Origin of the sequence: Variovorax multivorans (assembly GCF_051216835.1) — a bacterium.
Lineage (GTDB): Bacteria > Pseudomonadota > Gammaproteobacteria > Burkholderiales > Burkholderiaceae_C > Variovorax.
In genome coordinates this window covers 1-46,300 of the sequence record NZ_JBPJZL010000025.1, presented here as the reverse complement: position 1 = coordinate 46,300, position 46,300 = coordinate 1, and the positions used below count along the sequence as shown (strand labels likewise).

Here is a 46,300-nt window from a genome sequence, read left to right as displayed (position 1 = left end):
GGCCGCAAGGGCCTCTCAAACGCATGGGGATGCTCGGTGAGACGAGCTTGCGAGCGCAACGACAAGCACACGCGCTCGCCATCAAGCCAATTTACGACTTGATCAGACCTTCCCTAGGCGTCGATCTGCAACTCCTGACCAACTGGGAGAAGACATTGCTGGTTGACGCCCTCAAAGAGTTCTATGGTCTGCCAGAGCTCCTTGCCCAGTTGGAACTGGCGCGAAGCTCGTACTTCTACCATCGAGCCCGTGTGAAGGTGGTGGGCAAGTACCTCGCTGTGCGTCGCAACATCACCGACATCTTCGAGATGAACCACCGCTGTTACGGCTACTGCAGGCTTCGCTGACAAGGCAGTGCGTCACCGAAGGTTGTGCAGCGGTTGATGAAACAGGAGAGTCTGGTCGTCTCCCAGCCAAAGCGGCGTCGGTACGGCTCATATCTGGGGGAGATCAGTCCAGCGCCCGAGAACCTCATCAATCGCGACTTCCACGCCGCAGCGCCGAACGAGAAGTGGCTCACCGACATCACCGAGTTCCAGATCCCGGCCGGCAAGGTATACCTATCGTCCATCATCGACTGCTTCGATGGCTTGGTCATCAACTGGTCAGTCGGGACGCATCCAGATGCTGAGCTCGTCAACAGGATGCTGGATGCGGCCATCGAGACGGTGGTCGATACCAACGACAGGCCTGTCGTCCACTCCGATGATGGTGCCCACTATCGCTGGCTAAGCTGGCTCTCGCGGATCGCAGATGCGAAGCTCATTCGCTCAATGTCTCGGGAGGGTTGCTCGCCTGACAACGCGGCGTGTGAAGGCTTCTTCGGACGGCTGAAGACGGAGTTGTTCTACCCTCGCGACTGGAAGACCACAACCATTGAGCAGTTCATTCAGGTAGTTGATTCCTACATCCGCTGGTACAACGAGAAGCGGATCAAGATCTCTCTCGGCTCTCTGAGCCCTATCGAGTACCGAGAGCGGCTCGGACTTACGGCATAAAACCAGTCCAAGTTTTTATCCGCACCCCCCGTAGGATACCTGCCCCGCGTGATCTTCGATTACCTGGAAGGCGGTGCGGACGACGAGGAATGCCTGCTGGAAAACGCGGCGCGCATTCGTCGGCACAAGCTGCGTCCGAGATACCTGGTCGACATATCGTGCGCGCTCGTAGCAGGTGACGGTCTTCGGCCGCCCCTACGCCGCGCCCTTCGGCATCGGCCCGATGGGCATGCTCAGCATGCTGCGGCACGACGCCGATCTGTTGCTCGCGGAGGTGGCCGGCGATGCCGGTGTTTCCTTCGTGCTCTCGGGCGCGAGCAATGCTCCCATCGAAGACGTCGCCATTCGTGCGCCTGGCAGCTGGCTGCAGTTCTATCCGTGCAGGGATTCGGAGATCGAGCGCGACCTGCTCAAGCGCGCGGTCTGCGCGGGCATCGAGACGCTCGTCGTCACGGTGGATGCCCGTCACGTACCAGTGGTCGCTGATCGAACGGCTGCGCGCAGTGGAAGGGCAACCTGGTGATCAAGGGCGTGCTGACGGCAGAGGACGCGCAGAGCCTCGCTGCCCTCGGCGCGGACGGCTTGATCGTGTCGAACCACGGCGGGCGCCAGCTCGATCGCAGCGTGGCCGCGATCGATGCGTTGCCCGAAGTCGTGGCCGCGGTCGGTGAAGAGCTGGTCGTCATGTTCGACAGCGGGATCCGGCGTGGCTGCGACATTGCCGTGGCGCTCAGCCTGGGCGCGCGGATGTGCTTCGTCGGCCGGGCTGCGGGCTGCGGGCTGCGGGCTACGGACTCGCGGCCTTCGGTGCGCCGGGCGCGCAGCGTGCGCTCGGCATCCTACGCGGGGAGCTGGACCTCACCCTGGGGCAGATCGGATGCCCGGTCGCCGCCGAACTTGGTCCCCGGTTCCTCTGGCATCCGGCAGGGCAGCTTGCCGCCGGTGTGCCTGGGCGACAGGCGAGACTGAGGTCACTGCTTCGAGAGTTGCCGGCCGATCGCTGTCTGGACGATGTTCACGAACTCGGGGATCCGATGTTCGATCCTGATCATCGGCCCGGCCACCAGCACCGCGAACTGCCGGTTGGGCAGGCTCAAAGGCAGCGCGACGCCGCCGAGGTCGAGCGTGTATTCCCCGCGGCCTTCGAACCATCCGAGCTCGCGCGAGGCCTCTACCGCCTGCTCGACCGCCGCTGGCGTCATCAGCGTGGTGGGCGTGTAGCGCTTGAACGCCGCCTTGCGCAGGATGGCGGCACGGTCTTCGGCCGTCATCTGCGAGAGCAATGCGCGGCCGGTGGCCGTGACATGAAGCGGCACCAGCTTGCCCGGTTGCGCGGTGTAGCGGATGGCGTGGGGCGACTCCACCGCATCCAGGAACAGCGCGTGCAAGCCGCTCGCGGCGGCCAGCACTGCGGTTTCTCCCGTCTCGCCCACTAGCGTTTCCAGCAGGCCGTGGAGTTCGGACGGGATGGGTTGCGCGGATTCGATCTCGCGCACGAGCGCCGCCCACATCGGTGCCGGGTAGTAGCCGCCGCGTGCGCGGGGCTCATAGAGAAAGCCGCGCGCGGCCAGCGTGCCCAGCAGGTTGAAGGTGCTGGAGCGGGGCCAGTCGAAATGCTTTGCGATGTCGGCCAGGGTGGCCGGGCGACGGTGGGTCGCAAAGAACTCGATCAGGTCCAGGACGTTGGCGGCTTGCTTGACGATCACTTCGGGAGGGTGCTTTCGAGGCGGGAACGAACGGGGTGGAGACCGGGAACGCGCCACTTTACCCGAGGGCCGCAGCGCATCTGACTTGTGCATTCATTCATGAATGCGTATGATTTGTTCGCAAGCATGAATGATAGCGATGGCCGTCACGACAGTGGCGGCCACGCCAGGAGACCATGGGACCACTTGCCGGAATCAAGGTGTTGGACATGACGTCCGTGCTGATGGGGCCCTTCGCCTCGCAGGCGCTGGGCGACATGGGGGCCGACGTCATCAAGGTCGAAGCACCCGCGGGCGACCTAGTGCGCCAGATCGGTCCGCTGCGCCACGAGGGCATGGGGCCGGTCTTTCTCAACGCCAACAGGAACAAGCGCAGCATCGTGCTGGACCTCAAGCAGGCCGGCGGCCTGGCCGCACTGCAGCGCCTGATCGCCGAGGCCGACGTGCTCATGTACAACGTCCGGCCCCAGGCCATGGCCCGACTGGGGCTGAGCTACGAAGAGGTTGCATCGATCAATCCGCGGATCGTCTATGCGGGGCTCTTCGGCTTCGGCCAGGACGGCCCCTACGCGGCCCGGCCGGCCTACGACGACCTGATCCAGGGCGGCGCGACACTGCCCTCCCTGATCGCCCGCGCCTCCGGCGGAATTCCGCGCTACGTGCCGACGGCGCTGGCGGACCGCATCGTTGGCCAGACCGCGGTGGGCGGCATCCTCGCGAGCCTGCTGGCGCGCGGGCGCACCGGCAAGGGCGACCGCGTCGATGTGCCGATGTTCGAGACCATGGTCGCCTTCGTGCTGGGGGACCACCTGGGCGGACTCACCTACGCCCCCCCGCTCGATGCCGGTGGCTACGCACGCCAGCTCTCGCCCGAGCGTCGCCCGTACCGCACGAGCGACGGCTACATCTGCGCGCTGGTCTACAACGACAAGCAGTGGGGCAGCTTCCTGCGCGCGGTCGGGCGCGATGTGCTGCTGGAGGACGAGCGCTTCGCCTCCTATGCCGGCCGCTCCCGCCACATCGACTTCGTGTACGGCGTGCTCGGCACCATCTTCGAGGAGAAGTCGACCGCGGAGTGGGGGGGAATTCTCGATCGCGCCGACGTCCCGTTCATGCCGATGCACGACCTGGAGAGCATCCTGCAAGACCCCCACCTGAAGGCGACCGGTTTCTTCTCGATGGTCGAGCACCCGAGCGAGGGGCCGATCCGCACGATGCGCATGCCGATGACCTGGCAGTACAGTACGCCCGATACGGCAAGGACTGCGCCGCGCCAGGGCGAACACACCCGCGAGATCCTGCAGCAGGCCGGCTACGACAGCCACGAGATCGACGCGATGCTGGCCGAGGGCACTGCGGCCGAGGCGCTGCCGCTCCCGGGCATCTCCCCGGGAGGCGAACGATGAATGACGAAGTTACCTACGAAGTCGTCGAAGGCTGCATCGCCGTCGTCACCCTCAACCGGCCTGCGCAGCGCAACGCCATCAATCGCGGCGTCATCGACGGATTGCGAAAGGCATGGCACACGCTGGAGCAGGATGACGCGGTGCGCGTCGGCATCCTCACCGGCAGCGGCGACCAGGCCTTCTGCGCGGGCATGGACCTGAAGGAGGCGACCGCGACGGGGCTGCGCGTGCCGCCGCGCGACATGCTGCCGGTGCTCGGCGATGTTGAGCACGTGAGCAAGCCGATGATCGCTGCAGTCAACGGCGTGGCCTATGCGGGTGGTTGGCTGTTCGCGCAGATGTGCGACCTGTGCATTGCCGCGGACCACGCGAAGTTCGGTATCACCGAGGCCAAGGTGGGCCGGGGCATGCCCTGGGCGGCGCCGCTCGCGCACATGCTGCCGCAGCGCGTGATGATGGAACTGCTGCTCACCGGGCAACCGATGCCGGCGCAGCGCGCTTTGGCCCTGGGCTTCGTCAACGACGTCGTTCCGCTGGCGCAGCTGCGCGAGCGCGCGCTCGAGATGGCGCGCACCATCGCAGCCAACGCGCCGCTGACCGTCAAGGCCGCGCGCGAGCTGGTCTACCTGTCGTCGGAGATGGGCCGATCGGCGGCGCTGCGTGCGGCGCAGCACCTTTTCGAGAGTGTTTACCTGAGCGACGACGCGCAGGAAGGTCCGAGGGCGTTCGCAGAGAAGCGCGCACCTCGCTGGACCGGCAAATGAATCACGCGAACCACGCTTGAAGCGACCCGACCCGACCCGACCCGACCCGACCATGAACTTCGAACAGACCCCCGAACAGCAATCGATCCGCGAAGCCGTGAAGGACCTCTGCACGCGCTTTCCCGAAAGCTACTGGCGCGAGCGCGACACCGACGGCGTGTTTCCGCATGCGTTCTACGACGCCATGGCCCAGGCGGGCTGGCTGGGCCTGGCCATCCCGGAGAAATACGGCGGCGCCGGGCTGGGCGTGCAGGAGGCCTGCGCCATGATGCAGACCGTGGCCGAATCCGGTGCCTGCCTGAGCGGCTGTTCCAGCATTCACATCAACATCTTCGGACTCATGCCCATCGCCGTGTTCGGCACGCCCGAACAGAAGCGCCGGATGCTGCCGCCGATCGCGAAAGGCCAGGTGAAAGCCTGCTTCGGCGTGACCGAACCCAACGCAGGGTTGAACACGACACGGCTGAAGACCCGTGCCGTGCGCCAGGGCGACAAGTACATCGTCGACGGGCAGAAGGTGTGGATCTCCACCGCGCAGGTTGCCGACAAGATCCTGCTGCTGGCGCGCACCACGCCCATCGAAGACCTGCCGCCCGGCAAGCACGCGTCGGGCCTGTCCCTGTTCTACACCGACCTAGACCGCAGCAGGATCGATGTGCGCCTGATCGAGAAGATGGGTCGCAAGTGTGTGGACTCCAACGAGCTCTTCATCGACGGCCTGGAGATCCCGATGGAAGACCGCATCGGCGAGGAAGGGCAGGGCTTCAAGTACATCCTGCATGGCATGAATCCCGAGCGCGTGTTGCTGGCGGCCGAAGCGGTCGGTGTCGGCCGCATCGCGCTCAGGAAAGCCGCCGACTATGCGCGCGAGCGCGTCGTCTTCGACCGGCCCATCGGACGGAACCAGTCCATCCAGCATCCGCTGGCGGAGAACTGGGTGGAGCTGGAAGCGGCGCAGTTGCTCACGATGAAGGCGGCATGGCTGTACGACAACGGCAAGGAGTGCGGTGCCGAGGCGAATGCCGCCAAGTACTTTGCCGCCGAGGCGGGCTTTCGCGCCTGTGAACGTGCTGTGCTCACGCACGGCGGCATGGGGTACTCCAAGGAGTTCCATGTAGAGCGGTACATGCGCGAAATCATGATCCCGCGCATCGCGCCGGTGAGCCGCGAAATGATCCTGAGCTACATCGCCGAGCGCGTGCTGGGCCTGCCCAAGTCGTATTGACGGTCCGGAAGAATTACCACAAGGAGACAACGATGCTGACATCGCCCGGAAAATTTCTCGATCGCCGCGTTTCGCGGTTCATGCTGGCCGCCGGAACGATGGCCTTGCTCGCCGGCCTGGCGACGCCCACGCTCGCGCAGCAGTGGCCCACGAAGCCGGTGCGCATCGTCGTTCCGGCCGCACCGGGCGGCAGCGCCGACCCGCTCGCCCGGCTCGTCGCGGACGAACTCGGCAAGGCGGTCAACCAGTCGGTCGTCGTCGAAAACCGGCCCGGCGCCAACGGCAACCTCGGTGGGTCGCTCGTCGCCAAGGCGCACCCCGATGGCTACACGCTGTTGATGGGTTGGACCGGCACCGTGGTCTCGGCCGTGACGCTCTACGACGCCAAGCCTTTCCATCCTCTGAAGGACTTCGATCCGGTCGTGATGGTGGGATCGATTCCGAACGTCATCGTCATCAACCCCTCCATTCCGGCCACGAGCCTGAAAGAGCTGACGCAGTACGCGCAGAAAAACCCGGCCAAGCTGAATTTCGGCTCGACCGGGAGCGGCAGTTCCTACCACCTGTCCGGCGAGCTGTACAAGAAGACCTTCAGCGTCTTCATGGTGCATGTTCCCTATACCTCTCCCGGCGCGGTCTTCACCGACCTGCTGGGGGACCGATTGCAGCTCGCGTTCCCGGGTGTCGCGGCTGCGGCGCCCTTCGTGAAGGACAACCGCCTGCGTGCCCTGGCCGTGATGTCGGACAAGCGCTCGGTGGCCATGCCCGACGTGCCCACGACGAAGGAACTCGGCTATCCCGGTCTGGTGTCGGAGACCTGGTTCGGGCTCCTGACGCCCAAGGGCACGCCGCCCGAAGTCACGCAACGCATCAACAGCACGCTCAACGCCGCGCTGAATTCGCCGGCCTTCAGGGAGAAGATCGAACAGATGGGCTACACCCCCCTGGGCGGAACGCCGGAGCGCTTCACGACGGCCATCAAGGACGACATCCTGAAGTGGGGTGAGGTCGTGAAATTTTCCGGAGCGAAGGTCGATTGAGCGCCGCTCCCTCTGTTCGGCATCTTCGGGTTCGCATGCGATGAATCTCTTCACCTTGCTGGCGCATGCCGCGCGCCGCTTCCCGGCGCATGGCGCGGTGTTTCACGGCGAGCGTCTCGTGCAGCGCTATGGCGATCTGCATCGGCGGGCGCTCGAACTGGCCGCGGGGCTGCGAGGCCTTGGCCTGTCCGGAGAGCGGGTGGCCATCGTCACGGAGAACTGTCCGCAGTATGTCGAGCTCCTGTTCGGCATCTGGGCGGCCGAAGCGGTCGCCGTGCCCGTCAACGCCAAGCTGCACCCACGGGAAATGGTGCAGATCGTCGAGGATGCCGGAGCCCGGTTGGTGATAGCTTCCGCGAAGCTGGCCACGTCCGCTGGCGTCGATGCGTCGGCGGCTTGCAAGGTGATCACGATCGGCACCGATGCGTACGAAGCCTTGTTCTGCGAGCCCGCACCGGCTCCCGTGAACACCGCGGCCGATGCGCTGGCCTGGCTCTTCTACACCAGCGGTACGACCGGTCGCTCCAAGGGGGCGATGCTTTCGCACCGGAACCTGATGGCGATGACCGTCGCGCACCTGGCCGACATCGACGGCATCGAAGACGGCGACTCTCAAGTCCACGCGGCTCCGATGTCCCACGGCTCGGGGCTGTACATCCCCGCATACATCGCACGCGGTGCCAAGCAGGTGATTCCGCCGTCGGGAGGTTTCGATCCCGGGGAGTTCATCGGGCTTTGCAATGCGCACACGCGCTGCGGTGCGTTCCTCGCGCCGACCATGGTGCAGCGCCTGAGGCTCGAGGCCGAGCGGAGCGGCGCTAGGCCGGCCCACCTTCGCACCATCGTGTATGGCGGCGGCCCGATGTACGGCGAGGAACTGCGCAAGTCGATCGCCGTGTTCGGCCAAGTGTTCGTGCAGATCTACGGCCAGGGCGAATCGCCGATGACGATCGCCTGGCTGTCTCGCCGCGATCACGAGGTCGATGATCCGGCCATCCTGGGCTCCGTAGGCCAGGCGCGTACCGGCCTGGGGGTGCGGGTCGTCGACGCGCAGGGACGGGACCTGCCTTGCGGCGACATCGGAGAAATCGTCTGCCGTGGCGACACCGTCATGCGCGGGTACTGGAACAACCCTGCCGCCACGGCCGAGGCACTCGAGCGGGGCTGGCTGCGCACCGGCGATATGGGATCGCTCGACGCGCACGGCTACCTGACGCTGCGCGACCGCTCGAAGGACGTGATCATCAGCGGCGGCTCCAACATCTACCCGCGCGAGGTGGAAGAGGTACTGCTCTTGCTGCCGGGCGTCGTCGAGGCGTGCGTGGTCGGGCAGCGCGACGAGGAATGGGGCGAAATCGTGGTCGCCTATATCGTGGCGAAGCCCGATGTGACGCCGCAGGTGCTGGATGCGCATTGCGTCGCGCACATCGCGAGGTTCAAGCGGCCCAAGCACTACGTCTTCGTGCCGGAGCTTCCGAAAAACAGCTACGGAAAAGTCTTGAAGCGCGAGCTGCGCCAGCCCTAGCGGTCATTGCGGACCTCCAGAATGCCCCTGGCGGTGCACCTTGGCCAGGTGCGTGTCCGCAGGCATCGGAACAACCCGCAAGACGAGTTCGGGAAGTGCTCAGTCAGATCATCCTTGGCTCGCTCGGACCGAGAAGGAAAGCCTGCTCACCTGCGGGATGGAAGCAGCGCCGACAGCGCATCGGCTTCCTTCTTCATGGCCAAGGCGAGGTCGGTACCCGCCGTGCCAGCTAGTTTGTCGGAAAGACCAGTGGCGACAAGTGTGTGCGCAACCCGTCCGGAGGCATCGAGCAACGGGACCGCAATCACCGTCACGCCGCTCATGTAATGGCCGCGATCGATGCTGAAGCCGCGCTTGCGGACCTGCTCGACCTCGCGTTTCCACATGGCAAGATCGATCGGCTTGTCCCAGCGAAGGGTCTTGAAACGCTTTTCGATCTGCGGCCACGTCTCGCTGCTGAAGGCCGCCACCAGGCGCCCCGTGGCGCTGACCAGCGCAGGGAAACGGCTGCCGACATCCACGTGCAGACGGAACGGAGCGTTGGAGCGCGACAAGGCCAGCACGACCATCGGCTCCATGTCATGGGTCTCGACGCCGATCATCGTCACGTTCCAGTCTTTGGCCAGGGCGTCCAGTACCGGCTGTGCGAGGCTGGCGAAGCTGCTGCTCTCGATCGCACTGCGCGCCAGGCTCAGCATGCCGGTGCCCAGCGAATATCGCTTGGTGCCGCTGTCAATCTTGACCAGGTCTTCGACGATCAGCGCGCGCAGGATGTGCAAGCAGGTGCTGGGAACGAGCTGGAGCTCGTCGGCAATGGCCTTGACGCCCATCGCCTGCTCGGAGCGCCCGAGAAGCCGTAGGATTGCGATCGCGCGGGTGACGCCGGGCACGGGCCTCACCCGCACGGGCTTGGTGGGCTTGACACCCTTTTGCGCGGGCTTCTGAGCGGGCTTGGAGGCTGGAGGGGGGCTGGACTTCATGGGGCTTGCAATGGGCGGGCGCAAGCTTATCCCAGAAGATGCGCGGTGCCCGAGGCCGGCCCAGGTGTTGCCGACCGCGGCGACGGTGCCTGTGTGCGCCACCATGGCTAGTCCGCCTTGAGCCCCGATGTCTTGATGATCGGCTCCCACTTTCGGCGCTCGCCCTGCGCGAACTCGGCGAGCTGCTGGCGCGTGCCACCGCCCGGATCGAACCCGTATTCGAGCAGTTGCTGCCGGGTCTCGGGCTTCTTGAGGATGCGGTTCATCGTATCGTTCAACACGTCGAGCACCGCAGGCGGCGTGCCGCGTGGCGCGAACAGCGCATTCCATGCAATGACCTCGAAGCCTGCGTAGCCCTGCTCGGCCACCGGCTTGACGCCCGGCACCAGCGCACTCGGCACGGCCGAGGTGACCGCGATGGCGCGCACATGGCCTGCCTGCAGCTGCGAGCGCAATGCCGTAGGTGTATCGACCAGCAGCGGCAACTGCCCGCCGAGCACGTCGGTCATCGCAATGCCGGAGCCCTTGTAGGGCACATGAAAGATCTGCAGCCTGGAGCGCTCCTTGAGCAGCTCGATGACCAGGCGGGCGCTGGTGCTGGGTGTTGCGATGTCGGCAGAGCGCGGGTCGTTCTTGAGCGAGTTCACCAGATCGCCGATGGAGTGCATCGGCGACTTGGCGTTCACGGCCAGCACCATGGGAAAGCTGCCCGTGAGCACGATGGGCTCGAAGTCCCTTTCCGCCTTGATGCGCAGGCCCGCATAGAGGTATTGGTTGACCGCATGCGTGGCGTTGGTGCCCATCGTGAGCGTGTAGCCGTCGGGCGCTGCGTCGGCGGCGAGCTCGGTGCCCAGGTTGCCGCCGGCGCCCGGCCGGTTGTCGACGATGACCGGTTGCCCGAGTTCCCTGGCTAGCTGGTTGCCCAGGTAGCGCGTGGCGATGTCGGTGCCTTGCCCGGCCTGGTAGGCCACGATGATCCGTATGGGCTTGGTGGGGTAGGCCTGCGCCAGCGCGCCTTGCGAACAAAGAGCGATTGCGCAGCCCGCGGCGAGCAGCTTCCAAAGTCTCATTTTTGTCTCCTGTGAAGGCATTGCCGGTCCATGCCTCGCGCCCTTTTGCAGGGTCTGCGTCACAGGCCTGGCCTTCGTTCGGCCGTGAGTTGCTTCGATGGCACTTGGCGGCCGGAACGGCTTGGATCGAGTATCGAAGTCACGCATATGGTTGTCAAATGCGCTTTTATTTTGTACTGAGACAAATCAAATATGCTGCGACGCAAAAACCTCCAGAGTGCTCGGCAAAGGCGCTTGTACCTTCATGAGCGCCTGCGCGATCAGCACCTCCAGTCCCGCCACCTGAAGCAGGCCGCGCATGAACAGCAGGCTCGCGGTGCGGCGCACCACTTGCGCCCGCGCCTCGATGAGCACACCCGGGGCCACCGGAGCCAGGAACTGCGTGTCCAGTTGCACCGTCACGCAGGGCGTGCGGCCGGCGGCCTCCCAGGCCACGGTGCTGATCGCGTGATCGGCCAGAGTCGCCAGCAGGCCGCCGTGCACGACACCGGCCGGGTTCAGATGGGCGTCGCCAGCCCACACGCCGTAGACCCAGCTTTCGTTTTCGCGCAAGGCCCACAGCGGCCCCACGCCCGACATGAAGGCACCGGCGGTGCGGACACGGCGCCAGCCTGTGGCGGCAAGTTTCTCGAAGGGATCGACGGGTATTTCCATGGCGGCAGATGGTGTGTGAAGGGTGTGTGCGGATAAACGAAGCAGCTGCCATTTCTAACGCAGCAGCATTTTTGTTTTTGTCTATGTACAAAATGTAGTTGCATTTGACAAAATATAGTCACAAGTCGCATAGTTTGGGCATTCCGCAGAACCTGAACCCCATGACCCAACTGACCGACTACACCTCCTTCGCCGACGCACAGGCGCATTGCTCCACCGACAAGCTCTGGGCGCTGTTCGACGGCGACCGGCAGTCGTTCAACATCGCCAGCGAATGCGTCGATCGCCATGCGAGCGGCGACAAGGTGGCTGTGGTGGTGGCGCATGCGGGCGGCGGCGAAGAGGTCATCACCTTCAAGACGCTGTCGCGCCTGTCGAGCCGCTTCGCGCACTTGCTGGTGGCACGCGGTAGCCGGCCCGGCGACCGCATTGCGGTCATGCTCGAACCGTCGCTGGCCTTCTACGTGGCGATCTTCGGCGCGATCAAGACCGGGGCCATTGCCGTGCCGCTGTTCACGCTTTTCGGCCCCGACGGCATCCGGCTGCGCGTGGAAGACTGCAAGCCGAAGATCATCGTGACCAACGCCGAGAAGGCACCGGTGTCCCAAGGCATCGACGGTGTCGAGGTGCTTGTGGCCGATGGCGGCTTCATGCAGAGCCTGAGTGCGTTCCCCGACACCTTCGAGGTTCGGACAACCGCCGAGGACTACGCGATATTCCAGTACACGTCCGGCACCACCCGCGAATTGCCGGCGGCCGTCAAGCACAAGCAGCGCGCACTCGTCACGTTGATGCTGGCCGCGCTGTACGGCACGGGCATCCGACCCGGCGACCGCTTCTTCTGCCCCTCATCGCCCGCATGGGGGCATGGCCTGTGGCACGGCACGCTGGCGCCGCTAGCGCTGGGCGTGACCATCGGCGCTTACTCCGGCAAGTTCGATGCGGCGCGCCTGCTCAAGGCCCTGCAGCACGGCCGCTTCAACAACATCTCGGCCGCGGCAACGCACTTTCGGATGATGCGCAACTGCGGTGCGGCGCAAAAGTACAAGTACTACCTTGAGAAGGTCTCGTTCACCGGCGAGCCGATGGACAGCGAAACCGAAGACTTCGTGCGGACCACGTTCGGCCAGCCGGTGTGCAGCATGTACGGCACCACCGAGATCGGCGTGATCCTGGTCAACTATCCCGGCGCCGCGGACTTCCAGGTCAAGCGCGGATCGCTCGGCAAGCCCATCCCGGGTGGGCGCGTCGATGTGCAGAACCCTGAAGGCAAGACCTGCCCGACGGGCGTTGTCGGCGAGCTCAAGATCTGGCGCAACAACACCTGGGTGGCCACCAAGGACCTGGGCAAGGTCGACGCCGACGGCTACTTCTTTCACGCCGGCCGGGCCGACGACGTGATCATTTCCGCGGGCTGGACCATGAGCGCCGTCGAAATCGAAGACGCGGTGCTCAAGCACCCCGACGTGCGCGAGGCCGCTGCAATCGGTGTGGCCGACGCGCTTCGCGGCCAGGTGGTCAAGGCTTTCGTGGTCACCGAGCGTGAAGGCAGCGACGCCTTCACCAAGGAAATCCAGGACCTAGTGCGCAGTCGGCTGAGCCAGCACGAGTACCCGCGCCAGGTGGTGTTTGTCTCGGACCTTCCCAAGACACCCGCCGGCAAGGTCCATCGCAAGGTACTGCGGGACCGCGAACCCCAGCCTGCCAGCGTCTGACGCTTCACCGCCCTAGCCCTGTCTTTATTCCTATCCCTCTCACCACCACCAACAGGAGACAAACGATGTCTGTGCAAAACGAAAGAACCTTTCCCAAGATCACCGAGCGCGGCCTGGACGAATTGCGCGAGCGCATCGGCCAGAAGATCGAGAACACGCTGGAGCCATGGTGCTACGAAGCCACGCGCGACAACATCCGCCACTACGCCCACGGCATCGGCGACGACAACCCGCTGTGGTGCGATCCGGCGTACGCCGCCAAGACGCGATACGGCAGCGTCGTAGCCCTGCCCAGCTTCCTGTTCTCGACCAGCCGGATCGTGTCGGGCTACGTGGGTGGCCTGCCCGGCGTGCACGCGATGTGGTCGGGTGCCGACTGGACCTGGCACAAGCCGGTGCTGCGCAACGACGAGATCCGCACCGAGGCCTACCTGAAGGACCTGGTCGAGCACCAGACGCGTTTTGCCGGCCGTGCGGTGCAGCAGATTTACCACGTCGACTTCTTCAACCAGAAGGGCGACAAGGTGTCCGAGGCCGACAGCTGGTGCTTTCGCACCGAGCGCGACCACGCCCGCGAACAGGGCACCAAGTACAAGGAAGTGCGCGCGCGCACGCCGCGTCAGTACTCGCCCGAAGAAATCCAGGAGGCCTTCAAGCTCTACCGCGACGAGGAAGTGCGCGGCGCCACCCCGCGCTACTGGGAGGACGTGGTCGAGGGCGAGGCGTTGCCCGTGATGTTCAAGGGCCCGATGACCGTGACAGGCTTCATCGCCTATGCACAGGGCTGGGGCGGCCTGTACATCCGTGCCAACAAGATGGCCTGGAAGCTCATCGACGCGCATCCCGGCGTGGGCATCACCAACCGCTTCGGCATTCCCGACGTGCCCGAGCGTGTGCATTGGGAAGAAGACTTTGCGCTCGAAGTGGGCGCACCGGGTGCCTACGACTACGGTCCGGAACGGACCTCGTGGCTCACGCACCACCTGACGAACTGGATGGGCGATGATGGTTTCCTGCGCAAGGCCAGCTGCAAGATCCGCCGCCACAACCCCGAGGGCGACATGCTGTTCATCAAGGGTCATGTGAAGCGCAAGTACGTCGAGGACGGCAAGCACCTAGTCGAGATCGAACAGGAAGCGCGCAACCAGGACGACGAGCTCTCCGTGCTCGGCTCCGGCGTGGTTGAATTGCCCAGCCGCGGCTAGCATCGCCGGTCCAGACGCCAGGTCACACAACCCCAAGGAAGACAAGCAATGCGTGGTGCGCTCAGTGGCATTCGGGTGGTGGACCTATCTCGCGTGTTGGCGGGGCCCTTGTGCGCGCAAATGCTTGCGGACCATGGCGCGCAGGTGATCAAGGTGGAGCCGCCCGGCGGCGACGACACCCGCACGCTAGGTCCGCCTTTCGACAGCCACGGCGATGCGTCGTACTTCGGCGCCGTCAACCGCGGCAAGGAGTGCATCAGCATCGACCTGTCCAGGCCCGAGGGGCGGCGCGTGCTGGAGCGGCTGCTGGCGGACGCCGACGTGCTGATCGAAAACTTCCTGCCCGGCACGCTGGAGAAATGGGGCATCCCCTACGACGGCTGGATCAAGGAGCGCTTTCCGCGGCTCATTCACTGCAGCATCAGCGGCTTCGGCGCCGACGGTCCCTTGGGCGGTCTGCCGGGCTACGACGCAGTGCTGCAGGCGATTTGCGGGCTCATGAGCATCAACGGCGATGCGGCCAGCGGCCCGACGCGGATCGGCGTGCCGATCGTCGACCACCTCACGGCCTACACCGCGCTGTCGGGCATCCTGCTCGCGCTGCAGAGCCGCCACGCCTCGGGCCGGGGACAGCAGGTCGAGGCGACGTTGTTCGATGCTGCGCTGAGTCTGTTGGTCCCGCATGCGGCCAACTACTTTCAATCGCAGAAGCAGCCGGGGTTGCTTGGCAGCGCGCATCCCAACATCGCGCCCTACGACCGCTTCGCCTGCGAGGACGGCGAGATCTTTCTGGGCATCATGAACCGTGGCCAGTTCAAGAAATTCTGCTTCGTGGTGGAGCGGCCTGACCTGGCGCTGGACAAGCGCTTCGCCGATAACGCCCGGCGCCTCCAGCATCGGGATGCGCTACGAGCAGAGATCGAACGCGCCATCGGCCACCGCGCGCGAAAGTGGCTCTGCGATGCGTTGATGGCGGCGGGGGTGCCGGCAGCGCCGGTGCATTCGGTGTCGGAAGCCCTTGCCCAGCCTCATGCAGCGCATCGCGGGATGCTCGTCGCGCGCGAGGGTTACACTGGAATCGGTCTTCCTGTCCGGTTGCACGGCACGCCGGGTTCATCGGGCGCCAATCCGCGACCTTTCAATTCAGACGCCGTCTTCGTCTTGCAGTCGCTCGGATTCAACGCATTCGAGATCGATCAGCTCTTTGCCGATGGTGTCTTGCCTGCGCCGAAGCTGGGTGCTAAACATGCGACGCAGGCGTGAGCCATCTGACGGCTTGTGTGTTGGCGGCTCTCGCAGTGCGCCCGCGATGCCGAACCTGGAGTCGGTGAAGACCTTTTGGATAGATGTCGACTGACCCACGCGGCACGCCAGCATCTTCGAACTCTTTCGGAAGTTTTCCAGCTACCACTGCGTCCCCAACTTGCCGAAGGCTTTTTAGCTTCCGCAACCCCAGACGCTCAAGAAGCATGCCCAAAGGCTTCGAGAGCAGGGCACCTTCGCAGCTTCCGGCTGCCAGAAGCACATCGGACGGAGAGCGTGCGCGTCGCAGCCTGGAGGCCAGACCGCGCAACCGATGCAGGCCATGTCCAACACGGGCGGAACGCTGGCCTTGACAGTTCGCAGGGACTCGCTGCTGCGGTGGCGACGATGCATCTGGCCAATGACTGCGTCACGCTGTCGCACTTGACGCGCCTAACCCAGTCCCGAATCCGATCTCACATGCGCTTGATCTTCGCGCGGAGGCGTGTCAAGGCACTTTCGAGTCAGCAGGCGACATCACGGGCTGGTCGCAGCAAGCGTCGTTGCAACTTTCGATGTGAAACACGCCTTGAAAGCGCTTTGCCGGTTTCGGGGTGTTCGCACGACAAGCGCCCTATGCTTCAAGCGCCTTGATCATTCTGGTCGGAGTCTATGTCAGCTATCACGGGCTGCAGTCTTTGTATGCTGCAGGCGCTTTCTAGAAAACACGCGACGGGATTTCTCCCTTTATTTCGTCGCAGATGCCACCTTCAACGCGCAAGGCCGCCAATGCGCTGCGTTGAACGGAGCCTAACATTTAAGCATTTGAGCCGACGCTCTGAGCTGTCGGTGTCGATGCGGATTGACCAGACCGTCGAGCCGGCCCTATTCGCCCGCGCGCAGAAATCAGTGCGGGTGTAATACTTGCGAACAGGGCCGGAGCCATGCCGGGGCATGGTACCTCGTACATATCGGCACCAATTCAAACCCGTCGCATTGAAATCATCATGCCCTTCGACTTACCCGCTCTCGCACCCAAGGACTTTTCGCGTCTTTCCGCGGACGCCCGAACGCTGACTTCGCCAGCGTTCCGCGAGCGCCTGCTCGACGAGTTGCAGAACCGCTTTGGCTGTACCCATGTCGCGATCAACACGGTGCACCTGAGTGGTCACGTCAGTTCTTTCAGTCGCGGTTTCGTCGAAGAAAAGATGGGCGATGCCTGGGTGGAGACAGCAGGCCCCGAGCAGGACCTGCTCAGCCGCCGCATGTTGGCGCAGCCGGGCCGCAGCGTCATCGTTGACTGGTCGGACGCCGAGCTTCAATCGCCTGCGGCCACGCCGGCGCGCGCGTTCATGCAGCGCTTCGGCATTCACCATGCATTGGGCATTGCGCTGCAGATCCAGGGCGCGCAGGGGCTGACGCTGATCTCGATGTGTCGGCGCGCGCTGGCGCAACCCTTCGGTGACGCCGATGCCGCACTGCTGGACGGCGCCGCCGGCTACTGGATGGAAGCCTTGATGGTCAACCGCCTGCGCGTCAATCTGGCGCAGAGCACGCGCGACAGTACCGAGACACCGATGGCGCTGGCCACGCCCGATGGCTGGCTCATCTACCCGAACGCCGCATTCATGACCGCGTGGGCCGCCATGGCCGCCATCGATGGCGGCCCGCAAATGCCGCGTGTGCCCGAAGCCTGGCTGGCTGGCAAGGCCGAGCCGGACTCCATCCTCTCTGCCCAGGGCTGGACGCTGCGCAGCACCAGCGTCGAGGACGGATTGCGCATCGAGCTGCGCCGCCCCGAAGTGCCGAGCGCCCTGGCAACGCTCACCGAGCGCGAACACCAGGTGGCGAAGCTCTATGGCCACGGCCACAGCCACAAGGAGGTCGGGCGCACCTTGTCGCTCGCGCCCAACACGGTGCGCGCCCATCTCGGCCGGATCTTCGACAAGCTGGCCATCCGCTCGCGCGCGCAACTGCGGCAGATGCTGCCGTTCTCCGACTCGAGTTTTCTCTGAAGCACAGCCGCCGTCCCGGCGGCAATAGCGCAAAGTGCGCTAGCGACTGAATCCCTTCCCGAGACTACGGTACCGACTGCCCGGACAGCCAATGCCGGATGCGCACTTGCGCCAACAGCCGATGCCTCCGCGTCCAGGAGGCGCACAAGAGGGATCGTCGTGAAAATCAGAATTCGGCGGGGCGCCGTGTGCGCACTGGGCCTCGCGTTGTCCGCTGCGGGCGTCTGCGTGCGCGCGGCGCCCACCGGTGGCGCGGTAGCGGTCGGCTCCGGCAGCATCAGCCAGAACGGCGGCGGCACGACGATCACGCAGACCAGCCAGAACCTTGCGATCAACTGGGCCAGCTTCGGCATCGCCGCAGGTGAGCGCGTGGCCTTCGTGCAGGCGGGTGCCGGTGCCATTGCGCTGAACCGCGTGCTCGGCAGCGAGGTCTCCCGCATCGACGGCAGCCTCACGGCCAACGGCCAGGTGTGGATCCTGAACCCGAACGGCGTGCTGTTCGGCGCCGGCGCGCAGGTCAGCGTCGGTGGCCTCGTGGCCTCCACGCTCGGCCTGAGCGACGCCGACTTCATGGCCGGCTCGCGCAGCTTCAGCGCCGGCGGCAATCAGGGCAGCGTGATCAACCAGGGCAGCCTGACCGGCGGCTATGTGGCGCTGCTGGGCAAGCAGGTGAGCAACGAAGGCACGGTCATCACCGCCAACGGCACCACCGCGCTGGCCGCGGGCGACAAGGTGACGCTGAGCTTCAGCGGCAACCAGTTGCTGTCAGTGCTGGTGGACGGCGGCACGCTGAACGCACTCGCGCAGAACAAGGGCTTGATCCGCGCCGACAACGGCAGCGTGATCCTCACCGCCACCGCCAAGGACGCACTGCTGGGCACCGTGGTCAACAACGAAGGCGTGATCGAGGCGAAGGGCATCGATGCCAGCAGCGGCACCATCAAGCTGCTGGGCGGCATGAACGGTGGCACGGTCCGCGTCGGCGGCACGCTGGATGCCTCGGCCTCGGGCAGCCGCAAGGGCGGCTTCGTCGAGACGAGCGGGGCGCACGTCAAGGTGGCCGACAGCGCCCGCATCGACACGCGGTCGCAAGGCGGCCAGACGGGCACCTGGCTGATCGACCCCAGCGACTTCACCATTGCCGCGAGCGGCGGCGACATCACCGGCCAGACGCTGGGCAACCAGTTGGCCAGCACCGACGTGAGCATCGCGTCCAGCGCTGGCGGCACGGCGGGCGCGGGCGACATCCACGTCAACGATGCGGTGAGTTGGAGCAGCGACAGCAGGCTGACGCTCAACGCCGTCAACAACATCAACATCAACGCCGCCATCACGGCTACGGGCAACAGCGCCGGACTGGTACTGAACCATGGCGACTATGCGAACACGGGCAGCGTCGCCGCTGGCACCGACTACAACGTCAAGGCGCCCATCACACTGAGCGGTGCCCATGCCAGCCTGGCCATCAACGGCACGGACTACACGCTGATCCGCGACGTTGCGGGCCTGCAGGCGATGAGCGGCGATCTCAACGGTCATTACGCGCTGGCCGGGAACATCGACGCCAGCGCCACCGCCGGATGGAATTCGGGGGAGGGTTTCATTCCCGTGGGTGACTACAGCATTCCGTTCAGGGGATCGCTCCACGGCCTGGGCCACACTGTCGCCGGGCTCACCCTCGACAGCTCGCTCACCTACGTCGCGCTGTTCGGCTCCACGAGTGGCAGCACCTTGCGCGACTTCGGGCTGATCGACGGCAGTGTCCGGGCGACTAAGGACGATCTCGCCTATGTCGCCAACCTGGTCGGCGCGGCGATCAATACCACGATCGACAACGTCTTCGCCACGTCCGACGTGGCGACCAACACCAGGAACGCCTACGTTGGAGGCCTGGTCGCAGAACTCGATGGAGGTAGCCTTCGAAACAGCTACGCCACCGGCAATGTCTCCGGGACGGGCACCAATTCCTACGTCGGCGGCCTGGCGGGCGTGGTCTACCTGAATTCCACGGTCAGCAGCGCTTACGCCACCGGCGACGTGAACGGTACCGGCTACGGCACCCAGGCAGGCGGCTTGATCGGCTATGCCTACGCTTCGACCGTCGGCGACGTTCATGCCACAGGGCGTGTCACAGGCAATAGCATCAGCGGCGGCCTGGTCGGGTCTTCCGACGGGACCACGATCAGCAACGCCTATGCCACCGGCGATGTGGCCGGTGGAGAAGGCGTCCGCAATGGCGGCCTGATCGGCGTGTCCCTGGGCACCACGATCAATAACGCCTACGCGACCGGCGCAGTGGTTGGCTCGCAAAGGTCGGCCAATGGCGGACTGATCGGTTATGCCGACGAAGGTACCGTCATCAGCAACGCCTATGCCACCGGGAAGGTCACTGCATACGGGGACGAAACCACGAACGGTGGACTGATCGGCTATGCCTACGAAGCCCGCGTCGACAACGTCTACGCGACCGGTGCGGTCGAGGGCAATGGAAGCGAGGGCACCAGCGGCGGGCTGATCGGCACGAGCTACGGGGGCAGGATCGGCAGTGCCTATGCAGTTGGCAACGTTTCCGGCGGGGCCTATGCGGGTGGCCTGGTCGGCCATAGCGACCAGACCGTGCTCAGCAATGTCTATGCCTCTGGCGACGTCAGTGGCGGGGATTTCGGCGGAGGGCTGGTCGGGAACGCATCAAGGAGCACCGTCAACGATGCGTATGCCTCCGGCAGTGTCTTCGCAGGGAACTATGCGGGCGGTCTGATTGGCGTCAACGCTCTCGGCACGATCAACCGCAGCTATGCGAGCGGGACGGTCAGCGGCGACCTCACGGTCGGTGGACTGGTGGGATACAACGTCGCCGCGGGCGCGGGCACCGGGGTCATCACGGCCTCCTTCTGGCTGGCGAGCAATACCAACAGTGGCCTGGGCATCGGCATGGACAGGGGCACGGTCGACACCCTGACCCGAGGCCTGAGCGGCTCCGAGGCCAAGAGCCTCGACACCTACACTGCCGCCGGCTGGGACATGGGTTCCAGCGGCGGCACGAGCACCGCCTGGCGCATTTACGAGGGAAGCACGGGGCCGCTGCTGCGCAGCTTCCTCAAGCCGCTCACAGTGACCGCCGCCGATCTCACCGGCAAGGCCTACGATGGCACGGTGGCCAGCGGCAGCACCGGGTACAGCCTGTCGGACCCATCGGCCGTCCTGCTCGGCAGCGGCCTGAGTTACAGCACGAGTTCGGCCGACATCGGAAGCTACCGCAGCGCCGACGGCACGCTGCGGCTCTCCTCCGGCCTCTACTCGACCCAGCAGGGCTACGACATCAGCTATGTGGCGGGCCCGTTGACCATCCGCGAGGCCGCCGGCACCGACGTCCCGACGATGCCATCCGAGCCCTCGCCGCAGGCAAGCCCGCCGGAGGCCAGCCAGCCCAGTACCAGCCCCGGCGTTCCGGTCATTGCCGCCCCCAACACCCGCCTGGCCGAAGCGCAGCAGATCGCGCAGAGCGACCGGCCGGCGCAGGAGCCCTCGCGACACGCCGCCAACGGCACGCTCCAATTCAGTGTCCAGGACTGCGGCCTGCGCGTGGCCCCCGGCCAAGCCTGCAACGCCAGCGAGTGAGACGCCAGACCCCATGCACCAGCCTTTGCTGCGCTTCTTCGCGCGTCTTTCCTTCATTCGCCTTTCTTCCCTTACCTGCGCCATCCCTTCGTGCGCAGCCGCACGACCAACTGGTACGGCCAACTGCAATACGACGACAAGTCGCTGAAGGATGCCATCGGCAGCACCGCCACGCTCGCCCGGAACGACCTGCACAACGTGGTGCTCGGGCTCAACGGCGAGTGGCAGGACGGCTGGTTCGGTGGCGGTGGCAATGCGCTGGCGCTCAACCTCGTGCGAGGCCGCGCGCAGCTCGATGCCAGCAGCTTTCTGCAGGACGCGGCCAGCGCACGCAGCGCTGGCTCGTTCACCAAGCTCGGCTATCAATTGCAGCGGCTGCAGGTGCTGGCGCCGGGCCTGGGGCTCGCCCTGAGCGCGACGGGCCAGTTCGCGAACCGCAACCTGGTGTCGGCCGAGAAGTTCAGCCTCGGCGGCAGCCAGGGCGTGCGCGCCTTTGCCCAGGGCGAGGCCAACGGCGACGAAGGCTGGCTGGCCAGCGCGGAGCTGCGCTGGCAGCCGATGCCCGGCTGGCAGTTCAAGGCCTTCTACGATGCGGGCGGCGTCAAGATCAATCGCCGACCGTGGACCGATGCAGACAACCAGCGTCGCCTGGCCGGTGCGGGTCTGGGGATGGGCTGGGCCTCGGGCAAGACGGCCTTCACACTCACGGCGGCGTGGCCGACCCGGCGCGACGCGGCTGTGCTCAGCGCCCGCTCCCAGCACGGGGGGCGCTTCTGGGGGCAGATGACAGTTGCGTTCTAGAAATTTCGGTGTACACCCGTACGGGTGGCCTCACGTCGGCCTGGCTGAGCTGTAATCCATGTTTCAAGTGATGGGGGCGTGAACTTGCAGCTGATGAAGAGTCCCTCCGTAGTTCTGCAGAGTCGTCAGACGGCGCCATGGAGAAAGATTGCGGCGCAAGATTAATTCCAAATTCTTAAATCTATTCGGATGAGAACCGAATTCCAGCCTCTCATTTTTGGAGGCAATCCCGAGTGGAGCCCTTTCCCGAGGCCTTGGCGCTCGTCAAACTCAACCGAGTCATCCAAGCTGCCATGGGCTGGAACAACCCGCACCTTCACGACTTCACGATTGAAAACGCTACGGCAGGAGGGGACCATCGAAGTCCTGATGAGGGTGACCTGCTGAACCACGCCCACGTCCAGTGGCTTGCCCTCTCTGTCCAGAATGCATGCAGGGACCTGCGATGCCCATGTGAGATAGTCGTACTGCTGCCTGATGTTCGTGATGGCATTGAGCAGGCTGACGCTGACGATTTGCGCCTGGGTCTGCCGCCACTGAAGCCGATCGTGAAGCCTGGCTCAAGGTGAGCCGCGCGTACATCAACACGATCGCGGAATTCAAGACCGAGTTCGCGCATGCCGGCCGCGAGGCCAAGGCCGAGTTCATCGAGATCCTCGTCGGCCAGGTCCGGGCCAGGCTGTTCGAAGGCGGTGCAGCATGAGCAACGATCACTAAGTCACTGACGAACGTGTGCTCACGGCGGTTGCGGAGCTTGTTGGAGCGGGGAAGATGATCACGGACTTGACCGTTTGCAATGCCCTCGCTGACAGTCCAATGCGGTTCAAGGACTTGGCGCAAAAGTTCCTGCCGAACCCGAGCAACCTAGCCTACGGACTGCGAACCGCCTACGTGCACATCCGAACGGCAGAGATCAACGGACTTGTCTGCGAGTCCGACCATGCCTCCAGCGACAACGCGTACCAGCTCACCAACGCCGGCCGCCACATCGTTGATGACCAGCGTCACCGGCCCACGCGCCCACACGGTCTTGGCTGAGATCGAGGCAGATGCGAAGAAGGGCGGTGCAGCGTGAGCGCTCATCTCACCCGAGCCGAGCGCCGGGCGGCAAGTCACGAGGCGAGGTTTTACGCGGATGCGGCGGTTGCCGCTCGATTCCCAGACTTCAGGGTGATGCAGGCTTTCATTGATGCGCCAGCTGGATGCCTCAACGAGCTCGAACTTGAGGAGCGCGTGGGCGTTACTCGGAGGGCGCGCGACGATGAAGCAGAGATGAGTTCATGGTGCTTGGCCCCGGTCACCGGCACGATCTCGACCTTGACCCCGAGGTATTTGCCCATCAGCCGCGCGAAGTCGGCGTCCAGCCCTTCGGCCTCGCCGTTCGTCTTCATGACGCCAAAGGGCGGCAGGTCCACGAGCATGCCGACCTTGAGCGTGCCGGCCTTGACGATGTCGTCCACGCTCTGCGCGTAAACGGCCCCGGTACCGATGGCCATGGCGCCGATGAGCGCGAGTTTCCGAATCCAGTGGGCTGGCATGTCATGTCTCCTGTTGTAGATGTGAAGCGAAGCGGGCGCCGGTCTGGAGGCGGCGCTCCAGCCTTTGGCTGTACCAGGACAGTGGCCAGCAAATGCAGAAGTAGATGGCGGCCACGACCAGGAACACGGTGAGCGGACGGAAGGTCGCGTTGTTCACGATCTGGCCGCTGCGCGTGAGTTCGACGAAAGCGATGCTCGCGGCGAGCGAGGTGTTCTTGATCAGTTGTACCAGGAAGCCCATCGTCGGTGCGATCGCGATGCGCGCGGCCTGCGGCAGGGGCACGAGCGCCATGCGCAGCCAGTTCGGCGGGCCCAGCGCCTTGCTTGCCTCGTCCTGTCCGTGCGGCACTGACTCGATGCAGCCGCGCCATATCTCGCCCAGGAAAGCCACCGCATTCAACGTGAGCCCGAGCGCGGCCGAAGCGCACCCTCCGTAGCCTGACTGCGTGATGCGTGATGCGTGATGCGTGATGCGTGATGCGTGATGCGTGACCTTGCCGATCAATCGGCCCGGCGCCCGGCCAGGCTCTGCTACCGCGACGCTGATGCCGTCTTTATGGACATCCAGGTCCACGTGAAGCTTGATACGCTCTTCCATGGTTGGTCTCCTTGTTGCCGACGACGCAAGTCACAGCATGTAGCTCTACACGCCTCGGCGTGCAACCTACGATGTTGGAGACCGGCCGCCTGTCCGGGCAGGCGACCATCATGTCTAGGGCCTGTTAACACAACCGAAGTCCGTTGGCGGTCAACGCGAAAGCTGATGAAGCCGAGGAACATCACGTCGAACTTCTCGAAGCGAGAGAAGATTCTGCGGAAGCCCTTCAGGCGCCGGAACAGTCGCTCGACTTCATTGCGGCGCTTGTACGCTTGTACATCTCTCGGTCGTACTCCCATGGCTCGACCCGGGTCTTCAGCGGCGGCACTATGGGGATGAATCCAAGGTCGAGCGCCAACTGCCGCGTCTCGTTGCCTTCGTTGGCCCACCCAATCGGCGCAGCAAGGCTCGCCCTTCTGGTCCGCCGTGTGCCTGTCCGGGCGACAGCGAGAACGTTATGGCCGTTCGCGTATCTGCGGCAGCCATATGAATCTTGGTGTTCCATCCACCTCAGATTTGCCGATGGCCTGTGGCCCGTTTTTTTAACGCGCCAGTTTCATCCGGGTGCCCTTGATTCTGTCCAAACTGCGAGCACAGCAAGACTTGCCCAGCGTCCTCACTTTTCGGGGCGCGCAGTTTGGCGGGGCCAACTCTGTCCGGGTCTTGCTTCGCTGCAGCGCATGACAGAATCGCCGGGCGTCGCTGGGAATAACCCCCATTGGCGGTCGCGATCGCTACGAGTAAAGTTGAACCTCGGTGCAAGCCATCATAGGCACACTGGAGATGCTGTTTGTGACCCAACTCATTGCGCCCGACGACGTACCCCACTGGATACCCGGCCGGCTGACCCTCGACAGTGCGCCGGTCGGATGGGAGCAAGTCACGCTCAAGGGCTATCACTATGAATCCATTGACGTTGCCATTCCCTCGATGCGCGACTACATGATCGTACGTTACAAGTGCGACGATGCAGTCGTGAGCCGGCGCGCTGGTGGCCCTTGGCGGAGCGAGAGGGTCAGGCGGGGCGTGTTTTCCCTGCTAACCCGCGGCGAATCGTCGCAGTGGAAGTGGGACCGTCCGGTCGACGTCACCCACATCTATCTCACGCAGACGGATCTGTGTCGTGTCGCGGAGGACGTCTTCGAGCGAAGCGTCCGTGACGTCGGCATGGAAGACTGCGTACGTGCCGAGGACGGCGTCCTTCTCGGCGTGATGTCCGCCTTCGAGGCTGAACTGGAAAGTGGCGGGCTCGGTGGCCATCTCTATCGGTCGGCCCTTGTGGACCAGCTTTGCGTTCACCTGTTGCGCCGCTATGCCAGGGCCGGAGTCCGGGAACTGCCGCTGGCCGGCCGCATGGCCGATTGGCAACGGCGGCGCCTTGTGCAGTACATAGAGGACAATCTGGATCGGAACTTCAAGCTTGACGAGATGGCTCGCGAGGCCAGTGTCAGCGTCTCCGGGCTGATCCGCAAGTTTCCCGCGGAGTTTGGCTGCTCACCCCATGCCTACGTTCTGCGCCGGCGTTTGGAGCGCGCGCAGCGGCTCCTCGGCCGTCCGGTGGCCATGCCACTGAAATGCATTGCCGCGGACTGCGGCTTCTCCGACCAGAGCCATCTGTTGCGCCACTTCAAGCGGGCGTTCCAGCAAACCCCCGTGCAGTACCGGAGCACGATCACTGGGAGGTCCGTGTCACCGCTCGAGCCTGACAACTTCATCGACGATGCCCCTGGAATGGCTGAGCCGAGACCCATCAGAAGAGCGTCAGGACGCGCAGATTGACCTGGTTGTTGACCTTGAAGCGTTCGCGCACCTTGATGTCGCGGCCATAGGTCGCCACCAACTGGACGGTCGGCGCGGCGAACCAGTCGACGCCGTCATTGAACTTGGTCGTTGCCTGCCGGTTGTCCTGATCGACGTACAGCGAGTCCAGTTTGGCCGGCTTGAAGAAACGTTGATAAGGACCCTGCCCTTCCCATTTGGAAAGGCCCTGCGTGAGTGACCCTTAGCTGGTGGCCTGGCGACATTCCTCAGGTGGCTCACGTGTTGAGCCAAATGCGAACGAGGATGGTTTCACCGCAAAAGGACCAACCCTGGCGATGAGCCTCCCAGGCTATTTGCCCGTGTGTCGTCAAAATCGGATCGTGACGATGCGTCCCTCGGCTCGTCGCAATTGCGCGGCGTCCGGCCCTCACCAAGAGAATCACCTCTTACCCGTGGCGGAAGCAGGTCGAGATCACCAGACTTGATCCGGATATCTCGCAGGCATTGAAGAAGTAAAGCCATCGTCGGGCCCGTTTGATGATGAAGTCACTCGTCCACAGAGCCAAATGCGTTCACGTGACTGAAGTTCGTCGCCAATCAGGAAATGCAGAGTTCACGGCACACCTTGATGTCTTTGAAAGCAGCATCGATTACATCACCGATGCCGCAGCCGGCACGGTCAACCGGCGGTGTAACCGCCGTCGATCACTAATTCAGATCCGGTCATGAAGGTGGTTTCGTCAGACGCCAGGAAGAGAACGCCGTTCGCGATGTCTTCGGGCAGACCGACGTGACCAACGGGGTGCTTCGCATCCATGGCACTGCGAAACTCCTTCATGTCCAGACCTGCGTCCAGACCGAGCCTTTCTACCATCGGGGTCCAGATGTAGCCGGGGTGAACCGAGTTCACACGAATCTTGTCGGCGGCGTACAGCAGTGCATCGTTCTTAGTCATGCAGCGCACCGCGCCTTTGGATGCGTGGTACGGCGGCAAGTCGCTTGCGCCGACGAGGCCGTACACCGACGACATGTTGATGATGCTGCCGCCGCCGGCAGCGCGCATGTGCGGCACCCCATGCTTTGTGCATAGGAACACTGCGGTAGAGTTAATTGCAAACGTGCGGTTCCAGTCCTCAAGGGTGACCTCGTGGGTTGGGACGTTAGGGCCCGCAATGCCAGCGTTGGCCACCAACACGTCAAGCTTGCCGAAGGTCTCGACCACATCAGCGAACACCCGCGCGACGTCAGCCTCGGCGGTGACATCCACGTGCCAGTACTGGGCCGTGCCGCCCGCAGACTTGATCGACGAAACCAACGTGGCGCCTTTCGCGTCCTGAATGTCGAGCACCGCCACCTTGGCACCTTCGCGCGCTAGCAAGGTGCTGATCGCGCCGCCAATCCCTTCCACGCCACCGGTCACGATGGCCACTTTTCCATTTACTCTTCCCATGATGATGTCTCCTCTAGATTTAATTTCGAAAGATGGCCTCCCGCGCTGAGGCGGGCACCTTGCCTCAGTTGAAGGCGAACCCTTCGTAGCCCTTGCTTCGGACAGTCTCGAGTTGCTGCCGGTAGGCACCGATCCCGGCCATGTAGAACATGACGGCACTCTTTTTGCCGGGGATGTTGGCGCCGAAGATCCACGAGTCGACCTTTGGGAAGAGCGTCATGTTGGCAATGTCCTCGCAGGTCTGGGTCCAGCCTTCCTCAGCTTTGAGAGTCGGCTCAATGGTTGCGACCTTCGAATGTTCGGCATGGCCGATAGCCCCGGCGATCCATTCCACCTGTGCCTCGATACAGGGGGGCAGGTTGGCAAACGGGCCGTTGGGTCCGAGGATCATGAACATGTTCGGAAAGCCGTGCGTGGCCAGACCCAGGTAGCTCGTGGGTCCATCGGTCCAGCTGTCGTTGATGTGCCGCCCGCCGCGTCCGCGCAGGTCCATCGAACGGTAGTTGCCGTCCACCGCGTCGAAACCGGTGGCGAAGACGAGCACGTCGAGCTTGTGCTCGACGCCGTCGGCCGTGCGCACCCCGGCGGGTGTGATCTTCTCGATCCGGTTCTCCGCGATTGAAACCAGCTCGACGTTGTCGCGGTTGTAGGTCTCGTAGTAGCCCTCGTTGCACAGCGGGCGTTTGGCGTACAGGCCGGTCGGGGTGAGCTTGCGGGCGGTCTGCGGGTCCTTGACGATTTCCTTGATCTTCGAGCGGATGAAGGCGGCCGCGGCCTCGTTGGCCTCCGGGTTGGTGGCGATGTCGCAGAACGTGCCGAACATGAACCGGAAGCCGTTGCCCTTGTCCCAGTTCTCCTGGAAGATGCGGCGCCGCTCCTCCTCGGAAACCTTCATCGCTTCGACGCCGCTCTCCTGGAAACCGAAGGCAACCACGGAGTCGCGCACCTGATCCCAGATCGCGTCAAAGTTCTTCTTGGTCTCGACGACCTCGGCCGGCTCGACCGGGCCGTTGCCGGACGGAACGCAATACTGGGGCGAGCGCTGGAAGACCGTCAGATGGCCGGCCTGCTTGGCGGCGGCTACGATGAACTGCGTTCCGGTGGAGCCGGTTCCCAGCACGCCGACACGCTTGCCGGCGAGGTCGAGGTCTTTCGGCCAGTCGTTAGTGTGCACGAAGGTGCCACTGAAGCTGTCGCGCCCGGGAATGTCGGGGATGTTGGTCTTCGCGAGCAGACCGAGCGCTGTGACCAGGTAGCGGCTCGTGAACGCCTCGCCGGTGCTGGTGCGGATCCGCCAGGCATTGCACTGCTCGTCGAACACCGCGCTCGTCACCTCGGTGTTGAGCTGGATGTCGCGGCGCAGATCTAGGCGGTCGACGACGTGGTTCAGGTACTTCTCGATGTCGGGCTGCTCCAGGTAGCGGGCGTTCCAGTCCCCCTCTTGAAGCAGGTCCTTGTCGAAGGAGTAGCGGTAGACGAAGCTCTCGGTGTCGGACTTGGCGCCGGGGTAGCGATTGAAGTACCAGGTGCCGCCGATGCCGCCGCCCTTCTCGAACGCCCGGATCTTCGACCCGAACTCCTTGCGCAGCTTGTGCAGCATGTAGATGCCGGCGAAGCCGGTGCCGATGACGATGGCGTCGAAGCGTTGCTCGTTTTCCATGGCGATGGTTGCTGTGTTCTTGCTGAGATCAGGGGAGCGCTCACGCGCCCTTGAACCACTTGGCGATGCGCCGCAGTTCGTCGTCAGCCTCGGGAGCCCTGCCAGCGAGGATGGGGAAGACGTGCTGCATGCCGCCGACCACTGACAAGGTGACCGAAACGCCGGCCGCTTTCGCGATGCGAGCGAGGTCCTGTGCGTTGTCGAGCAGCGTTTCGATCTCACCCGCGTTGATGTACAGGCGAGGGAATCCCCGGTAATCGGCCTTCAGCGGGTTGGTGAGCGGATCTGTGCGCGAGCCCTTCTCGCCGAGAAACATGCCGGACATGGCCTCGACGATGGGTCTGTTGACGAGGACGTCGGTGGCCGCATTCGTCTGCAACGTCTTGCCGACATGTTCCATGTCGAGCCAGGGGGAGAAGGCGATGACGGCGCCCGGCAACGCCACGCCATCCTGGCGCAGCTTCAGCACGGTGGAGATGGCCAGGTTGCCACCGGCCGAGTCGCCGCTGGTGACGATGTCCGAAGCCTTGTAGCCACGCGCCAGCAGCTCCTTGTAGACGGCCGTGGAGTCCTCGAGCTGGGCGGGAAAGGGATGCTCCGGCGCACGCCGATAGTCGATCACCACGGCGGTCACGCCCAGATGCTTGGCGAGGTGTCCGGCGAGCTTGCGATGGCTCGCCGACGACCCCACCGCGAACCCGCCGCCGTGGGTATAGAGGATGACCTTCGTCGTGTCGGCCCCTTGCGGCAGGGCCCACACGGCCTCGACGCCAACGAGCAGGTCCGACTTGTAAGTCACGCCTTCAGGCTCGAGCGTCGGCTGGTGCCACTCGTCGAAGAGGCTGCGCAGATCGGCGATGGGCAGTCCGGGATTGGCCGCCATGCGGTCCGACCAAGACTGGTACAGCGCACGCAGGGTATTCGATTGGGGTGAGGTTTCCATGCTTGTCTCCGTCTGTTGCGATGTGGGATCGGATTATTCGGAGCAAGCGCCCTTCCAGTATTGAACGTCTTGGTCGCACCCGTTGAAGGAAATGAGCAACGAGAGACACAAAGGAGGTCTTCGGGTCCGGTATCCGTCCAGACCGATCACGCTGGTCGTCTCGTTTGAACCCGGAGGTTCTACCGACATTTCTGCACGCGCGGTCGCGCAGGAGCTCTCGGCCGTCCTTGGCCAGCCTGTCGTCGTCGACAACAAGCCGGGAGCAGGGGGGCGCATTGGAACGAGATATGCCGCCCTGGCGAAAGCTGATGGCTACACGCTTCTTTGGGGGAGTGGGAGCACCCTGACGGCTGGGCCAGTGCTCTATCCGGACCAGGGGCACGTGGCGGGACTGACTCCCATCAGCCTGGGCGCGACCCAGCCTTTCGTTTTCGTGACGACGCCTTCCACTGGCGCGAGAACCTTGAAGGAATTCGTCGCGTTGGCAAAGCGGCGACCCGGTGAGCTGAACTTTGCATCGGCAGGAACGGGGTCGAGCAATCATTTGCTGGGCGAGATATTCATGTCAGCCACTGGCATCCAACTGGTTCACGTGCCCTACAGAGGAGCGGCCTCGGCAAAGGAGGGGCTGCTGAAGGGAGATGCCCAGTTGATGGATGAGGTCATCTCCCCGCTCATCGGCGCGCTGCGCGCCAATCAACTGGTTCCGTTGTTCATAACGAGTGACACACGCGACCGACTGTTCCCGTCCATTCCGACCGCGGCGGAGGTCGGGCTCCCGGAATTGGCCATTGCCGGTTTCTTTGGACTGCTCGCCCCGGGTGGGACGCCGCCGGAAATATTGGCGAAGCTCAATGGCGCCATGAAGAAGGCACTGGCGGCGCCCGCGGTCAGCCAAGCATTCGATAACCTGGGGTTCACCGCAGCCTACAGCACCCCCGAAGAGATGCAGGCACGAATTGCTCAGGGAAAAGCGACCTATCAGCGCGTCGTCTCGGAGCGGAAGATCAAGGTCGATTGATCGGTCGTCGCGATGTCGTCGGTGTGGAGCTTTCGAAAGCCAGTGCAGATGCGCTGGCTTCAACGCTTGCCGAGCTTGGATGCAGCGAGTGCGTTGCTTCTTGATTGCGTTCGTCGGCTCGCGGCCGACTGCAAACGCGGAGTTGGTCTTTTAGCCCGTGATTCGCGATGTGATCTTCCGAGCGGCGTCGACCATCAGTGTCGAAAGGAAGGCTCGGTTGAAAGCATTGAAGCGCTCGGAGTTTCCCGCCAGGGTAATGCTTCCGAGGATGCGTCCCTTCTCGTCGAAGATGGGCGCGGCAATGCCGCTCTTGCCAGGATCGAGTTCGCCCTCACTGATGCAGTAGCCGTCCTTGCGGATGCGCAGCATGGCTTTGGAGAAATCTTTCCACGTCAATCCGATGCGCTCGAGATCTTCGGGGGCGGCGCTGTCGAACAGGCGCCGCACCTGGCGCGGCAACAGATACGCAAGGATGACCCGCGAGGTGGCACTGCGGAAAAGGTCCATCGGGCGGCCGCGTCCGAAGTTCAGTGTCAGCTCGTCGGCGCCGGAACGCTGAAGGATGTTGATCACGGTCGAGCCGTAGAGCTCGCTGATGAGCAGTTCCAGGTTTGTCTGTGCCACCAGGTCGCCCACGATGTCGCGGCTCGCTGTCAGCAAAGGGTCGAACTGCGTCATGTGCCGATCAAGTTCGATGATCCGCGGCCCCAACGCGTAGCCGCGCGGCAGACGCACCAACAGACCCACGTTGGACAGTTCGCGCACATAGCGATAAGCGCTTGCCGGCGTGTAGCCCAGTTGCGAGCAAATGATTTCGATATCGATCACGGGCTGATCTGGCTTGAACAGATTCAGCACCTCGAGCATGCGACTCAGGCTATTCATGGTGTCGGGAGTCAGGTTGGGTGCAGCGCGTGGGCCGTGCCCGAGCAAACCCCGAGGTTAAACGATGCGGCGCGCGAGCGACTGTTGCATGTGGCCGTTCTCCGTCCCGTCAATATATGCATGAAAATCATAATTAGCGAATATGGCAAGAATTTATATTTTCACTGGCGATGTTGCTTGTCATTTTTTATCTAATCGATAAAATTGCAAAATTCTTCGAAAAGAAGCCGCAGGGAGGCAACGGTTGTCGGGCTATCGCCCTCGGCCATTCGAGTGCTCCCCGCTCGGAGCCGGAACGTCGTCAGCAGGGGTCTCTAGGAGTCAGCGATGAAGAGAAATTTCTTTCGGCAAGCCTGCGCCGTATCGGCGGTGCTTTTGGCCGCGTGCCTTTCACCGGTGCAGGTTTGGGCGCAGGCCGGTTGGCCATCGCGACCCATCCGTCTCGTGGTGCCCTATCCACCGGGCACAGGCCCTGACGTGATGGCCCGGCTTGTGACTGAGGGGCTGGCCAAGGAGCTCAAAACCACGTTCGTGGTGGAAAACAAGCCTGGCGCCAACGCAATCATCGGCACAGGCGAGGTGGTCAAAGCGCCGAACGATGGCTACACCTTCCTGTTGGTCGACCGCCTCACGATGACGGTCAACCCCTTGCTGTACCAGCCGCTGCCATTCGATCCCAAGAAGGACCTCGTCTCGGTCAGCAACATCGCCGATGTGAACCTCTATCTGGTGGTGAGTTCGCGGGTGCCGGCTAATGATTTCAAGTCCTTCATCGCCTACGTCAAGGCGCATCCCGGCGAGGTGCCGTTCGGCACCGGTGGCGTCGGCAGCGTCATGCACTTGAACATGGAGTTGCTGCAGGCGGGCACGGGCGTGCAGTTCCTGCACGTGCCGTATAAGGCGCTCGCCGAGGTCATTCCCGCCATCCTCGGTGGTCAGGTGGCGGCGACGTCGGGTGGCGTTGAAGCTCTGCTGCCTCACGTGCAGAAGGGCAGCATGAAGTTGTTGGCCGTCGGGGCCAGCACGCGCACGCCAGTGGCGCCGAACGTGCCAACGATCACCGAGGCCGGCGGGTCCGACATGCTGCTGTCCACCTCCTACTCGCTGCATGCCAAGGCAGGCACGTCCCCGGACATCCTAGCGCGGATGAACGCGGCCCTCACCAAGGTACTTGCTGCTCCCGAGCTGCAGGCCTGGGCGTCCGCCCGAGGCCTGCGGGCCGGGGCATCCAAACCCGCGGAGCTCGATGCGCAGATCGCCATCGACGCGGAGCGTGTCGGAAAGCTCGTGCGCGAGCGCGGCATCAAGGTGCAATAAAAGGAAGAAGGCAATGAAGAAAATGACCGGCGCCGAGGCGCTCTGGCTCGCGCTTGCAGGCGAAGGTGTGGACACCTGCTTCGCCAATCCGGGCACCACCGAACTCGATCTGGTGCGTGCACTGGAGCAACGTGACGAAATCCGTTGCGTGATCGGACTGCAGGAAAACGTCTGCACGGGTGCGGCCGACGGGTACGGCCGCATGCTCGGGCGTCCCGCGGCCACGCTCTTGCACCTGGGGCCGGGCTTTGCCAACGGCATCGCGAACCTGCACAACGCACGGCGCGCACGCACGCCGATCGTCAATCTCATCGGAGACCACGCCAGCTGGCATTTGCCGTACGACGCGCCGCTGACCTCCGACATCGAATCCCTGGCGCGGCCCGTCTCCGGGTGGGTGCACCGAATCGACAGCACCGGCGACAGTGCGGTCGCGGCTGCCGAGGCCGTGCGGCAAAGCGTCGCAGCGGGGGGGCGTGGCACGACGCTCATCTTCCCCGCTGACTTTCAGGCTGGCGACGTCTCGCGCGCTGTCAAGAGCGAAAAGCCTGCGGCCGTCGACGCAGACCCGGAGGGTAGCCTCGACGCGGTGCAATGGATCGAGCGCCTGCGCGCGGCTCGGCGCGTGGTGTTCCTGCTGGGGGGCGGCGGCGAACTCGCAGGGTTGGGGCAGCGCGCCCAGCGCGCGACAGCCCGCCTGTGCGCGCTGCTGGGCGCACAGGCGTATGCCGAGACTTTTCCGTCGCGTTCCGAACGCGGGCAGGGGCTGCCGGCGTTCGATCGGCTGCCCTACTTTCCCGAACCGGCGCGCGAAGTGCTCGACCCCGCCGATCTCGTGGTGCTTGTGGGCGCGCTGCCGCCCGTGACGTACTTTGGCTATGCGGGTCACCCCAGCCTGCTGGTGAACGCCGAACGGCTGCTGGTGATCGGCGAGCCGGGGCAGGCAGTGGCCGAGCGGCTCGAGCAAATTGCCGATGCCCTGGGTGCGCCGGCCTACCAGGCGCCTATTTCGTCGCTGCCGGACGCACCCGAGGGGACGCTCACGCCGGCCAAGATCGCCGCGGTTCTGGCGCGCGAACTGCCAGCGCGCGCGATCGTTTCGGTCGAGGGTGGGACTTGCGGCTATCCGTTCTACGCCGCGTCATCGGCCGCCCGCCCGCACACCACGATCACCAATACCGGCGGGGCCATCGGGCAGGGGCTTCCCGTGGCGATGGGCGCGGCCATTGCCTGCCCGGACCGCAAGGTGGTCGGGCTGCTGTCGGATGGCAGTACCCAATACACGATCCAGACGCTGTGGTCGATCGCTCACGAGAACCTCGACGTCGTCGTGCTGATCGCAGCGAATCATCAGTACGCCATCCTGCGCAACGAACTGCGGCGCGACGGCGCTGCACTCGGCGCAAGGGCCGAGGCGTTGACGGCCCTGGATCACCCGCGCATCGATTGGGTGGGACTTGCCCAGTCCTATGGTGTCCCGGCCACGCGCGCGTACACGGCGCAGGAACTGGCCGAACAACTGCATCGGGCGTTCGGGCGAACCGGACCCGCGCTCATCGAAATGGCCCTTTGAGGGCGCAACGACAGGGCGCTGGAAGCGCGGCCTGCATCAATCAAGGAGAACGTATGGATCTGAAACTCAAAGGCAAGGTCGCAGTCGTGACCGGTGGCAGTCTTGGCATCGGCCGGGCGGTGACGCAGGCGCTGGCAGCCGAAGGCGTGCGCGTGGCCATCGTGGCGCGCAGCAGGGAGCCGCTCGAACAGGCGGCGCGCGAAATCAGCGAGGAAACGGGCGTCGAGATTCTTGCCGCACCCGCAGACGTCAGCAGCACCGAGCAGGTGGACGCGATGATGAGCAGGGTCGCGGCGCATTTCGGCCGAATCGACATCCTTGTCAACGGGGCTGCGCACCCGGGTGGCCTCGTGCGCAGCGAGATCGAGAACGCCGACCCCGAGGGCCTGCTGGAAGACATCAACATCAAGGTGGTGGGCTACATGCGCTGCGCCAAGGCGGTCGCGCCCCACATGCGCAAGGGTGGCTTCGGCCGCATCATCAACATCGGCGGCCTCACTGGCCGCGGCAGCAAGCAACTCTCGGGCATGCGCAACGTGGCGATCTGCCACTTGACCAAGACGCTCTCCGATCAACTCGGCCCGTCGGGAATCACGGTCAACGTGATCCATCCCGGCGTGGTGGAAACACCGCACATCCACGAGCTCTACGCCAAGGAGGCCAAGCTGCAGGGCCTGACGCCGGATCAGGTCGAGGCGAACTACGCCAAGGGCACACCGATCCGCCGTGTGCTGCAACCCAATGAAATCGCCGATGCCGTGCTGTTCCTCGCCTCCGAGCGAGCCGGCGCGATCACCGGTGAATCGATCGCTGTGGACGGCGGCATCACGCGCGGCATCTTCATCTGAGCGAAGCGAAGGAGTACTCGATCATGCAGGGGACAATTCTTGTGGGAACCGCGGGGCAGGGAATTCTGCGCAGCGCGGACGATGGCGCTACGTGGCATCGCCTCGGGCTGAAGGAGGCCATCGAGTTCGATGGCGTCGTGCGCAGTCTTTTGGTCGATCCCCGCAATCCGAACCGGATTTTCGCGGGCGCGGATGCCGGCATCTGCCTGAGCGAAGACGCGGGCGTGCATTTCAGACGCCTCGAGTCGCCCGCAAACGGCATGCACGTCTGGGCGATCGCGATCGACCCGCGCGACTCCAACGTGATCTACGCTGGAACGGGCGCGCCCTCTCGCGCCGCGATGTTCCGTTCGCTCGACGGCGGTCAGAGCTGGACGCGGCTGGGCATCGAACTGCCAGAGTTCTGCGGCGGCGTGAACCGTCCGCGGATTCTTACTGTCTGCGTGGATCCCGACGACGGCGCGGTCTGGTTTGGCGTGGAGGAGGGCGGTGCCTGGCACAGCCTGGATCAGGGCGAGACATGGCGTCGTGCGGACGACGCGCAAAGCGGCATCGTCAACGGCGACATCCACGCCATCACCATCCTTCCGGCGCGCGGCGGTCAGCCCAAGACGCATTTGCTTGCCACCGTGAACTCGGTCTACACCAACCGCGACGGCGGGTACGGGCCGTGGGCCGCGGAGAGCTCGGCCGACCGTTTCGATGGCATGTACTACACCCGCACGCTCGCGCCGCTGGAAGGAGACCAGGACGTCCTGTTGGTGGCCATCGGTGACGGCACGCCGGGCACACGCACGCAGATCTACCGGTCGCTCGACCGTGGCGCGAGCTGGTCGACCGCACTGCTTCATGCGGTGCCCAACTCCACATTCTGGGCGCTGGGAATGCACGCCGCAGACCCCCAACTGGTGTTCGCCGGCACCAAGTACGGCCACCTCTTTCGCTCGATGGACGGCGGTCGCAGCTGGTTCAAGGATTGGCGCGACTTCAGCGAGATCACGGCCGTGGCGTGGACACCGGCGGTGGCAGCCGTCAAGGCGCATCCGAAGTCGATCCTGGGGGCCAAGCCCCATGACTGAGCAGGCTGCGGCCGTTGTGCGGCCCAAGATTCGCCGCACGCATCTCTCGCTCTTTGTTACCGACCCCTTCGTGTCGGCCGGATGGTACGAGCGCGTGCTCGGCATGCAGGAAACGGCGCGCGGCGCGCAGTGGGTGTTCATGAGCTTCGGCCAGAAGCACCACGACATCGCGCTCATCCGTCCCGAACCCGGTGTTGTGGTGGGCGGTTGCGCCCTGCAGCACTACGGCCTGGAAATCGATGGCGACTTGACGGAGTTGCGGCGACTCTACGGGCAGTTGCTTAGGGCCGGTGTGGAGGTGGTCAAGACAACTGACCACAAGGTGGGCTATGGCTTGTACTTCAACGACCCGGACGGTCACCGCTTCGAGTTCTTCTTGGAAACCGTCCACGACGACGAAGAGGGCAAGCGCGTACTGCATTCCTACAACGCGCCTAGCGATCACTTCCACCTAGAGCCGTTGTACGACTGAGTAGCGCTCATTTCCTTCTCTTTTCTTCAACATTGATCGCATATCTCTATGACCAAGACCGCCAATTCCAGCGTCTTTCACATTCGCAAGTGGTACCTGCAGATCGAAGACACCCTCTTCGGTGAGACCGGCGCTCCTGCCGATGGCGAGCCGCTGCGCAAGATCGTGATCGCAGCCTGCATCCACAACCCGTTCGCCGGCAAGTTCGTGCAGGACTTGGCTTCCTGGATCGAGCCCTCCCCCGAACTCGGGCGTGAGTTCGGTCGTCGGATTCAAGAGGCGGCGCAGGGCCGCGCGATCCAGAGCTACGGAAAAGCCTGCCTGGTGGGTATCGATGGTGAGTACGAGCATGGCAATGCGCTGCTGACCAATCCGGCGGCCAACCCGGTGCGCGATCACGTGGGCGGCGGCAAGTCATGGGTGCCGTCCACCGGCAAGCGCGGCGGCCCCGGAACCGTGATCGACATTCCCCTGGCGCACAAGGATGCGCTGTATGTGCGCTCGCACTACGACACCATCACGGCCCAGTTCAGTGACGGCCCCAATCGCGACGAAGTCATCGTGTGCTGGGCCTTCGCCACCCGCGGCCGCCTCAACGCCCGACTCGGAGGACTGAAGGCCTCGGACGTCAAGGGCGAGGACGGGCTGTACTGAGATGGATATGGAGCGGCGCGACTACACGCTGGCCCTGTCTGGGCTGAACTTCCACGTCACAGAATGGGGAAGCGAACAGGGATGGCCCATCCTGATGCTCCATGGCATACGCGGCTATGCGGAAACTTTCGCGGGCATCGGCGCTGCGCTGCAACCCGGGTTCCGCGTCATTGCCTTCGATCAACGGGGGCGGGGTGAATCGGACTGGGATCCGGCGCACAACTACTATACAGATGCCTACGTGGCCGACATCGAAGGCATCGTGCAGGCCCTGGGGCTTGCGCCCTTCGACCTGCTGGGGCACTCGATGGGGGGCATCAATGCCATCGTCTACGCCGCGCGTCATCCGCAGAAGGTCAGGCGCCTCGTAATAGAAGACGCCGGTCCGGGTGCCTTCGATACCAGCGAGGGTGCGACGCGTATCCGCAAGGAACTGGCTACCACGCCCGACAGGTTCGAATCCTGGGGGGCGGCCAGCGACTTCATGCGCGCCCTGCGGCCGACCGTGACGGAAGAGGCCCGGCAACAGCGCCTTCACAACATGCTCAAACCTCTGCCAGAGGGGGGCTATACCTGGCGCTACGACCACGCCGGCATCGCCGCGACGAGGCTCAATCCGGATCCGGCTCGCGTGATCGATCTGGAGCCCAGCGTCCGGGCCATTGCATGCAAGACGCTCGTGGTACGAGGGGGCCGTTCCGACTACCTCCAGCCGTCGATGGTGGCGCGAATGCGAGAGCTGAACTCGTGCATCGTCGATGCCGAGATTCCCGATGCCGGCCACTACGTCCACGACGATCAGCCGGTGTTGTTCGAGCAGTTGGTCGTCGACTTCCTCAAGCCAGCTCACGCACCTGCCTCCCAGTAAACGAAATGATCCACGAACTTCGAACTTACACACTGGTTCCCGGGAGCGTGCGCGAGTACCTGCGCATCTATAACGAGAAGGGGCGCGAGGTGCAGACGCGGTTGTTGGGCAATCTGGTCGCGCTCATGGCGCCGGAGAGTGGCGATCTCAACCAGCTGGTCTATCTCTGGGCATTCGATAGCTACGAGGAACGCGCCCGACGTCGAACAGAGTTGACGGCCGATCCCGACTTCACCGAGTTCCGCAAGAAAGTTCGACACCTGCTGTTGCAGCAGGACAGCAGGCTGCTCAGCCCTGTTTGACACATAACTACGAGAGACACAACCGATGACCATCCCCATGGAATTTCAGGTGCTTATCGTTGGCGCGGGGCCAGTCGGCGTCTCGATTGCCAACCTGCTGGGTGTCTACGGCATATCGACGCTGATCGTCGACCGCAGCCTGCAGGTGATGGACTACCCCCGCGCCGTGGGGCTGGACGACGAGGCGTTGCGCACCTTTCAAGCGGTTGGACTGGCCGAGGACATGCTGCGGGACATGATCCAGAACGTGCCCATGCGCATGTACACAGCTGGAAAGCAGTGTTTCGCGGAAATCCTTCCCAGCACACGTGAGTTCGGCTGGTTTCGTCGCAACCTGTTTTCCCAACCCCTCGGCGAGGCAGTCTTGCGCCGGGGACTGGAACGGTTTCCTCACGTCAACCTGCGCGTGGGGGTGGAGCTGGTCGGGCTTACGCAGGAAGAGACCGGTGTGACTGCGACCTTGCGCGATGTGCAGGGCGCGGAGAGTCAGGTGCGCGCGCGCTATCTCGTGGCGTGCGACGGTGGGCGCAGCACAGTGCGCGAGGGCATTCTCAAGCTGCCTTTCGAGGGGCGCACGCATGCGGCCAAATGGGTGGTCATCGAATGCGACCAGGATCCGCTGGACGCCCCCTATACCGCGCTGCATTGCGAGCCTGCCCGGCCGTACGTGTGCCTGCGTTTGCCGTACGGCCTGCGCCGCTGGGAGTTCATGCTGTTCCCCGGCGAAGACGGCGATCAGATGCTAGCGCCCGAGAAGGTGCGGGAACTGCTTGGTCGCCATGTGGCGCAGCCCGAGAAGCTCAATGTAATCCGTGCGCGGGTCTATACGCACAATTCACGCGTGGCCGGCTCATTCGTGTTTGGGCGGGTGTGCCTGGCGGGCGATGCTGCGCACATCACACCGCCGTGGATCGGCCAGGGTCTGAATGCGGGCGTGCGTGACGCCTTCAACCTGGCTTGGAAACTCGCCTGGATCCTGCAGGGGCGACTGAAGCCCGAGTTGCTGGCGAGCTACCACGATGAGCGCCATGCGCACGCCAAGGCGATGATCGACCTAGCGGATCTGTTCGGTTCCGTGCTGTCCCAGCGCAATCGCTTCGTGGCCTGGATGCGTGACCGCTTCTTCCTGTCCATCAAGAACATTCCACGCGTACGCGACTACGTGTTGCAGATGAAGTTCAAGCCCATGCCCCGCTTCTTAAAGGGCATCGTCCTAGACAGCGGCGATGAGCGGCGCGACGAACTGGTGGGGCGCATGTTCATCCAGCCCAACATCGAGCGCGAGCCTGGGCGTACCCAGCGGCTCGATGATGTCGTCGGTGCCCGTTTCGCACTGGTGAGTTGGCGCAGTGACGCGCTGGCGAGCGCGCCCGCCGGCCTGAGGGTGCAACTCGACCGCCTGGGCTGCGACCACTACGTCGCTGTGCGGTCGCGCAGTGTCAGGAATGAAGCCTGCTCTAACGTGCCGGTCCAGCCGTCGGGCACGGTGATCGAGGACGTGGAGAACGCGCTGCACTTCTGGTTTCAGGGCAAGAACGTCGATTGGGTGTTGATCCGACCGGACCGGTTCATTGCGGTTGCAGGCAAGGTGGGCGACGCCGTGCAGCAACTGTCGTCATTCTGCGAGACCGTGTTGCCTGTTGCCACGTCTTTCCCGGCTGGCTGTGCAAGCGCAGAGGAACCGCCACAACTCTTGGCGCATGCTTGAGAGGATGATGATGTATCCCGAGCTTTCCCTCTACATTGGGGGCCGCTTTGTGGGGAATGACGGCCGCCCCGGACAAGAGGTGCGCGATCCTGCGACCTTCGACTTGCTCGGGCACCTGCCCTGGGCCACGCCCGAGGACATCGACGCGGCATTGAGCGCCGCACATCGCGCGTTCCAGTCCTGGCGACACAGCTCGCCGGTGGAGCGGTCCGAGGTACTGCGCAAGGTGGCGGCATTGGCACGCGAGCGCGCCAATGCCATCGGGCGCAGCATCACGCTGGACAACGGCAAGCCGTTGCCTGAGGCGGTCGCCGAGGTGCTCAATGCCGCTGAGCACGTCGAGTGGCACGCGGAGGAGAGCCGTCGAATCTACGGCCGCGTCGTGCCGTCGCGCAACCCGGCAGTGCGTCAGCTTGTGGTGCGTGAGCCGGCAGGCGTCTGCGTCGCGTTCAGTCCATGGAACTTTCCGTTCGGACAAGCGATGAAGAAGGTCGTGGCTGCGATTGGTGCCGGTTGTGCCGTGGTGCTCAAAGGGCCCGAGGAGTCACCGAGCGCCATCGTGGCGATAGCCCGCTTGTTCCACGACGCAGGGCTGCCCGAAGGCGTGTTCAACATCGTGTGGGGCGTGCCGAGCGAGATCTCGCGCCAATTGATCGAGTCGCCTCTGGTGCGTGTCGTCTCCTTCACCGGCTCGGTTCCGGTGGGCCGGCAACTCGCCGCCTTGGCAGGCTCGCACATGAAGCGAATGAACATGGAACTGGGCGGCCACGCGCCGGTGCTGGTGTTCGACGACGCCGACGTGGAGCAGGCCGCGACCTTGCTGGCGCGACTGAAGACCCGCAATGCGGGGCAGGTGTGCGTGTCGCCCTCGCGCTTCTTCGTCCAGGCCGGCATCTACGACCGCTTCGTGGCCAGCTTCGCCGATGCGCTGCGCGGAGTGAAGGTTGGTCATGGCCTGGAAGAGGGCGTCCAGATGGGGCCACTGATCCACGAGAGGCGCCTGCAGGCGGTGAGCGAACTCGTGAACGATGCCGAGAAGGTGGGCGCGCAGGTGCTGGCGGGCGGCAAGAGGTTGGGCGAGCGCGGCCATTTCCACGAGCCGACCCTGATTGCGAACGTGCCGCAGCATGCCCGTGTCATGCGCGAGGAACCATTCGGTCCGATCGCAGCGCTCGCGCGTTTTGAAACGGTAGACGATGCACTGCGATTGGGCAATGCGCTCCCATTCGGGCTGGCCGCCTACGTCTTCACGCAGTCGATCCGGATCTCGACGCGGGTGGCCAACGCACTGGAAGCCGGCATGGTCAATATCAACCATTCCGGCATGGCGCATCCCGAACTGCCGTTCGGGGGTGTGAAGGACAGCGGCTTCGGCAGCGAAGGCGGCACCGAGTCTTTCGACAGCTTCCTGGTGACCAAGCTGATCACTCAAATCTGAACCCGCAATCTTGAATACCCACACCATGCTGAACCTGCGAGACCCCTCACTGCTGCGAGAACAATGCCTCGTGGCGGGCCAGTGGATATCCGCGGACCAGACCATCGCCGTCACGAACCCCGCCAGCGGCGCCGTAGTCGCCCACGTGCCCCGACTGGGGGCCGCTGAGACCCGTCGGGCCATCGAGGCCGCGAACCAGGCGTGGCCCATCTGGCGAGCGCGCACGGCCCACGAACGCTCGGCCTTGCTGGCGCACTGGCACGCACTCATTCTCGAGAACCAGGACGATCTTGCACGCATCATGACGGCAGAGCAGAGCAGAGCAGAGCAGAGCAGGGCAAGCCGCTGGCCGAGGCGCGGGGCGAGATCGCCTACGCGGCGTCCTTCATCCAGTGGTTCGCCGAAGAGGCCAAGCGGGTGTACGGTGAGACGATTCCAGCGCCTATCGCCTCGCAGCGCATCGTGGTGATCAAGGAGCCTGTGGGCGTGTGCGCTGCGATCACGCCATGGAACTTTCCGGCCGCGATGATTACGCGCAAAGCGGGTCCGGCGCTCGCGGCGGGCTGCGTCATGGTGGTCAAGCCGGCGAGCCAGACCCCATTGACTGCCCTGGCCTTGGTGGCACTGGCCGAGCGTGCGAGCATCCCGTCCGGTGTGTTGTCGGTGGTGACCGGTTCGGCCGGCGATATTGGCACCGAGCTCGCAACGAATCCGCTGGTGCGCAAGCTTAGCTTCACCGGCTCGACCGAGGTGGGGCGGCAGCTGATGCAACAGACGGCGTCGACCGTCAAGAAAGTCTCGATGGAACTGGGCGGCAACGCGCCCTTCATTGTGTTCGAAGATGCCGACCTCGACGCAGCGGTGGAAGGGGCCATCGTCTCCAAGTTTCGCAATGCGGGGCAGACTTGTGTGTGCGCCAATCGACTGTACGTGCACGCCGCCGTGTATCACGAGTTTGCGCGCAAGCTGGCTGATGCCCTGCAGGCGCTGAAGGTTGGGCCGGGTGACGAGGAGGGCGTACGTATCGGTCCGCTGATTGATGAGGCGGCAGTGCGCAAGGTTGAGGAGCATTTGGCGGATGCCACCGGGAAGGGCGCGCGCGTGATCACAGGCGGCAGCAGGCATGCACTGGGCCTCACCTTTTTCGAGCCGACTGTGCTCGTGGGTGTCACGCAGGATATGCGCGTTACGCGTGAAGAGACCTTCGGCCCGCTAGCGCCACTGTTTCGCTTCACGACGGAGGACGAGGTGGTCGCCATGGCCAACGACACCGAATTCGGTCTGGCGAGCTACTTCTATGCGCGCGACCTGGGCCGGGTGTGGCGCATAGCAGAACGCCTCGAGTACGGCATGGTCGGCGTGAACACCGGGCTGATCTCCAATGAGGTCGCGCCGTTTGGTGGTGTCAACCAATCGGGCCTTGGTCGTGAAGGTTCGCGCCATGGCATCGAGGACTACCTGGTCATCAAGTACATCAACATGCGGGCATCTAGGCGCCCGCGCTCATTTCATTTCACCTGGAAACCCATGACTCAAGCGCGCCAACCCGATCACCCGATCAATCCTCTATTTACTGACCGCTGGTCGCCCCGCGCGTTCACAGGTGAGATGATTCCCGAGTCTCTTCTGATGAGCCTCCTCGAGGCCGCACGATGGGCGCCCTCGGCATACAACGCCCAGCCCTGGCGCTTTATTTACGTGCGACGCGAGACGGCGAGTTGGAAACCGATCTTCGATACGTTGGTGGAGTTCAATCAAGGTTGGGCGCAGCGCGCGGCAGCGCTGGTGGTCATCGCGTCGGCCAGGCAGGCCGTGTTTCCAGGCGCAAACGTTGCAGAGCCCAATCTGTGGCATTCCTTCGACTCCGGTGCAGCCTGGGCAAGCATCGCGTTTCAGGCCACGCTCTCGGGTTGGGCCGCCCACGGGATGGCCGGCTTCGACTCAGACCGCCTTCGTCAAGCCGCAGCCATTCCTGGTACCTATTCAGTGGAAACCGTGGTCGCGATCGGCAAGCAGGGCGACAAGGGCGTTCTTCCTGAGGGAATGCAGAGCCGCGAGATGCCCAATGATCGACTGCCGCTGACGCGACTAGCGGCCGAGGGGCGGTTCAGCTTCAACGACTGAGAGCGACTGCCGTGATCGCTGGGCCCGCCGAGTGCAAACAGGTGAGCTCTGGGCGCGGAGGATGATCAAGAGGCGCTGTGGAGCGTGAGAAGCCCGCGCTCGAATTGTCCTGGCGACGGAAGTCCACACAATCATTGAGGAGCCCGCCTTTCGGCACCGCTACATCGCCAGTGTCGGGTTCGAACCAGTCGATGCTCTTCCGTCGCGCTTCCGCCGCGTTCCTGAAGAGCAATCGTCAGAATTACGAGGTCCAGGTCAAACAGGCCGAAATCCGCATCGGCAGCTAGAGGTAATGACGGGGGCAGGTCGTATCTCAAAGGACGCGGCACGGTTGACACTGGCAGGAAGACGGCGATCGGCCGACCCTGTCGATGAACTTGTTGCCAGCACTGGCGAAGACGTGACTGCCTTCGCGGCAGACGACGCGAAGCGGCTTGCGCTCCTTCATGGAGGCGGGATGCCTCATGGGACGCCAAAAAGGGGTTTTGTCACAAGCCATTGAGTCCCCGAGCAGGGCGGGTGCGCGCCACAGGCAGGTCAAAAGGGACGATGGTTCGCTCTCAGTGCATACAGCGTCGCGGGGGCGAAGCGGGCTATGAAGTTGCATTAGCCCAAATCAGCAATCGGGAACCGCGCCTCAAGCCATTGACCGCCCGCATGGCTCCGCCGAGGTGTTGCGCCTGCGGGTCGGCTGGCACCAATTTGAAGCTTCTTTCGCCTGCGATTCGTGCACTGGGGTTGCCGGTGTCGCCCGGACGTTGCACGTCGGGGGCTTGGTACAGGGGAATCGCGGGTTTCCCCACTGGGTGCTCCGAGGGCTGCCTTGCACAATTCTTGCGATGTGGGAATTCCACGTGGCGTGCCCTTGCACGCCTCGCTCACCACGGAAGCTCTCTTGACCATGAATCAAAGCATCAATCGATTTCATGACGTTCATGTCCACGCGTCGGCCGTGCACGGCTGGAGTCAGACCTACAGCCAGATCACATCGGGTTCGCCTGAGAGTTCGCTGATGCAGCTCACCAGCGCTCGATGCCATGTCTTTCGCGAGCAGATCAATCAGCGCGTCGTGCAGCATGGGGAGGCTCCACAGGGGAGAGTGTGCTTTGCCGTCCCGATCGTTATCCCGGGCGCGATCCGCATGCAAGGGCGCGAGGCGGACGACAAAAGCATCTTCTTTCTTCGTGGTGGAGAGGAGTTCATGTTCCACATGCCGATGGGGATGGACATGCTGGCGATGACGTTCGACCAGGAATTGTTCGAGCGCGCCTTGGGGGGCTCTCTCTGGGCGGATGAAATCCGCAATTCGATCAAACAGCCTGTGATCAAGGTACCGCCACAGCGATTCGCTGAATCCCGCAGGCGGCTGCTGGCGATGTTTTCCGAGGCGTTGATCAATGACGACCTTGGCAATACGCCGGATAGGGAGCATGAGCGGGAGCAGGCGATGCTGGACGAGTTGTTGCAGCTGGTATCCGACCCGGCCTGCGACAGAGGGCAGCGCCAGAGCAGCTCCACTCACAGCTTCATAGTCGAGAAGTGCCATCGCCTTGTAGTGACCGACGCGATCAACGTTCCGAGCGTCATTGAACTGTGTCAGCGCCTTCAGGTGAGCCGCCGTACGGTGCAGAACAGTTTTCGCACCGTCGCCGAGACGACGCCGCTGAACTACCTTCGATCAGTGCGTCTCAACGGCGTGCGCCGGGAACTGATGTCCACGCGTACGTCGGATCTGCCGATTGGTGATGCCGCGGCCAACTGGGGTTTCTTCCATCTCAGCCATTTTGCGGCCGAGTACCACGGATTGTTCGGTGAACTGCCTTCGCAGACCAGACGAGCGGACGCAGCCTCGCGGCGTTTCGACGATTGAGCCGCCACGGTCTTGGTGCTTGTCGTTGCGAACTTCCACGTCTCGACAGGCTCCAGCGCGCAGAAGTCATTCGTTCTGGTCGGTCTAGTGCCGACCACGGCAGATGGACAGTAATAGTCCGACGAAGGCCGTCTTGATGAAGCCGGACGAAGTCGACAGCATGTGACCTGAATAAATGGCACCGCATTAGGTGCCCATCATCAGGAGTGCATGTACATCATGAAGAG

39 protein-coding genes and 6 pseudogenes are annotated in these 46,300 nt (G+C 64.0%); 34 read left to right on the top strand and 11 right to left on the bottom strand.

Annotated features, from left to right (window positions below):
- The 5 genes and pseudogenes from ACSFCA_RS34775 to ACSFCA_RS34755 form a co-directional block, all read left to right on the top strand.
- Nucleotides 1–998 (top strand): annotated as a pseudogene (locus ACSFCA_RS34775) (IS3 family transposase); the annotation flags it as partial.
- A gap of 48 nt (nucleotides 999–1,046) precedes the next feature.
- Nucleotides 1,047–1,100: pseudogene (locus ACSFCA_RS34770) on the top strand (hypothetical protein); the annotation flags it as partial.
- Nucleotides 1,101–1,173: 73 nt separating this feature from the next.
- Nucleotides 1,174–1,521, top strand: coding sequence for an alpha-hydroxy-acid oxidizing protein (locus ACSFCA_RS34765; RefSeq protein ID WP_435462737.1), 348 nt, complete (start codon nucleotides 1,174–1,176; stop codon nucleotides 1,519–1,521).
- A pseudogene (locus tag ACSFCA_RS34760) lies at nucleotides 1,518–1,733 on the top strand (alpha-hydroxy-acid oxidizing protein); the annotation flags it as partial. The gene ACSFCA_RS34765 and the pseudogene ACSFCA_RS34760, both read left to right, overlap by 4 nt.
- A gap of 14 nt (nucleotides 1,734–1,747) precedes the next feature.
- Nucleotides 1,748–1,864, top strand: a pseudogene (locus ACSFCA_RS34755) (hypothetical protein); the annotation flags it as partial.
- 105 nt (nucleotides 1,865–1,969) lie between these two features.
- On the opposite strand, the gene ACSFCA_RS34750 reads toward ACSFCA_RS34755, so the two are convergent.
- Nucleotides 1,970–2,704, bottom strand: a complete 735-nt coding sequence (locus ACSFCA_RS34750) for an IclR family transcriptional regulator (protein WP_435462736.1) — start codon at nucleotides 2,702–2,704, stop codon at nucleotides 1,970–1,972.
- A 176-nt stretch (nucleotides 2,705–2,880) separates the two neighbouring features.
- Between ACSFCA_RS34750 and ACSFCA_RS34745 the strand changes: the two genes are divergently transcribed.
- From ACSFCA_RS34745 to ACSFCA_RS34725, 5 genes are read left to right on the top strand one after another with little or no spacing between them, the layout of a single operon-like run.
- The gene (locus ACSFCA_RS34745; RefSeq protein WP_435462735.1) at nucleotides 2,881–4,110 is read left to right on the top strand and encodes a CaiB/BaiF CoA transferase family protein; all 1,230 of its coding nucleotides are present in this window, start codon (nucleotides 2,881–2,883) and stop codon (nucleotides 4,108–4,110) included.
- Nucleotides 4,107–4,874, top strand: a complete 768-nt coding sequence (locus ACSFCA_RS34740) for an enoyl-CoA hydratase/isomerase family protein (protein ID WP_435462734.1) — start codon at nucleotides 4,107–4,109, stop codon at nucleotides 4,872–4,874. The genes ACSFCA_RS34745 and ACSFCA_RS34740 overlap by 4 nt, the downstream gene beginning before the upstream one ends.
- Before the next feature lie 52 nt (nucleotides 4,875–4,926).
- Nucleotides 4,927–6,099, top strand: a complete 1,173-nt coding sequence (locus ACSFCA_RS34735; RefSeq protein ID WP_435462733.1) for an acyl-CoA dehydrogenase family protein — start codon at nucleotides 4,927–4,929, stop codon at nucleotides 6,097–6,099.
- Between the two features lie 32 nt (nucleotides 6,100–6,131).
- Nucleotides 6,132–7,139: a Bug family tripartite tricarboxylate transporter substrate binding protein gene (locus ACSFCA_RS34730; protein ID WP_435462732.1), complete on the top strand. Its 1,008-nt coding sequence runs from the start codon at nucleotides 6,132–6,134 to the stop codon at nucleotides 7,137–7,139.
- Between the two features lie 40 nt (nucleotides 7,140–7,179).
- On the top strand, nucleotides 7,180–8,664 hold the full coding sequence (locus ACSFCA_RS34725; RefSeq protein WP_435462731.1) for an AMP-binding protein: 1,485 nt from the start codon (nucleotides 7,180–7,182) through the stop codon (nucleotides 8,662–8,664).
- A gap of 146 nt (nucleotides 8,665–8,810) precedes the next feature.
- Here the strand turns inward: ACSFCA_RS34725 and ACSFCA_RS34720 are convergent, their stop codons facing one another.
- From ACSFCA_RS34720 to ACSFCA_RS34710, 3 genes are all read right to left on the bottom strand, one after another.
- Nucleotides 8,811–9,644, bottom strand: coding sequence for an IclR family transcriptional regulator (locus tag ACSFCA_RS34720; RefSeq protein WP_435462730.1), 834 nt, complete (start codon nucleotides 9,642–9,644; stop codon nucleotides 8,811–8,813).
- Nucleotides 9,645–9,751: 107 nt separating this feature from the next.
- Nucleotides 9,752–10,714 carry a Bug family tripartite tricarboxylate transporter substrate binding protein gene (locus ACSFCA_RS34715; protein ID WP_435462729.1) on the bottom strand — a complete coding sequence of 321 codons (963 nt, stop codon included), beginning with the start codon at nucleotides 10,712–10,714 and terminating at the stop codon, nucleotides 9,752–9,754.
- A gap of 186 nt (nucleotides 10,715–10,900) precedes the next feature.
- Entirely contained in the window at nucleotides 10,901–11,368 is a 468-nt protein-coding gene (locus ACSFCA_RS34710) for a PaaI family thioesterase (RefSeq protein ID WP_435462728.1), read from the bottom strand.
- A 161-nt stretch (nucleotides 11,369–11,529) separates the two neighbouring features.
- On the opposite strand from ACSFCA_RS34710, the gene ACSFCA_RS34705 reads away from it, so the two are divergent.
- The 9 genes from ACSFCA_RS34705 (at nucleotide 11,530) to ACSFCA_RS34665 (ending at nucleotide 23,002) form a co-directional block, all read left to right on the top strand.
- Nucleotides 11,530–13,083 carry an acetate--CoA ligase gene (locus ACSFCA_RS34705; protein WP_435462727.1) on the top strand — a complete coding sequence of 518 codons (1,554 nt, stop codon included), beginning with the start codon at nucleotides 11,530–11,532 and terminating at the stop codon, nucleotides 13,081–13,083.
- Between the two features lie 65 nt (nucleotides 13,084–13,148).
- On the top strand, nucleotides 13,149–14,288 hold the full coding sequence (locus tag ACSFCA_RS34700; RefSeq protein WP_435462726.1) for an FAS1-like dehydratase domain-containing protein: 1,140 nt from the start codon (nucleotides 13,149–13,151) through the stop codon (nucleotides 14,286–14,288).
- A 48-nt stretch (nucleotides 14,289–14,336) separates the two neighbouring features.
- Nucleotides 14,337–15,551 carry a CaiB/BaiF CoA transferase family protein gene (locus tag ACSFCA_RS34695; RefSeq protein ID WP_435462725.1) on the top strand — a complete coding sequence of 405 codons (1,215 nt, stop codon included), beginning with the start codon at nucleotides 14,337–14,339 and terminating at the stop codon, nucleotides 15,549–15,551.
- A gap of 986 nt (nucleotides 15,552–16,537) precedes the next feature.
- Complete coding sequence (locus ACSFCA_RS34690; protein WP_435462724.1) at nucleotides 16,538–17,545, top strand: helix-turn-helix transcriptional regulator; 1,008 nt, start codon at nucleotides 16,538–16,540, stop codon at nucleotides 17,543–17,545.
- A 159-nt stretch (nucleotides 17,546–17,704) separates the two neighbouring features.
- Nucleotides 17,705–21,163: a two-partner secretion domain-containing protein gene (locus ACSFCA_RS34685; protein WP_435462723.1), complete on the top strand. Its 3,459-nt coding sequence runs from the start codon at nucleotides 17,705–17,707 to the stop codon at nucleotides 21,161–21,163.
- 90 nt (nucleotides 21,164–21,253) lie between these two features.
- A complete protein-coding gene (locus ACSFCA_RS34680; RefSeq protein WP_435462722.1) occupies nucleotides 21,254–21,964 on the top strand; it encodes a ShlB/FhaC/HecB family hemolysin secretion/activation protein in 711 nt (236 codons plus the stop codon).
- Between the two features lie 179 nt (nucleotides 21,965–22,143).
- Nucleotides 22,144–22,533, top strand: coding sequence for an IS1096 element passenger TnpR family protein (locus ACSFCA_RS34675; protein ID WP_435462740.1), 390 nt, complete (start codon nucleotides 22,144–22,146; stop codon nucleotides 22,531–22,533).
- A complete protein-coding gene (locus tag ACSFCA_RS34670) occupies nucleotides 22,530–22,667 on the top strand; it encodes a hypothetical protein (protein ID WP_435462721.1) in 138 nt (45 codons plus the stop codon). Before ACSFCA_RS34675 ends, ACSFCA_RS34670 begins: the two co-directional genes overlap by 4 nt.
- A gap of 68 nt (nucleotides 22,668–22,735) precedes the next feature.
- The gene (locus tag ACSFCA_RS34665; RefSeq protein ID WP_435477477.1) at nucleotides 22,736–23,002 is read left to right on the top strand and encodes a hypothetical protein; all 267 of its coding nucleotides are present in this window, start codon (nucleotides 22,736–22,738) and stop codon (nucleotides 23,000–23,002) included.
- 89 nt (nucleotides 23,003–23,091) lie between these two features.
- Here the strand turns inward: ACSFCA_RS34665 and ACSFCA_RS34660 are convergent, their stop codons facing one another.
- The 3 genes and pseudogenes from ACSFCA_RS34660 to ACSFCA_RS34650 form a co-directional block, all read right to left on the bottom strand.
- On the bottom strand, nucleotides 23,092–23,502 hold the full coding sequence (locus ACSFCA_RS34660; protein ID WP_435462719.1) for a transporter substrate-binding domain-containing protein: 411 nt from the start codon (nucleotides 23,500–23,502) through the stop codon (nucleotides 23,092–23,094).
- A gap of 1 nt (nucleotide 23,503) precedes the next feature.
- The gene (locus ACSFCA_RS34655; protein WP_435462718.1) at nucleotides 23,504–24,100 is read right to left on the bottom strand and encodes an amino acid ABC transporter permease; all 597 of its coding nucleotides are present in this window, start codon (nucleotides 24,098–24,100) and stop codon (nucleotides 23,504–23,506) included.
- Between the two features lie 158 nt (nucleotides 24,101–24,258).
- A pseudogene (locus tag ACSFCA_RS34650) lies at nucleotides 24,259–24,667 on the bottom strand (transposase family protein); the annotation flags it as partial.
- A 216-nt stretch (nucleotides 24,668–24,883) separates the two neighbouring features.
- Here ACSFCA_RS34650 and ACSFCA_RS34645 point away from each other — a divergent pair.
- Nucleotides 24,884–25,879, top strand: coding sequence for a helix-turn-helix domain-containing protein (locus tag ACSFCA_RS34645; protein WP_435462717.1), 996 nt, complete (start codon nucleotides 24,884–24,886; stop codon nucleotides 25,877–25,879).
- Nucleotides 25,880–26,540: 661 nt separating this feature from the next.
- Here ACSFCA_RS34645 and ACSFCA_RS34640 read toward each other — a convergent pair.
- The 3 genes from ACSFCA_RS34640 to ACSFCA_RS34630 form a co-directional block, all read right to left on the bottom strand.
- Complete coding sequence (locus tag ACSFCA_RS34640) at nucleotides 26,541–27,311, bottom strand: SDR family NAD(P)-dependent oxidoreductase (RefSeq protein ID WP_435462716.1); 771 nt, start codon at nucleotides 27,309–27,311, stop codon at nucleotides 26,541–26,543.
- Between the two features lie 64 nt (nucleotides 27,312–27,375).
- Complete coding sequence (locus ACSFCA_RS34635; RefSeq protein WP_435462715.1) at nucleotides 27,376–28,971, bottom strand: flavin-containing monooxygenase; 1,596 nt, start codon at nucleotides 28,969–28,971, stop codon at nucleotides 27,376–27,378.
- Nucleotides 28,972–29,011: 40 nt separating this feature from the next.
- Nucleotides 29,012–29,914, bottom strand: a complete 903-nt coding sequence (locus tag ACSFCA_RS34630) for an alpha/beta hydrolase (protein WP_435462714.1) — start codon at nucleotides 29,912–29,914, stop codon at nucleotides 29,012–29,014.
- A 91-nt stretch (nucleotides 29,915–30,005) separates the two neighbouring features.
- Between ACSFCA_RS34630 and ACSFCA_RS34625 the strand changes: the two genes are divergently transcribed.
- Nucleotides 30,006–30,935: a Bug family tripartite tricarboxylate transporter substrate binding protein gene (locus ACSFCA_RS34625; protein WP_435462713.1), complete on the top strand. Its 930-nt coding sequence runs from the start codon at nucleotides 30,006–30,008 to the stop codon at nucleotides 30,933–30,935.
- A gap of 150 nt (nucleotides 30,936–31,085) precedes the next feature.
- Here the strand turns inward: ACSFCA_RS34625 and ACSFCA_RS34620 are convergent, their stop codons facing one another.
- Entirely contained in the window at nucleotides 31,086–31,802 is a 717-nt protein-coding gene (locus ACSFCA_RS34620; RefSeq protein ID WP_435462712.1) for an IclR family transcriptional regulator, read from the bottom strand.
- A gap of 345 nt (nucleotides 31,803–32,147) precedes the next feature.
- Here ACSFCA_RS34620 and ACSFCA_RS34615 point away from each other — a divergent pair, with 345 nt between their 5' ends.
- The 13 genes and pseudogenes from ACSFCA_RS34615 (at nucleotide 32,148) to ACSFCA_RS34555 (ending at nucleotide 46,073) form a co-directional block, all read left to right on the top strand.
- Complete coding sequence (locus tag ACSFCA_RS34615) at nucleotides 32,148–33,137, top strand: Bug family tripartite tricarboxylate transporter substrate binding protein (protein WP_435462711.1); 990 nt, start codon at nucleotides 32,148–32,150, stop codon at nucleotides 33,135–33,137.
- 13 nt (nucleotides 33,138–33,150) lie between these two features.
- Complete coding sequence (locus tag ACSFCA_RS34610; protein ID WP_435462710.1) at nucleotides 33,151–34,710, top strand: acetolactate synthase large subunit; 1,560 nt, start codon at nucleotides 33,151–33,153, stop codon at nucleotides 34,708–34,710.
- Nucleotides 34,711–34,763: 53 nt separating this feature from the next.
- The gene (locus ACSFCA_RS34605) at nucleotides 34,764–35,558 is read left to right on the top strand and encodes an SDR family NAD(P)-dependent oxidoreductase (protein WP_435462709.1); all 795 of its coding nucleotides are present in this window, start codon (nucleotides 34,764–34,766) and stop codon (nucleotides 35,556–35,558) included.
- Between the two features lie 23 nt (nucleotides 35,559–35,581).
- Nucleotides 35,582–36,637 carry a WD40/YVTN/BNR-like repeat-containing protein gene (locus ACSFCA_RS34600; RefSeq protein WP_435462708.1) on the top strand — a complete coding sequence of 352 codons (1,056 nt, stop codon included), beginning with the start codon at nucleotides 35,582–35,584 and terminating at the stop codon, nucleotides 36,635–36,637.
- Nucleotides 36,630–37,109: a VOC family protein gene (locus tag ACSFCA_RS34595; protein ID WP_435462707.1), complete on the top strand. Its 480-nt coding sequence runs from the start codon at nucleotides 36,630–36,632 to the stop codon at nucleotides 37,107–37,109. The genes ACSFCA_RS34600 and ACSFCA_RS34595 overlap by 8 nt, the downstream gene beginning before the upstream one ends.
- 48 nt (nucleotides 37,110–37,157) lie before the next feature.
- On the top strand, nucleotides 37,158–37,763 hold the full coding sequence (locus tag ACSFCA_RS34590; RefSeq protein WP_435462706.1) for an amino acid synthesis family protein: 606 nt from the start codon (nucleotides 37,158–37,160) through the stop codon (nucleotides 37,761–37,763).
- 7 nt (nucleotides 37,764–37,770) lie between these two features.
- Nucleotides 37,771–38,631 carry an alpha/beta fold hydrolase gene (locus tag ACSFCA_RS34585; protein WP_435462705.1) on the top strand — a complete coding sequence of 287 codons (861 nt, stop codon included), beginning with the start codon at nucleotides 37,771–37,773 and terminating at the stop codon, nucleotides 38,629–38,631.
- Nucleotides 38,632–38,636: 5 nt separating this feature from the next.
- A complete protein-coding gene (locus ACSFCA_RS34580) occupies nucleotides 38,637–38,933 on the top strand; it encodes an NIPSNAP family protein (protein WP_435462704.1) in 297 nt (98 codons plus the stop codon).
- A gap of 25 nt (nucleotides 38,934–38,958) precedes the next feature.
- Nucleotides 38,959–40,641: a bifunctional 3-(3-hydroxy-phenyl)propionate/3-hydroxycinnamic acid hydroxylase gene (locus tag ACSFCA_RS34575; RefSeq protein ID WP_435462703.1), complete on the top strand. Its 1,683-nt coding sequence runs from the start codon at nucleotides 38,959–38,961 to the stop codon at nucleotides 40,639–40,641.
- A gap of 10 nt (nucleotides 40,642–40,651) precedes the next feature.
- Nucleotides 40,652–42,079, top strand: a complete 1,428-nt coding sequence (locus ACSFCA_RS34570; RefSeq protein ID WP_435462739.1) for an NAD-dependent succinate-semialdehyde dehydrogenase — start codon at nucleotides 40,652–40,654, stop codon at nucleotides 42,077–42,079.
- 25 nt (nucleotides 42,080–42,104) lie between these two features.
- Nucleotides 42,105–43,561, top strand: a pseudogene (locus tag ACSFCA_RS34565) (NAD-dependent succinate-semialdehyde dehydrogenase); the annotation flags it as partial.
- A complete protein-coding gene (locus ACSFCA_RS34560; RefSeq protein WP_435462738.1) occupies nucleotides 43,559–44,203 on the top strand; it encodes a nitroreductase family protein in 645 nt (214 codons plus the stop codon). The pseudogene ACSFCA_RS34565 and the gene ACSFCA_RS34560, both read left to right, overlap by 3 nt.
- A gap of 901 nt (nucleotides 44,204–45,104) precedes the next feature.
- On the top strand, nucleotides 45,105–46,073 hold the full coding sequence (locus tag ACSFCA_RS34555) for a helix-turn-helix domain-containing protein (RefSeq protein ID WP_435462702.1): 969 nt from the start codon (nucleotides 45,105–45,107) through the stop codon (nucleotides 46,071–46,073).
- Nucleotides 46,074–46,300: the final 227 nt, after the last annotated feature.

Bases quoted from the DNA above. Each gene is read 5' to 3' on its own strand.
- ACSFCA_RS34645 (WP_435462717.1), top strand. From the start codon at position 24,884: ATGCTGTTTGTGACCCAACTCATTGCGCCCGACGACGTACCCCACTGG.
- ACSFCA_RS34640 (WP_435462716.1), bottom strand. From the start codon at position 27,311: ATGGGAAGAGTAAATGGAAAAGTGGCCATCGTGACCGGTGGCGTGGAA.
- ACSFCA_RS34725 (WP_435462731.1), top strand. From the start codon at position 7,180: ATGAATCTCTTCACCTTGCTGGCGCATGCCGCGCGCCGCTTCCCGGCG.
- ACSFCA_RS34745 (WP_435462735.1), top strand. From the start codon at position 2,881: ATGGGACCACTTGCCGGAATCAAGGTGTTGGACATGACGTCCGTGCTG.
- ACSFCA_RS34700 (WP_435462726.1), top strand. From the start codon at position 13,149: ATGTCTGTGCAAAACGAAAGAACCTTTCCCAAGATCACCGAGCGCGGC.
- ACSFCA_RS34710 (WP_435462728.1), bottom strand. From the start codon at position 11,368: ATGGAAATACCCGTCGATCCCTTCGAGAAACTTGCCGCCACAGGCTGG.
- ACSFCA_RS34690 (WP_435462724.1), top strand. From the start codon at position 16,538: ATGCCCTTCGACTTACCCGCTCTCGCACCCAAGGACTTTTCGCGTCTT.
- ACSFCA_RS34665 (WP_435477477.1), top strand. From the start codon at position 22,736: ATGATCACGGACTTGACCGTTTGCAATGCCCTCGCTGACAGTCCAATG.
- ACSFCA_RS34660 (WP_435462719.1), bottom strand. From the start codon at position 23,502: ATGCCAGCCCACTGGATTCGGAAACTCGCGCTCATCGGCGCCATGGCC.
- ACSFCA_RS34620 (WP_435462712.1), bottom strand. From the start codon at position 31,802: ATGCTCGAGGTGCTGAATCTGTTCAAGCCAGATCAGCCCGTGATCGAT.
- ACSFCA_RS34695 (WP_435462725.1), top strand. From the start codon at position 14,337: ATGCGTGGTGCGCTCAGTGGCATTCGGGTGGTGGACCTATCTCGCGTG.
- ACSFCA_RS34560 (WP_435462738.1), top strand. From the start codon at position 43,559: ATGCGGGCATCTAGGCGCCCGCGCTCATTTCATTTCACCTGGAAACCC.
- ACSFCA_RS34655 (WP_435462718.1), bottom strand. From the start codon at position 24,100: ATGGAAGAGCGTATCAAGCTTCACGTGGACCTGGATGTCCATAAAGAC.
- ACSFCA_RS34590 (WP_435462706.1), top strand. From the start codon at position 37,158: ATGACCAAGACCGCCAATTCCAGCGTCTTTCACATTCGCAAGTGGTAC.
- ACSFCA_RS34585 (WP_435462705.1), top strand. From the start codon at position 37,771: ATGGAGCGGCGCGACTACACGCTGGCCCTGTCTGGGCTGAACTTCCAC.
- ACSFCA_RS34735 (WP_435462733.1), top strand. From the start codon at position 4,927: ATGAACTTCGAACAGACCCCCGAACAGCAATCGATCCGCGAAGCCGTG.
- ACSFCA_RS34605 (WP_435462709.1), top strand. From the start codon at position 34,764: ATGGATCTGAAACTCAAAGGCAAGGTCGCAGTCGTGACCGGTGGCAGT.
- ACSFCA_RS34580 (WP_435462704.1), top strand. From the start codon at position 38,637: ATGATCCACGAACTTCGAACTTACACACTGGTTCCCGGGAGCGTGCGC.
- ACSFCA_RS34730 (WP_435462732.1), top strand. From the start codon at position 6,132: ATGCTGACATCGCCCGGAAAATTTCTCGATCGCCGCGTTTCGCGGTTC.
- ACSFCA_RS34595 (WP_435462707.1), top strand. From the start codon at position 36,630: ATGACTGAGCAGGCTGCGGCCGTTGTGCGGCCCAAGATTCGCCGCACG.
- ACSFCA_RS34630 (WP_435462714.1), bottom strand. From the start codon at position 29,914: ATGGAAACCTCACCCCAATCGAATACCCTGCGTGCGCTGTACCAGTCT.
- ACSFCA_RS34570 (WP_435462739.1), top strand. From the start codon at position 40,652: ATGTATCCCGAGCTTTCCCTCTACATTGGGGGCCGCTTTGTGGGGAAT.
- ACSFCA_RS34740 (WP_435462734.1), top strand. From the start codon at position 4,107: ATGAATGACGAAGTTACCTACGAAGTCGTCGAAGGCTGCATCGCCGTC.
- ACSFCA_RS34720 (WP_435462730.1), bottom strand. From the start codon at position 9,644: ATGAAGTCCAGCCCCCCTCCAGCCTCCAAGCCCGCTCAGAAGCCCGCG.
- ACSFCA_RS34615 (WP_435462711.1), top strand. From the start codon at position 32,148: ATGAAGAGAAATTTCTTTCGGCAAGCCTGCGCCGTATCGGCGGTGCTT.
- ACSFCA_RS34635 (WP_435462715.1), bottom strand. From the start codon at position 28,971: ATGGAAAACGAGCAACGCTTCGACGCCATCGTCATCGGCACCGGCTTC.
- ACSFCA_RS34715 (WP_435462729.1), bottom strand. From the start codon at position 10,714: ATGAGACTTTGGAAGCTGCTCGCCGCGGGCTGCGCAATCGCTCTTTGT.
- ACSFCA_RS34705 (WP_435462727.1), top strand. From the start codon at position 11,530: ATGACCCAACTGACCGACTACACCTCCTTCGCCGACGCACAGGCGCAT.
- ACSFCA_RS34555 (WP_435462702.1), top strand. From the start codon at position 45,105: ATGAATCAAAGCATCAATCGATTTCATGACGTTCATGTCCACGCGTCG.
- ACSFCA_RS34575 (WP_435462703.1), top strand. From the start codon at position 38,959: ATGACCATCCCCATGGAATTTCAGGTGCTTATCGTTGGCGCGGGGCCA.
- ACSFCA_RS34625 (WP_435462713.1), top strand. From the start codon at position 30,006: ATGAGCAACGAGAGACACAAAGGAGGTCTTCGGGTCCGGTATCCGTCC.
- ACSFCA_RS34600 (WP_435462708.1), top strand. From the start codon at position 35,582: ATGCAGGGGACAATTCTTGTGGGAACCGCGGGGCAGGGAATTCTGCGC.
- ACSFCA_RS34610 (WP_435462710.1), top strand. From the start codon at position 33,151: ATGAAGAAAATGACCGGCGCCGAGGCGCTCTGGCTCGCGCTTGCAGGC.